The organism is uncultured Comamonas sp., assembly GCF_964277875.1.
GTDB classification, from domain to species: Bacteria; Pseudomonadota; Gammaproteobacteria; order Burkholderiales; family Burkholderiaceae_C; genus Comamonas; species Comamonas sediminis.
In genome coordinates this window covers 1-55735 of sequence record NZ_CAXYJV010000050.1, presented here as the reverse complement: position 1 = coordinate 55735, position 55735 = coordinate 1, and the positions used below count along the sequence as shown (strand labels likewise).

General features: G+C 63.6%; 49 protein-coding genes and 1 tRNA gene (1 of these 50 cut by a window edge). 26 read left to right on the top strand and 24 right to left on the bottom strand.

Going from position 1 to position 55735, the window contains the following annotated elements:
- Positions 1–498: the 3' portion of a bifunctional hydroxymethylpyrimidine kinase/phosphomethylpyrimidine kinase gene (thiD, locus tag ACHWUQ_RS21205; RefSeq protein WP_312409165.1), read on the top strand. The gene continues 357 nt to the left of window position 1, outside the view; 498 of the gene's 855 nt are visible here — the last part of the coding sequence; the start codon falls outside the window, past its left edge; its stop codon occupies positions 496–498.
- Positions 499–1248: 750 nt separating this feature from the next.
- On the opposite strand, the gene ACHWUQ_RS21200 is transcribed toward thiD, so the two are convergent.
- Complete coding sequence (locus tag ACHWUQ_RS21200) at positions 1249–1860, bottom strand: gamma-glutamylcyclotransferase (RefSeq protein ID WP_312409164.1); 612 nt, start codon at positions 1858–1860, stop codon at positions 1249–1251.
- A 487-nt stretch (positions 1861–2347) separates the two neighbouring features.
- Here ACHWUQ_RS21200 and ACHWUQ_RS21195 point away from each other — a divergent pair, with 487 nt between their 5' ends.
- Entirely contained in the window at positions 2348–3355 is a 1008-nt protein-coding gene (locus ACHWUQ_RS21195) for a D-2-hydroxyacid dehydrogenase family protein (protein WP_239812064.1), read from the top strand.
- Between the two features lie 61 nt (positions 3356–3416).
- Here ACHWUQ_RS21195 and ACHWUQ_RS21190 read toward each other — a convergent pair whose 3' ends face one another.
- Positions 3417–4409: a Bug family tripartite tricarboxylate transporter substrate binding protein gene (locus ACHWUQ_RS21190; RefSeq protein ID WP_394682371.1), complete on the bottom strand. Its 993-nt coding sequence runs from the start codon at positions 4407–4409 to the stop codon at positions 3417–3419.
- Between the two features lie 309 nt (positions 4410–4718).
- Between ACHWUQ_RS21190 and ACHWUQ_RS21185 the strand changes: the two genes are divergently transcribed.
- Positions 4719–5246 (top strand): TIGR02281 family clan AA aspartic protease, encoded by a 528-nt coding sequence (locus ACHWUQ_RS21185; RefSeq protein ID WP_394682370.1) that lies wholly within the window; start codon positions 4719–4721, stop codon positions 5244–5246.
- Positions 5247–5259: 13 nt separating this feature from the next.
- Here the strand turns inward: ACHWUQ_RS21185 and ACHWUQ_RS21180 are convergent, their stop codons facing one another.
- From ACHWUQ_RS21180 to ACHWUQ_RS21170, 3 genes are all read right to left on the bottom strand, one after another.
- Complete coding sequence (locus tag ACHWUQ_RS21180; protein ID WP_312462842.1) at positions 5260–5691, bottom strand: hypothetical protein; 432 nt, start codon at positions 5689–5691, stop codon at positions 5260–5262.
- A gap of 151 nt (positions 5692–5842) precedes the next feature.
- Entirely contained in the window at positions 5843–6475 is a 633-nt protein-coding gene (upp, locus tag ACHWUQ_RS21175) for a uracil phosphoribosyltransferase (RefSeq protein WP_021028434.1), read from the bottom strand.
- 113 nt (positions 6476–6588) lie between these two features.
- Positions 6589–7572: a threo-3-hydroxy-L-aspartate ammonia-lyase gene (locus ACHWUQ_RS21170; protein ID WP_312409160.1), complete on the bottom strand. Its 984-nt coding sequence runs from the start codon at positions 7570–7572 to the stop codon at positions 6589–6591.
- 248 nt (positions 7573–7820) lie between these two features.
- Here ACHWUQ_RS21170 and ACHWUQ_RS21165 point away from each other — a divergent pair, with 248 nt between their 5' ends.
- Positions 7821–8585: a basic amino acid ABC transporter substrate-binding protein gene (locus ACHWUQ_RS21165; protein WP_394682369.1), complete on the top strand. Its 765-nt coding sequence runs from the start codon at positions 7821–7823 to the stop codon at positions 8583–8585.
- Between the two features lie 65 nt (positions 8586–8650).
- Complete coding sequence (locus tag ACHWUQ_RS21160; protein WP_394682368.1) at positions 8651–9427, top strand: amino acid ABC transporter permease; 777 nt, start codon at positions 8651–8653, stop codon at positions 9425–9427.
- A 62-nt stretch (positions 9428–9489) separates the two neighbouring features.
- Here the strand turns inward: ACHWUQ_RS21160 and ACHWUQ_RS21155 are convergent, their stop codons facing one another.
- Positions 9490–10998, bottom strand: coding sequence for a DUF853 domain-containing protein (locus tag ACHWUQ_RS21155; protein ID WP_312462829.1), 1509 nt, complete (start codon positions 10996–10998; stop codon positions 9490–9492).
- Positions 10999–11076: 78 nt separating this feature from the next.
- On the opposite strand from ACHWUQ_RS21155, the gene ACHWUQ_RS21150 reads away from it, so the two are divergent.
- The 7 genes from ACHWUQ_RS21150 to rng all read left to right on the top strand — a co-directional run bounded on the left by ACHWUQ_RS21150 (position 11077) and on the right by rng (position 17855).
- Positions 11077–11796: a YebC/PmpR family DNA-binding transcriptional regulator gene (locus ACHWUQ_RS21150; RefSeq protein ID WP_133858840.1), complete on the top strand. Its 720-nt coding sequence runs from the start codon at positions 11077–11079 to the stop codon at positions 11794–11796.
- Positions 11793–13070 carry a phosphoribosylamine--glycine ligase gene (purD, locus tag ACHWUQ_RS21145; protein ID WP_394682367.1) on the top strand — a complete coding sequence of 426 codons (1278 nt, stop codon included), beginning with the start codon at positions 11793–11795 and terminating at the stop codon, positions 13068–13070. Before ACHWUQ_RS21150 ends, purD begins: the two co-directional genes overlap by 4 nt.
- A 30-nt stretch (positions 13071–13100) precedes the next feature.
- On the top strand, positions 13101–14060 hold the full coding sequence (gene hemF, locus ACHWUQ_RS21140) for an oxygen-dependent coproporphyrinogen oxidase (RefSeq protein WP_239812056.1): 960 nt from the start codon (positions 13101–13103) through the stop codon (positions 14058–14060).
- A 269-nt stretch (positions 14061–14329) separates the two neighbouring features.
- Positions 14330–15046, top strand: coding sequence for a ribosome silencing factor (gene rsfS, locus ACHWUQ_RS21135; RefSeq protein WP_312462819.1), 717 nt, complete (start codon positions 14330–14332; stop codon positions 15044–15046).
- Between the two features lie 72 nt (positions 15047–15118).
- Complete coding sequence (rlmH, locus tag ACHWUQ_RS21130; protein ID WP_116925617.1) at positions 15119–15586, top strand: 23S rRNA (pseudouridine(1915)-N(3))-methyltransferase RlmH; 468 nt, start codon at positions 15119–15121, stop codon at positions 15584–15586.
- 155 nt (positions 15587–15741) lie between these two features.
- Positions 15742–16356 carry a Maf family protein gene (locus tag ACHWUQ_RS21125; RefSeq protein WP_394682366.1) on the top strand — a complete coding sequence of 205 codons (615 nt, stop codon included), beginning with the start codon at positions 15742–15744 and terminating at the stop codon, positions 16354–16356.
- An 11-nt stretch (positions 16357–16367) separates the two neighbouring features.
- Positions 16368–17855 carry a ribonuclease G gene (rng, locus tag ACHWUQ_RS21120; RefSeq protein WP_312409155.1) on the top strand — a complete coding sequence of 496 codons (1488 nt, stop codon included), beginning with the start codon at positions 16368–16370 and terminating at the stop codon, positions 17853–17855.
- A gap of 91 nt (positions 17856–17946) precedes the next feature.
- Here the strand turns inward: rng and ACHWUQ_RS21115 are convergent, their stop codons facing one another.
- The 3 genes from ACHWUQ_RS21115 to ACHWUQ_RS21105 form a co-directional block, all read right to left on the bottom strand.
- Positions 17947–19110 carry a pyridoxal phosphate-dependent aminotransferase gene (locus ACHWUQ_RS21115; RefSeq protein WP_312462814.1) on the bottom strand — a complete coding sequence of 388 codons (1164 nt, stop codon included), beginning with the start codon at positions 19108–19110 and terminating at the stop codon, positions 17947–17949.
- A gap of 90 nt (positions 19111–19200) precedes the next feature.
- On the bottom strand, positions 19201–20142 hold the full coding sequence (locus ACHWUQ_RS21110) for a CysB family HTH-type transcriptional regulator (protein ID WP_239812050.1): 942 nt from the start codon (positions 20140–20142) through the stop codon (positions 19201–19203).
- 166 nt (positions 20143–20308) lie between these two features.
- A complete protein-coding gene (locus tag ACHWUQ_RS21105) occupies positions 20309–20704 on the bottom strand; it encodes a CbiX/SirB N-terminal domain-containing protein (RefSeq protein WP_312836369.1) in 396 nt (131 codons plus the stop codon).
- A gap of 290 nt (positions 20705–20994) precedes the next feature.
- Here ACHWUQ_RS21105 and ACHWUQ_RS21100 point away from each other — a divergent pair, with 290 nt between their 5' ends.
- The 4 genes from ACHWUQ_RS21100 to ACHWUQ_RS21085 are packed head-to-tail and all read left to right on the top strand — an operon-like array spanning position 20995 to position 28166.
- Entirely contained in the window at positions 20995–22236 is a 1242-nt protein-coding gene (locus ACHWUQ_RS21100) for an efflux RND transporter periplasmic adaptor subunit (RefSeq protein ID WP_394682365.1), read from the top strand.
- 26 nt (positions 22237–22262) lie between these two features.
- Positions 22263–25433 (top strand): efflux RND transporter permease subunit, encoded by a 3171-nt coding sequence (locus ACHWUQ_RS21095; RefSeq protein WP_239812048.1) that lies wholly within the window; start codon positions 22263–22265, stop codon positions 25431–25433.
- 20 nt (positions 25434–25453) lie between these two features.
- Positions 25454–26974, top strand: coding sequence for an efflux transporter outer membrane subunit (locus tag ACHWUQ_RS21090; RefSeq protein WP_312463490.1), 1521 nt, complete (start codon positions 25454–25456; stop codon positions 26972–26974).
- 55 nt (positions 26975–27029) lie between these two features.
- A complete protein-coding gene (locus ACHWUQ_RS21085) occupies positions 27030–28166 on the top strand; it encodes an NAD(P)/FAD-dependent oxidoreductase (protein ID WP_394682364.1) in 1137 nt (378 codons plus the stop codon).
- Positions 28167–28200: 34 nt separating this feature from the next.
- Here the strand turns inward: ACHWUQ_RS21085 and ACHWUQ_RS21080 are convergent, their stop codons facing one another.
- The 4 genes from ACHWUQ_RS21080 to ACHWUQ_RS21065 all read right to left on the bottom strand — a co-directional run bounded on the left by ACHWUQ_RS21080 (position 28201) and on the right by ACHWUQ_RS21065 (position 31087).
- Entirely contained in the window at positions 28201–28740 is a 540-nt protein-coding gene (locus ACHWUQ_RS21080; protein WP_394682545.1) for a GNAT family N-acetyltransferase, read from the bottom strand.
- A 5-nt stretch (positions 28741–28745) separates the two neighbouring features.
- Complete coding sequence (gene pdxH, locus ACHWUQ_RS21075; protein WP_239812047.1) at positions 28746–29417, bottom strand: pyridoxamine 5'-phosphate oxidase; 672 nt, start codon at positions 29415–29417, stop codon at positions 28746–28748.
- An 87-nt stretch (positions 29418–29504) separates the two neighbouring features.
- A complete protein-coding gene (locus tag ACHWUQ_RS21070; RefSeq protein WP_239812046.1) occupies positions 29505–30041 on the bottom strand; it encodes a superoxide dismutase family protein in 537 nt (178 codons plus the stop codon).
- Between the two features lie 107 nt (positions 30042–30148).
- The gene (locus ACHWUQ_RS21065) at positions 30149–31087 is read right to left on the bottom strand and encodes a LysR family transcriptional regulator (RefSeq protein ID WP_394682363.1); all 939 of its coding nucleotides are present in this window, start codon (positions 31085–31087) and stop codon (positions 30149–30151) included.
- A gap of 86 nt (positions 31088–31173) precedes the next feature.
- Here ACHWUQ_RS21065 and ACHWUQ_RS21060 point away from each other — a divergent pair, with 86 nt between their 5' ends.
- Positions 31174–32181 carry a bile acid:sodium symporter family protein gene (locus tag ACHWUQ_RS21060; RefSeq protein ID WP_312463486.1) on the top strand — a complete coding sequence of 336 codons (1008 nt, stop codon included), beginning with the start codon at positions 31174–31176 and terminating at the stop codon, positions 32179–32181.
- Between the two features lie 51 nt (positions 32182–32232).
- Here the strand turns inward: ACHWUQ_RS21060 and ACHWUQ_RS21055 are convergent, their stop codons facing one another.
- Both ACHWUQ_RS21055 and ACHWUQ_RS21050 read right to left on the bottom strand, forming a co-directional pair.
- Positions 32233–32715, bottom strand: coding sequence for a hypothetical protein (locus ACHWUQ_RS21055; RefSeq protein WP_312836373.1), 483 nt, complete (start codon positions 32713–32715; stop codon positions 32233–32235).
- 158 nt (positions 32716–32873) lie between these two features.
- Entirely contained in the window at positions 32874–34010 is a 1137-nt protein-coding gene (locus ACHWUQ_RS21050) for a DUF72 domain-containing protein (RefSeq protein ID WP_394682362.1), read from the bottom strand.
- Between the two features lie 216 nt (positions 34011–34226).
- Here ACHWUQ_RS21050 and ACHWUQ_RS21045 point away from each other — a divergent pair, with 216 nt between their 5' ends.
- Complete coding sequence (locus ACHWUQ_RS21045; RefSeq protein ID WP_394682361.1) at positions 34227–36617, top strand: Tex family protein; 2391 nt, start codon at positions 34227–34229, stop codon at positions 36615–36617.
- Between the two features lie 162 nt (positions 36618–36779).
- Positions 36780–38744 carry an AI-2E family transporter gene (locus tag ACHWUQ_RS21040; protein ID WP_394682360.1) on the top strand — a complete coding sequence of 655 codons (1965 nt, stop codon included), beginning with the start codon at positions 36780–36782 and terminating at the stop codon, positions 38742–38744.
- Positions 38745–38822: 78 nt separating this feature from the next.
- Here the strand turns inward: ACHWUQ_RS21040 and ACHWUQ_RS21035 are convergent, their stop codons facing one another.
- The gene (locus ACHWUQ_RS21035) at positions 38823–39722 is read right to left on the bottom strand and encodes a LysR substrate-binding domain-containing protein (RefSeq protein WP_394682359.1); all 900 of its coding nucleotides are present in this window, start codon (positions 39720–39722) and stop codon (positions 38823–38825) included.
- A gap of 75 nt (positions 39723–39797) precedes the next feature.
- On the opposite strand from ACHWUQ_RS21035, the gene ACHWUQ_RS21030 reads away from it, so the two are divergent.
- The 5 genes from ACHWUQ_RS21030 to ggt all read left to right on the top strand — a co-directional run bounded on the left by ACHWUQ_RS21030 (position 39798) and on the right by ggt (position 45311).
- Positions 39798–40979: an MFS transporter gene (locus ACHWUQ_RS21030; protein ID WP_239812038.1), complete on the top strand. Its 1182-nt coding sequence runs from the start codon at positions 39798–39800 to the stop codon at positions 40977–40979.
- A 283-nt stretch (positions 40980–41262) separates the two neighbouring features.
- Positions 41263–42066, top strand: coding sequence for a 2,5-didehydrogluconate reductase DkgB (gene dkgB, locus ACHWUQ_RS21025; protein WP_394682358.1), 804 nt, complete (start codon positions 41263–41265; stop codon positions 42064–42066).
- Positions 42067–42458: 392 nt separating this feature from the next.
- Positions 42459–42698: a hypothetical protein gene (locus tag ACHWUQ_RS21020; protein ID WP_394682357.1), complete on the top strand. Its 240-nt coding sequence runs from the start codon at positions 42459–42461 to the stop codon at positions 42696–42698.
- Positions 42699–42777: 79 nt separating this feature from the next.
- Positions 42778–43038 carry a hypothetical protein gene (locus ACHWUQ_RS21015; protein ID WP_394682356.1) on the top strand — a complete coding sequence of 87 codons (261 nt, stop codon included), beginning with the start codon at positions 42778–42780 and terminating at the stop codon, positions 43036–43038.
- A gap of 272 nt (positions 43039–43310) precedes the next feature.
- The gene (gene ggt / locus ACHWUQ_RS21010) at positions 43311–45311 is read left to right on the top strand and encodes a gamma-glutamyltransferase (RefSeq protein WP_312463093.1); all 2001 of its coding nucleotides are present in this window, start codon (positions 43311–43313) and stop codon (positions 45309–45311) included.
- 97 nt (positions 45312–45408) lie between these two features.
- Here ggt and phnX read toward each other — a convergent pair whose 3' ends face one another.
- From phnX to ACHWUQ_RS20985, 5 genes are all read right to left on the bottom strand, one after another.
- Positions 45409–46245 (bottom strand): phosphonoacetaldehyde hydrolase, encoded by an 837-nt coding sequence (gene phnX / locus ACHWUQ_RS21005; RefSeq protein WP_239812009.1) that lies wholly within the window; start codon positions 46243–46245, stop codon positions 45409–45411.
- 93 nt (positions 46246–46338) lie between these two features.
- Complete coding sequence (locus tag ACHWUQ_RS21000; protein WP_394682355.1) at positions 46339–47472, bottom strand: TIGR03364 family FAD-dependent oxidoreductase; 1134 nt, start codon at positions 47470–47472, stop codon at positions 46339–46341.
- Between the two features lie 44 nt (positions 47473–47516).
- Complete coding sequence (locus ACHWUQ_RS20995; protein WP_394682354.1) at positions 47517–49238, bottom strand: putative 2-aminoethylphosphonate ABC transporter permease subunit; 1722 nt, start codon at positions 49236–49238, stop codon at positions 47517–47519.
- 81 nt (positions 49239–49319) lie between these two features.
- A complete protein-coding gene (locus tag ACHWUQ_RS20990; protein ID WP_394682544.1) occupies positions 49320–50450 on the bottom strand; it encodes a putative 2-aminoethylphosphonate ABC transporter ATP-binding protein in 1131 nt (376 codons plus the stop codon).
- A gap of 128 nt (positions 50451–50578) precedes the next feature.
- Positions 50579–51613, bottom strand: a complete 1035-nt coding sequence (locus ACHWUQ_RS20985; RefSeq protein WP_239812006.1) for a putative 2-aminoethylphosphonate ABC transporter substrate-binding protein — start codon at positions 51611–51613, stop codon at positions 50579–50581.
- Between the two features lie 249 nt (positions 51614–51862).
- Here ACHWUQ_RS20985 and ACHWUQ_RS20980 point away from each other — a divergent pair, with 249 nt between their 5' ends.
- Complete coding sequence (locus ACHWUQ_RS20980; protein WP_394682353.1) at positions 51863–52309, top strand: ribonuclease HI family protein; 447 nt, start codon at positions 51863–51865, stop codon at positions 52307–52309.
- A gap of 34 nt (positions 52310–52343) precedes the next feature.
- On the opposite strand, the gene ACHWUQ_RS20975 is transcribed toward ACHWUQ_RS20980, so the two are convergent.
- Positions 52344–53432, bottom strand: coding sequence for a DNA-binding protein (locus tag ACHWUQ_RS20975; RefSeq protein WP_394682352.1), 1089 nt, complete (start codon positions 53430–53432; stop codon positions 52344–52346).
- Positions 53433–53535: 103 nt separating this feature from the next.
- On the opposite strand from ACHWUQ_RS20975, the gene ACHWUQ_RS20970 reads away from it, so the two are divergent.
- On the top strand, positions 53536–54657 hold the full coding sequence (locus ACHWUQ_RS20970; RefSeq protein ID WP_394682351.1) for a site-specific integrase: 1122 nt from the start codon (positions 53536–53538) through the stop codon (positions 54655–54657).
- A 25-nt stretch (positions 54658–54682) separates the two neighbouring features.
- On the opposite strand, the gene ACHWUQ_RS20965 is transcribed toward ACHWUQ_RS20970, so the two are convergent.
- Both ACHWUQ_RS20965 and ACHWUQ_RS20960 read right to left on the bottom strand, forming a co-directional pair.
- Positions 54683–55504 (bottom strand): heparan-alpha-glucosaminide N-acetyltransferase, encoded by an 822-nt coding sequence (locus tag ACHWUQ_RS20965; protein ID WP_394682350.1) that lies wholly within the window; start codon positions 55502–55504, stop codon positions 54683–54685.
- A gap of 149 nt (positions 55505–55653) precedes the next feature.
- A tRNA-Pro gene (locus ACHWUQ_RS20960) sits at positions 55654–55730 on the bottom strand.
- Positions 55731–55735 lie beyond the last annotated feature (5 nt).

Sequence of the window (55735 nt, the reverse complement as noted above, 5' to 3'; positions counted from 1 at the left end):
ATGGTCGCTACCAGCGGAGATCGGCTGATTGCCGAGGCAACGGTAGGTGAACTGGTGCGGGAGCTGTTTCCCCGCGCTGCGCTCATCACCCCCAACCTGGACGAGGCGGGTTTGCTGCTGGGGCGCCGCCTGGAACACGCCGATCAGCTGGAACAGGCCGCGCAGGACTTGCTGGCACTGGGCGCCAAGGCGGTGCTGATCAAAGGCGGCCATTTGCCCGGCGATGAGGTCGTGGACCTGCTGGCCACGGCCGACGGCGAGCGCCTTCGTCTGGCCTCCACCCGCATCCACACCCATAACGGCCATGGCACCGGATGCACCTTGTCATCGGCCATTGCCTGTCAACTGGCCCTGGGGCAGCCACTGCCGCAGGCCGTCAGCCTGGCGCGGCAGTACATCCTGGGCGCCATCGCGTCGGGTGCCGACGTGCATACCGGCCAGGGCCATGGCCCGCTGAACCATGGCTGGAACCCGCAAAAGCAGGTGATTGTGCGTTGAATGCATGCGCTCGGCAGCGCTTCTGTAAGCAGCGGTGAGGGTGGCGGTGGAGTCGATTTTTCGTCCGTACTTATGTCGAAATGGCGAAATAATCGATAATTTAAGATCGAAATGACCTAAAATATGTCGATATTACGACGAAATGCAATATTTAACGGTCATGGAAGGGCGTTGCTGTTAATTTAAGTTACTTTCTATGTTTACGATTTAAGTTCATGATAAATATAAATAAATCTCTGAAAATGTAGCCTGAATCAAGCTTTTGATACATTTTTCATTGTTGTTTTTCATGGGTTAAATATTAGAAGGTAAACAGTGCGTAAACATTCAAATTTGTGGAGCCTGCTGTCAACCGCGTCGTAGGCCCCGGCGTTGAACAACCATCTTTAGGAGATTGTTCACATGACCACCGCAAATGTTTTCAGCATCTGGCCAGAAGACGAACGTGATCGCAAGCGCTAAGCACTGGCGCCAGTAACTCTTTATCGTGCTTGCCTTGATGCTGAACTCGGCAAGCCACCCCAGTAAACGGCTCCTTGATGGAGCCGTTACTTGCGAATAGGGCGCGGAGCCTTTCGTTCCCCCCCCTTGGATGGTCGAAAGACTGTCCACCCGCCTCAACATGCACCTCGCTTCCGATGCCGTCTGGCTCAGGGAAGGCGGGGTGTTTGTTTTTCTGCGTCTGATGGTGAGGCGCCGGAACGCCCACTACCCTGATGCCAGGCACAGGGTGCAGCGGTCGCTGGGAGGTCAGGCGGCAGAGCGCTCAGTGTTGAGGCGTTGCTGGCCTCGAACGTCCTGGCCTGCGCCGGAGCGCGAAGCGGACAGGCGCAGCAGCCGCTCCAGCGCCCGGTCCTGAATGCCTCGGTTTTTGAGGGCCGTATAGGTGGACTCGGCATAGTCCAAGGTCGTGCCGTAGATACCGCAGGACTGGGCAAAGATGCGGCGGTAGTCCTCTTCGCTCAAGGTGCCGGTGCAGCGCGGGCTGGACTTGGACAACGTGAAAGCCAGCGCCTTGACGGGGCCGTCGTCGGTCTGGCAGTCGAGCCACTTGGGGTCATAGGAATCGGTCGCCATCTCGCGCTGCCACAGCCGTGGCATCATTTCCGGCACATGCTGGCGGGCAATGCGAAACGCCATACCCCGGCAGCTGCCGCCCGAGAACATGCCAAACACCAGGCCAGGGCATTCCGGCGTGCCGCGGTTGATGTGGCTCCACATCTTGAGCGCGCGGTGCCAGCCAAAGACCCTGGCGTGGCGGCATTCCAGAAATTCAAACTCCGGGCGCCAGATCAGCGAGCCGTAGGCAAAAACCCACAGGTCATCCGCTCCTCCCCACTCCTGCATAGTTTGCGCGAACATTTGTTGCGGGCAACGGCTGCGGGAGGAGGCGACCAAATTCGTCATAGTGGTATCGACCGACAAAACTAAGAGATAAGCAATTGTTATAGCGCTTGACCAGTGCCAACGCTAGGGCTGCTGGGTGTCTGGCATCATCTTTTGCGTGGAAAGCAACAGTTTGGCGATGTCGGACACCGCCTACCTAACGCGGTAGAGGGCCTGGGCGATGACAAGCCCGGGGGATGTTGGAGCATGGCGGGCCGCGATCCTGCGACGGCAGGCCCACTGTGTTGCCCAGCCGCTGCAGAGCAGGGCCTTGGCTGCTTGCCTGATTGCCTGACTAAGACGCAGAATTATTCAGTGCTATGATGTTCATAGCTGATGCGGGGCTGGCCTGTGCTTGGAAATCGGTTTCCTGCTGATTTCCGCTGCCGGCGGGCTGGTGGGTACAGGTGGCATGCGTGGGGCAAGGCCGCCTGGCGGGCATACAACGAGAATGGTCCTTCCTATGAATATTGTGATCTTGGACGATTATCAGGATGCGGTGCGCAAACTGCAGTGCGCGTCTGTTCTCGACGCCTATTCGGCCAAGGTCTATACCAACACCGTCAAGGGCTTGGGCCAGTTGTCGGTGCGCCTCAAGGATGCGGACATCATCGTGCTGATCCGCGAGCGCACCCATATCAACCGCCTGCTGCTCGACAAGCTCCCCCGGCTCAAGCTGATTGCCCAGACGGGGCGCATCGGCTCCCATGTGGATCTGACAGCCTGCACCGAGCGCGGCGTGGCCGTGGCCGAGGGTGTGGGGTCGCCGGTCGCGCCTGCCGAGCTGACCTGGGCGTTGATCATGGCCGCTGCGCGCCGGCTGCCGCAGTACATCTCCAACCTCAAGCATGGCGCCTGGCAGCAGTCGGGTTTCAAGGCGGCCAACATGCCGCCCAATTTTGGCCTGGGTACGGTTTTGCGCGGCCGCACCTTGGGCATTTGGGGTTACGGCCGCATTGGCCAGCTGGTTGCCGGTTTTGGCAAGGCCTTTGGCATGGATGTGCTGGTCTGGGGCAGCGATGCCTCGCGTGCCAAGGCGCTGTCGGACGGCCACAAGGTGGCGTCCAGCAAGCAGTTCTTCTTTGCCAACAGCGATATGCTGACCGTGCACTTGCGCCTGAGCGAGCAGACCAAGGGCTGCATCAGTTTTGAGGATTTGGCACAGATGAAGCCGTCGGCCACTTTCGTCAACACCTCTCGGGCCGAGCTTGTGCAGCCCGATGCGCTGATTGCGGCGCTCAACCGGGGACGCCCCGGTATTGCGGCGGTGGATGTGTTCGAGAGCGAGCCAATCCTGCAGGGCCATGCGTTGCTGCGGCTGGAGAACTGCATTTGCACCCCCCATATCGGCTATGTCGAGCAGGACAGCTACGAGCAGTACTTCGGCGTGGCCTTTGACAACGTGGTCAACTTCATCAAGGGGCGGCCGTCGAACATCGTCAATCCGGGTGCCTTGCAGGTTCGCCGCTAAAACCGTTGGATGCACAGAAAAGGGCCCTGCGAGGGCCCTGGTTGTTGGCGCAGCGCGGAAATCACTCCAGCTGCAGCTTCTTTTTCGCGATCAGGGCGTTGTACATCTTGCGGTCACTGCTGATGCGGGTTTGCAGTGCGGTGGGCGATGCATCGTCCAGGGTCCAGGCCTGGCGCAGCAGTTGATCGCGGATATCGGCGGAGTTGAGCACCTTCAGCAGCGCATCGCTCAACGGGGTGCGGATGGCGGCAGGCATGCTGGCCGGGGCCATCAGCGCATTCCAGACTTCGATATTCACATCCTGGGCGCCGATCTCGCGCATTGAGGGCGTCTGCGGCATCAGTTGCGTGCGCTGGGCCGAGGTGACGGCCAGCGCCGCCAGCTTGCCGCTTTGCACCAGCGGCAGCACCGACGAGATGGGCAGCAGTGCGCAATCGAGCTGGCCACCCATCAGTGCGGAGACGACACCGGGAGCGCCGGTAAACGGGATATGCACGGCATCGAAGTGCAGCGCGTCCTTCAGCAGCTCCATGCCCAGATGGCCGCCGGAGCCCAGGCCCGTGGAGCCGTAGCTGGCCGCATTGCCCTTTTGGCGCAGGCTGGCGAGTGCCTTGTCGGTTTGTGCGCCGGCGCTGGCGGGCACCACCCAGGCCAGGGGCGAGACGCCCACCAGGGCCAGCGGCGCAAAATCCTTCACCGGGTCGTAGGGCAGCTTGGCATACAGCGCCTGCGACGAGGTCAGCGGGCCGTTGCCGACTATGCCAAAGCTGTGGTCGTCGGTCGCGCGGGCCACCTGGTCCGCACCGATATTGCCGCTGGCACCGGGCCGGTTGTCGACCACCACCGGCTGGCCCAGGATCTGTGCCAGCGGCTGCGCGATCATGCGCGCCTGCATGTCGGGCGAGGAGCCGGCCGGGTAGCCAACGATAAAACGCAGGGGCTTGCTGGGCCAATGGGTCGGGGCAGCATGGGCGCTGGTCCAGCCCGCTGGCAGGACAGTGGCTGCGGCAAAGCCCGCGAGGGAGTGCAGCAGGTGGCGGCGGTCGATGGTCATGAAAAACGGGGCAAGGTGGTAACTGGCGGCCATCCTAACCCAGACGGCACCCGCCCGAGGCGCTGGGCCTGTCCGCCTGGCGGCAGTGGCCTGCGACGAATAAAGCGCTGCAAGCGCCAGCGCACAGTGCAGCAGCGTGGCCTGGTCCATGCCAGTATGATTCATGCTTTGTCCCCGGCCGCCGCACAGTTTGCTTGCGTAGGCGAAAAACCCTGATCCATGAGCCGATTACGCACCCGACGCCCCGATTCTTCTGCCGCTGCTCAGTCCGCAGGCGCCGCTCTGCCACCATCCTGGACCGGTGCACCCGTGCCCACAGGGTCCCCGGGGCCGCAGCGCACCCCGCCTGAAGCCAACCGCCGCACCACCTGGATGCTGCTGGCCATCTGGATCGGGGTGATGTTCGCCATCTACCTCGTCACCGAGGTCTATCGCAAGCCCAGCGAGGGCAAGGTCTCGGCCCATGGCGTGCTGGAGATTCCCCGCGACCGCGATGGCCATTTCCGTGTCGCGGGCTCGGTCAACGGGGTGCCGGTGCAGTTCATGGTGGATACGGGCGCCAGCCTGATCAGCATCACCGATGCCGTCGCCGAGCATGCCAATCTGGGCGAGGGCGTGCCGATCAGCTTTCAAACCGCCAATGGTGTGCGCCAGGGCATGATGAGCCGGGCAGAACGGATTGAGGTGGGGCCGCTGGCCGTCAATGGCTTGCGGGTGGGCACGGGCTACACCGGAGAGAGCGCACGCGATGCGCTGCTGGGCCAGAATTTTCTGCGCTATTTTGATGTCAGCATCTCGGGCAACAGCATGGTGCTCAAGGCCCGCGACGGCGAGTGAGGCCAGCGGTGGCTCAGCCCATCACCGGCCTGGAGTCAAACGCCGCCTGCAGGCCATTGTTGCCGTCGGGCAGGCGCACAGCCGCCGGTGATGCACTGGCCTCGTACAAACCGACGCAGTGCCGAGCGGCCAACTCCCGGGCCGCCTCCAGCGCGGCACCGGCTTGCGCTGGCTGCACCGCGACAAAAACAATATTGCGGCCAATGCTGTAGTCGGCCAGCAGACTCTTGTCGTCGGGGGGGAGTTCTTCGCGGTAGGGGCCACTGCGCGGCGGAAAGCGCTGCATCATGTCCAGGCACCAGGCCTTGAGCGACAACGTGGCAACCGCTGGGTCCTCGTAGTCATGGTGCTCTGGCCATTCGGTCTGCGCCTGGAACCAGAGCCCAAAGGCCGCGGGTTCCCGGGGTGCAGCGGCGGGCGCAAAAACCAGCAAGTGGTAGCTCATGGTGGGGCCTCCAGACGGAGATGCTCTGGACGCCATTTAACCAAAGTCGCCGTGCGCTGTATGTGAGATTTTGTCTTACGCGCAGACACTGGCGGGCAGGCTGCGGCGTCTGGCATGCCCAGCGCGTGGTGGGCATGCCGTGGGGCTGGGCTTACTTGGTGCCGAAGATGCGGTCGCCCGCGTCGCCCAGGCCCGGCAGGATGTAGCCGTGGTCGTTGAGCTGGCGGTCCACGGCAGCCGTGTAGATGTCCACATCGGGGTGGGCGGCCTGCATGGTCTTGATGCCTTCAGGCGCGGCCAGCAGGCACATGAACTTGATCGACTTGGGCTGGCACTTGTCCTTGAGTTGCTGCACGGCGGCGGCGGCCGAGTTGCCGGTGGCCAGCATCGGGTCCACGACGATCACATCGCGCTCGCCCATGTTGTCGGGCATCTTGAAGTAGTACTCGACCGGCTGCAGGGTTTCAGGGTCACGGTACAGGCCGATGTGGCCAATGCGGGCGCCGGGCACCACGTTGAGCATGCCGTCGAGAAAGCCATTGCCGGCGCGCAGGATGGAGACCAGCGCCAGTTTCTTGCCGTCGATGACCTTGCCGACCATCTTTTCCATCGGCGTCTCGATCTCGAGGTCCTGCAGCGGGAAGTCGCGCGTGATCTCGTAGGCCATCAGGGTGGACAGCTCGCCGAGCATGCGGCGGAAGCTGTTGGTGGATGCTTCCTTGCGGCGCATCAGCGTGAGTTTGTGCTGGACCAGCGGGTGGTCGATGAGGTGAACGGTGCTCATGGTAGTTGCCAATGTCATTTTTGGCCGCAATGGTAGCAGCGCAGGCCCGAAGGCGTGCGCGGCCTGCGAATATATTTACCGAATGGTGAGGCTTTTGCGTGGTGCATGGCCCCTCATGCAGCCCCCAGCAATTGCGCGTAGCGGCCCAGGTCCACATTGCCGCCGCTGATCAGCACGCCCACGCGGGCGCCCTGCAGATCGACACCGCCAAAGCGTGCGCCTGCCAGGCTCAGCGCGCCGGTGGGCTCGACCACCATCTTCATGCGCTCGGCATAAAAACGCATGCTGTCCACCAGCTGCGGGTCGCTGGCGGTGACGATGTCGGTCACATCGCGGCGGATGATGGCATAGGTCAGATCGCCCAATGCCTGGGTCTGTGCGCCATCGGCAATGGTGCGGGGTGTGGCGATCTTGACGATCTCGCCCTTGCGCAGCGATTGCTGGGCATCGTTGCCGGCCTCTGGCTCGACGCCGTAGACCTTGCACTGTGGCGCCATGGCCTTGGCCGACAGCAGGCAGCCCGACAGCAGGCCGCCACCCCCCAGGCAGACAAACAGGTAGTCGAGCTGGGGCACGTCCTGGAACAGCTCCATCGCGCTGGTGCCTTGGCCGGCGATCACATCGGCATGGTTGTAGGGGGGCACCAAGGTCATGCCGCGCTCCTGGGCAATGCGCTGGCTGATCGCTTCACGGTCCTCGGTAAAGCGGTCATAGGTGATGACCTCGGCACCGTAGCCACGGGTCGCATCCAGCTTGGCGGCCGGGGCGTCTTCGGGCATCACGATGGCTGCGGGCATGCCCAGAATGCGGGCAGACAGGGCGATGGCCTGCGCATGGTTGCCCGAGGAGAAAGCCAGTGCGCCGCGCTGCGCCTGCTCGGGCGAGAAGCGGGCCAGCGCGTTGTATCCGCCCCGGAACTTGAAGGCACCCATGCGCTGGTAGTTCTCGCATTTGAAGAAGAACTCTGCGCCCGTCAATTTGTCGAGGGTGGATGAGCGCATCACCGGCGTGCGGTGGGCAACGCCTTGCAGGCGCTGGGCAGCCGCTTGCACATCGTCAAACGTGGGGAGGGGGGTGGCGTGGACAGAGGCGTTCATGGTCGGTCAGGTGGCAGAGGCGTCGAAGGGATTCATGGTAGTGGCTTTTTGGCGATTCGGTGTCGCTCTGGCGGTCCGTTCTGGGGCAGCGCAGCGCATCGGCTTGCGCAATCCCCTTGGCATGCGGGCGGCCCCGCTTGTGCGCAACGACAGAGCCGCGCTGGCCACCGTGCGTTCGCCGCCGCTGTCTGCAAGCGTTTACGTATAATCGGCCGCTTGTATGAGCTTATGTTGCTAAAGGTTGGGGTATGTGGAATAAAAAATTTGCGCTGGCCGTGGGCGCTGCAGCGGTCTCGGTGTTGGCCGGCGGTGCCGCGCAAGCGCAGGGCCGTGATCTGGTGGTGGCCTCCAGCGCCACCTACGCACCCTTTGCATTCGAGAACAAGGACAAGCAGATCGTCGGTTTTGACATCGACATCGTCAATGCCATTGCCAAGCAGCAAGGCATGAAGCTGCGCATCGTCAACACGCCTTTCAGCAGCATCTTCGCATCGCTCAATAATGGCGATGTGGACTTTGTCATCTCCGGCGTGACCATCAATGACAAGCGCAAGCAGAGTTTTGACTTCTCGCAGCCGTACTTTGACGCCCGCCAGCTGATCGCGGTGCCCAAGGACAGCGCGGTGGCTTCGCTCAAGGACCTCAAGGACAAGAAGGTCTCGGTGGTCAGCGGCTCGACTGGCGACGATGTATTGAGCCGTGAAGTCGGCAAGACCAGCCCCAATATCCGCCGCTTTGAGAGCACGCCACTGATCATCTCCGAGCTGGCAGCCGGCGGCGTCGATGCCGCCATTGGCGACAACGGTGTTATCGCCTACCGCGTCTCGCAGTACCCCGCGCTGAAGACCGTGGATGACACCAGCTTCCCCAAGGAGCATTTCGGCATCGTCGTGCGCAAGGGCGACAAGGCCTTGCAGGAGAAGATCAACGCCGGCCTGGCCGCCATCCGCGCCGATGGCAGCTACAACGTGATCTACAAGAAGTGGTTCAACCAGGACTACAAGCCTCAGTAAGGCCGCCGCGATGTCCGCTGCAATGACGGCCCGTTGGCCGTCATTTTGTTTGAAAGAATTGATTGATGGACAACAACACCCCCGTAGAGTGGTTCGGCTGGTTCCGCCCCGACATCCTGGTGGAATACAAGCAGATGTTTTGGCAGGGCGCGATGGTCACCATCGGCATGACGGTGGCCTGCGTGATCATGGGTTGCGCGCTGGGCCTGATGCTCGCGCTCGCACGCCTGGCTGATACCCGCCATCAGCCCTGGAAGGGGGTGTGCAAATACCTGCTGCGCTGGCCCTCGACGGCCTATGTCAGCTTCTTCCGGGGCACGCCGCTGTTCGTGCAGATCCTGCTGATGCATTTTGCGGTGATGCCGTTGTTCGTGCACCCGGTCAACGGGCTGTTCATCAGCGGTGACCTGGCACGCACGCTCAAGCAGGACCATGGCGCGCTGATGTCCGGTGTCGTGGCGTTGACGCTCAACTCGGCGGCCTACATCTCCGAGGTGTTCCGCGCCGGTATCCAGTCGATCGCGATTGGCCAGAAGCAGGCGGGCATGTCGCTGGGCATGACGCATGGCCAGATGATGCGCTATGTGGTGATTCCGCAGGCTTTCCGCCGCATGCTGCCTCCGCTGGGCAACAACATGATCTCGCTGCTCAAGGATACTTCGCTGGTCTCTGCTATTGGCCTGGCCGAGATGGCCTATGCCGCGCGTACCGTGGCCGGTGCCTATGGCCGCTACTGGGAGCCTTACCTGGCCGTTGCGCTGGCCTACTGGCTGATGACCTTCATGCTGACCCTGGGCCTGCGGGCGCTGGAAAACCATATGGCGCGCACCGACCGCAGTTGATAGCGCAGCGCACACGCAAAAAAGCCGGCATTGCCGGCTTTTTCTTTGCGGTGCGCCTCAGGCTACTTTTTGCCGCCCATGATGCTGCCCAGCACGCCGCGCAGAATCTGGTTGCCCAGCTTGGTGCCAAAAGAGCGGGCGGTGGACTTGGCCATCGACTGCACAATGCCATCCTTCTTGCCGCCGCGCGGGCCGGTGGTGCCAAACAGGATGTCGTTGATGCTGCCCATCAGGCCGCCATCCTCGCCAGCGGCACTGCCTGCACCCGCCTTGCCGCCTGCTGCAGCGGTCGCCTGGCCAGCGCGAGCCTTCAGGATCTCGTAGGCCGACTCGCGGTCCACCGGCGTGTCATAGACGCCCGCGACCAGCGAGTTCTTCAGCAAGGCCTGGCGCTGCTCGGTGCTGATGGGGCCAATCTGGCTGCCCGGCGGCAGTACATAGACGCGCTCGGTCACGCTGGGGCGGCCTTTTTCGTCGAGAAAGCTCACGAGCGCCTCACCGACGGCCAGCTCGGTGATCGCGGTCTCGATGTTCAGGCCCGGGTTGGCGCGCATCGTGGTCGCCGTGGCCTTGACGGCCTTCTGGTCGCGCGGCGTGAAGGCACGCAGCGCATGCTGCACGCGGTTGCCGAGCTGGGCGAGCACGCTGTCGGGAATGTCCAGCGGGTTTTGCGTGACGAAGTACACGCCCACGCCTTTGGAGCGCACCAGGCGCACGACCAGCTCGATGCGCTCTTGCAGCACCTTGGGCGCGTCGTTGAACAGCAGGTGGGCCTCGTCAAAGAAGAACACCAGCTTGGGCTTGTCGGGGTCGCCAATTTCCGGGAGCTTCTCGTACAGATCGGACAGCATCCACAGCAGGAAGGTGGAGTACAGGCGCGGCGAATTCATCAGCTTGTCTGCTGCCAGGATGTTGACCACCCCCTGCGTGCCCACGGTCTGCATCATGTCGTCGATGTTGAGCATCGGCTCGCCAAAGAAGCTGTTGCCGCCTTGCTGCTCGATCTGCAGCAGGCCGCGCTGGATGGCGCCCACGCTGGCCGAGCTGATGTTGCCGTAGTCGGTGGTGAACTGCTTGGCGTTCTCACCCACGTAAGACAGCATCGCGCGCAGGTCCTTGAGGTCGAGCAGCAGCATGCCGTTGTCATCGGCGATCTTGAACACCAGGTTGAGCACGCCCATCTGCGTGTCATTGAGGTCCAGCATGCGGCCCAGCAGCAGCGGGCCCATGTCCGATATGGTGGCACGCACCGGGTGGCCTTGCTCGCCAAACACATCCCATAACGTGGTGGGGCAGGCCTTGGGCGTGGGCAGGCCAATACCACGGTCTTGCAAGGTGGCGGCCAGCTTGCCGCCAATCTGGCCCGCCTGGCTGATGCCGGTCAAGTCACCCTTGATATCGGCCATGAACACCGGCACGCCAATGCCCGAGAATCCCTCGGCCAATGTCTGAAGGGTTACAGTCTTGCCGGTGCCGGTCGCGCCGGTGATCAGCCCGTGTCGATTGGCCAGGCCAGGAAGCAAAAAACACTCCGTTGTGCCATTTTTGGCAACCAGTAGGGGTTCAGCCATCGTAGGTTTCCTCTCCAGCATCAAAGTCAAAAGTAAAATCGCAGTCTAGCTAGATAAAACAATAGCAAAGGAAATTCTGTGGCAGGACACAGCAAATGGGCCAATATTCAACACCGCAAGGGTCGTCAGGACGAAAAACGCGGCAAGGTTTGGACCCGTATCATTCGTGAAATTATGGTCGCTGCGCGGCAAGGCGGCGCAGATTTGAGCGCCAACCCGCGTTTGCGCCTGGCCATCGACAAGGCCAAGGCCGCCAACATGCCGGCCGACAACATCAAGCGCAACATCGACAAGGCCACCGGTAACCTCGAAGGCGTGACCTACGAGGAAATCCGCTATGAAGGCTATGGCATCGGTGGTGCGGCCATCATTGTCGACACGATGACGGACAACCGCGTGCGCACGGTAGCCGATGTGCGCCATGCTTTCAGCAAGCATGGCGGCAACATGGGCACCGAAGGCTCGGTGTCCTTCCAGTTCCGCAACCTGGGGCAGCTCGTGTTTGCACCGGGTGCCGATGAGGAAAAGATCATGGAAGTGGCGCTGGAAGCCGGCGCCGACGATGTGATCACCGACGAGGAGGGCGCCGTCGAAGTGCTGACGCCACCGTCAGAATTTGAGGCAGTGCGCAATGCGCTGGAGGCAGCGGGCTTCAAGCCCGAGGTGGCCGAGGTGACGATGCGCCCCGAAAATACCGTAGATCTGGATGAGGAAGGTGCGGCCAAGATGCAAAAGTTGCTGGACGCGCTGGAAGATCTGGATGATGTTCAAGATGTTTACCATAACGCGGCGCTATGAAGGTACTTGTGATTGGTGGCGGCGGCCGTGAACACGCAATGGCCTGGAAGTTGGCGCAATCGCCCAAGGTCTCCAAGGTCTATGTAGCCCCGGGCAACGCAGGCACCGCACGCGACAAGCGTCTGGAAAACCTGCCGATCACCGATGTGGTCCAGCTGCGCGAATGGGCACAGGACAACGGTGTGCAGCTGTCCGTCGTCGGCCCCGAGGCGCCTTTGGCCGCCGGCGTGGTGGACGAGTTCCGCGCGCACGGCATGAAGATCTTCGGCCCGACCAAGGCCGCAGCGCAGCTGGAGAGCTCCAAGGCTTTCTCAAAGGATTTCATGGCACGCCATGGCATTCCGACGGCGCAGTACGAGACCTTCAGCGATCCGGTGGCGGCCCATGCCTATATCGACAAGCTGGGTGCGCCCATCGTCGTCAAGGCCGACGGCCTGGCTGCCGGCAAGGGTGTGGTGGTGGCCACCACCGCCCAGGAAGCGCACGATGCCGTCGACTTCATGCTGGTGGACAACAAGTACGGCGTCGCCCATAACGACGGCGGCGCCCGCGTGGTCATCGAGGAGTTCCTCGACGGCGAGGAGGCCAGCTTCATCGTGCTGTGCGACGGCAAGAGCGTGGCGGCGATGGCGACCAGCCAGGACCACAAGCGCCTCAAGGACGGCGACCAGGGCCCCAACACCGGTGGCATGGGTGCCTACTCGCCCGCCCCGGTGGTGACGGCCGATGTGCATGCCCGCGCGATGCGCGAAATCATCCTGCCCACTATCCGTGGCATGGAAAAGGACGGCATTCCCTACACCGGCTTTTTGTACGCAGGTCTGATGATCGACAAGGCCGGTCACCCCAAGACCCTGGAGTTCAACTGCCGCATGGGTGACCCGGAAACCCAGCCGATCATGATGCGCCTCAAGAGCGATCTGGTCGATGTGCTGCAGGCTGCCACCGACGGCAAGCTCGACCAGATCGAGCTGCAGTGGGACCGCCGCACCGCGCTGGGCGTGGTGATGGCTGCCCATGGCTACCCGGATGCACCGCGCAAGGGCGATGTGATCACCGGCCTGCCCGAGGACGAAGAAGAAGTGATGGTTTTCCACGCCGGCACTACGGTGCAGGATGGCAAGCCCGTCACCAGCGGTGGCCGCGTGTTGTGCGTGACCGCCTTGGCCGACAACGTCAAGCAGGCGCAGCAGCGCGTGTATGCCGCTGCCGCCCAGGTGCATTTCGATGGCGCGCAATACCGCCACGACATCGGCTACCGCGCGGTCAAGTGACGGTCTTCAAGCCCACAGGGAGCCAGGCACATGCTGTCTTCTTCCGTTGACCAACTGAACGCCGGGGCCCAGGCCCTGGCGGTGGCCGCCTATCTGCAGTCGCTGCAGGCCTCCATCACCGATGCGGTTGAAGCGCTGGAGCAGGAGGCAGGCAGCAATGTCCGTTTTCTGGCCGATGCCTGGCAAAAGGCGCCCGGTGAGAAGCTGCAAGGCCAGGGGCTGACCAAGATCCTGGAAGGCGGTACGGTGTTCGAGCGTGCAGGCGTGGGCTTTTCGCAGGTGCGGGGCCCGCAGCTGCCGCCCTCGGCCACCCAGCACCGGCCCGAGCTGACGGGTGCGCCTTTCACGGCCATGGGCGTGTCGCTGGTCTTCCATCCACGCAACCCCTATGTGCCAACCGTGCACATGAACGTGCGCATGATTGCCGCAGGCCACCCCGGCCAGCCCGCCACCTGCTGGTTTGGCGGCGGCATGGACCTGACGCCGTTCTACCCCTTTGCCGAAGACGCGCAGCATTTTCACCAGGTCTGCCACGATGCGGTGGCGCCTTTCGGTGACGATCTGTACCCGCGCTTCAAGCAGTGGTGTGACCGCTATTTCTTCCTCAAGCACCGCAACGAAGCGCGTGGCATCGGCGGCATCTTTTTTGATGACTTCTCCGAGCTGGGCTTTGAAGGCGGCTTTGCGATGCTGCAGTCGGTGGGCGATGCCTTTTTGAAGGCCTATCTGCCGATCGTGCAACGCCGCAAGGACCAGGCCCATGGCGAGCGCGAGCGGGACTTTCAGCTCTACCGGCGCGGTCGCTATGTGGAGTTCAACCTGGTCTGGGACCGGGGTACCCACTTTGGCCTGCAGTCGGGCGGGCGCACCGAATCGATCTTGCTGTCGATGCCGCCCATGGCCAGCTGGAGCTACCAGCGCCAGGACCCTGAGGGCTCGCCCGAAGCGCGTTTGCTGGCGGAGTTTTTGCAGCCGCGTGATTGGCTGTGAACAAGCCGGCCAGGGCTGCCGGTTCCGTGCCAGAGGGGTAGGCCCGAACGCCTTTCGCTGGCCCGGCGCCCATGCCGCAAGGCCATACCAGAGCGCCATTTGGCGCAGCTTGCGTATAATTCGCTTTCCGCTGGCCATGCGCATGCCCCATTGCAGGCTGCGCGGCAGCTTCTCTTGAAGGCTTTGCCCTTTTGTCACTGCGTGTTGACGCGATCAACAATAACTGCAACACGCGCTATAGTAGAAACACTTTCATCCATCACCTACTGATGACCACCGCCAAAAAATCCGAATCCACTGCCAAGAAATCTGTGCAATTGCTGCAGCGTGCCATCGTTGATGGGCTGGAAGATGTGAAAGCACAAGATATCCAGGTTTTCAATACCGAGCACCTGTCGCCACTGTTCGAGCGCGTGATCGTGGCCGCAGGTACCTCGAACCGCCAGACCAAGGCCTTGGCGGCCAGCGTCAAGGACGCCGTCAAGGAAGCGGGCTTTCCCAAGCCACGCACCGAAGGCGAAGACAACGGCGAGTGGATCATTGTGGACTGCGGCCCTGTCGTCGCCCACATCATGCAGCCGATGATTCGCCAGTACTACCGCCTCGAAGAGATGTGGGGCGATACGCCGGTGCGCGTGAAGCTGGGCGCTGCCAAGCCCAAGGCCGCCAAGCCTGCCAAGGCCCAGGCCGAAGCCGCTGCGGACACCGAAGCCAGCAAGAAAAAGCCCGCTGCACGCAAGACTGCCTCCGCTGACAGCGCGGCTGCTGCACCGGTAAAGAAGGTTGCCGCGAAGAAGCCCGCGGTCAAGAAGATCTCTGGCACCGTCGCCAAGAAGCCTGCAGTCAAGAAGACCAGTGCTGCTGCCACCGTCAAGACCGTCGTGGTCAACAAACCCAAGGCCAGCAAGCCCGCAGCCAAGTCGGCCGCCGCCAAGCCTGCAGCCAAGAAGCCCGCAGCCAAGCGCGCAACCAGCAAGGCCAAGTAAACCCCCTCAACCTGCGGGTTGCAAAGAGCTGTACTGCCCCGCAGGACAGCTCTTTTTCATTGGAGAGTTCGCATGAAGATTTTCATCGTTGCGGTGGGCCAGCATGTACCCGATTGGGCGCAGACCGCCTATGACGACTATGCCAAGCGTTTCCCACCCGAGCTGAAGGTGGAGCTCAAGGCCGTCAAGACGGAGCCGCGTGGCTCCAAGACTGTCGAGACGCTGTATGCCGCCGAGCGCAAGCGCATCGAAGCGGCCATCCCACGTGGCACGCGCATCGTGGTGCTCGACGAGCGCGGCACGAACCTGACCACGAAGGCGCTGGCCCAGCGGGTCAAGGGCTGGCAGCTCGAAGGCGACGATGTCGCGCTGATCATTGGTGGCCCCGATGGTCTGGACCCCGAGTTCAAGGCCGCGGCGCATGAGCGCATTCGCCTCTCGGACATGACCTTGCCCCATGCGATGGTGCGGGTGCTGCTGATCGAGCAGCTCTACCGTGCCTGGTCGGTCAACGCAGGCCACCCCTACCACCGCGAGTAAGCCGGTGGCACCAGCCGCAAGGCGGGGTGAGGGCCGCGCAATATCCCCGCTTGCCAGCGGCCTGCTGGATGCGTTATGCTGCAAAAATAATAGCTGCTTGCGCTGAATTGATGGGCGCAGGCGCTTTTTTCAAACCAAGGCCTCGCTCCCCTCCCATGCATTCCTTTGTCTACCTGGCCTCGCAGTCACCCCGCCGCAGTCAACTGCTCGAACAGATCGGTATCGCCCACCGCCTGCTGGTGGCGCAGGACCACGACCCCGAACCCCAGGACCCTGAGGCGCTGGAGCAGGTGCTGCCGCGCGAATCGGCCACCGACTATGTTCAGCGCGTGACCGGCTTGAAGCTCGATGCTGCCATCGCCCGCCTGCAGCGGCGCGGGCTGGAGCAGGCGCCGATTCTCTGCTCTGACACCACGGTGTCGCTGGGCCGGCATATTCTGGGCAAGCCCGAGTCGCAAGAACAGGCCCTCGAGATGCTGCAGGCACTCAGCGGCAAGACGCACCGCGTCTTGACGGCGGTGGCGCTGCAAAGCGGGCGCAAGCGCCTGACCAGCCTGTCGGTCTCCAGCGTGGAGTTTGCGGTGATGGACAGCGCGCAGATCGATGCCTATGTCGCCAGTGGCGAGCCCATGGGCAAGGCGGGCGCCTATGGGGTGCAGGGGCGGGCGGCAGCGTATATTGCCAGGATCAGCGGCAGCTATTCAGGCATCATGGGGCTGCCGGTGTTCGAGACGGCCAATGTGCTGCGGGCTGCAGGGTTTGCCATCTGAGAATGACTTCTATGCAAAATGATATTTTGATCAACTGGGCCCCGCAGGAGACGCGGGTGGCGGTCATCGAGGGCGGCGCCGTGCAGGAGCTGCACCATGAGCGCACCCTGGAGCGCGGCCTGGTCGGCAATGTCTACCTCGGCAAGATATCGCGTGTGCTGCCCGGTATGCAGTCTGCGTTCATCGACATTGGCCTGGAACGCGCCGCATTCCTGCATGTGGCCGATGTCTGGCAGCGCCAGGAAGGCGGCCTGGCGCCGATGTTCGCGCGCAAGGGCGAACCCCAGGTGCCGATTGAAAAGCAGATTTTCGAGGGCCAGTCGATCATGGTGCAGGTCATCAAGGACCCCATCGGCACCAAGGGCGCGCGGCTGTCCACGCAGATCAGCATTGCCGGGCGCCTGCTGGTGTACCTGCCGCAGGACGACCATATCGGCGTGTCGCAAAAGATTCCGCAGAACGAGCGCGATGCCTTGCGCGCACGCCTGCAGGCGCTGGTGGGCACCGCGCAAACGGGTGGCGGCGGTGGCTTTATCCTGCGCACCAATGGCGAGGACTCCAGCGACGACGAGTTGGCCGAAGACATCAGCTACCTGCGCAAGGTCTGGAAGCGCATCAAGGAAAGCGCCGCCAAGCAGGCCGCCAAGACCTTGCTGCACCAGGACCTGAGCCTGATGCAGCGCGTGCTGCGCGATATGGTGACGGAGAACACCCAGTCGATCCGCATCGATTCGCGCGAGCAGTTCGTGCTGCTGCAGCAGTTTGGCCAGGAGTTCATGCCCGCCGCGCTGCCCAAGCTGCAGCTGTACAAGGGCGAGCGCCCGATTTTCGATCTGTACTCGGTCGATGAGGAAATAGCGCGTGCGCTGGGCCGGCGTGTCGATCTCAAGTCGGGCGGCTACCTGATCGTCGACCAGACCGAGGCCTTGACCACCGTCGATGTGAACACCGGCGGCTATGTCGGTGCGCGCAATTTTGACGACACCATCTTCAAGACCAACCTGGAAGCGGCCCATGCGATTGCCCGCCAGCTGCGGCTGCGCAACCTGGGCGGCATCATCATCGTGGACTTTATCGACATGGTGCATGAGGACCACCAGGCGCAGGTGCTGCATGAGCTGCGCAAGCAACTGCAGCGCGACCGCGTCAAGACCATGTGCGGCGAGTTCTCCCAGCTGGGCCTGGTGGAGATGACGCGCAAGCGCACGCGTGAATCCCTGGCCCATATGCTCTGCACCTCCTGTCCGGTCTGCCATGGGGTGGGCGAGGTCAAGACCGTGCGGACGGTCTGCTACGACATCCTGCGCGAGATTCTGCGCGAGGCGCGCCAGTTCAACCCCAAGGAGTTCCGCGTGCTTGCCGCCCCGCCGGTGATCGAGATGCTGCTGGACGAGGAAAGCCAGCACCTGGCCGGGCTGTCCGATTTCATTGGCAAGCCGATCTCGCTGCAGGCGGAGGGGCGGGACGGCTCGGACCAGTACGATATCGTGCTGCTGTAGCACTGGGCCACTGACAGCTGACAGCAGACAGCCAACAAAAAGCCCGGCGAGATGGGTTCTCGCCGGGCTTTTTGCCAGGGAAGGGGGCGCTTTACAGCTTGCGCAGACGTTCCAGCGCCGCGAGCAAGGTCTCGTCCTTTTTGGCATAGCAAAAGCGCACCACCTGCTGGTCAAAGCCGTTGCCATAAAACGCAGACAGCGGAATGGCTGCTACGCCCAGGTCCTTGACCAGCTGCTGGCAGAACTCTGCTTCGCTGGCATCGGTCACGGCGGAGATGTCCACGCACTGGAAATAGGTGCCGGAGCTGGGCAGCAGCTTCAGGCGCGAGCCTTCGAGGCCGGCGCGGAACAGATCGCGCTTCTTCTGGTAGAAAGCGGGCAGGTTCAGGTAGGGCGCCGGGTCCTTCAGGTACTCGGCCAGGCCGACCTGCATCGGGGTGTTGACGGTGAAGACATTGAACTGGTGCACCTTGCGGAATTCCGCCGTCAGCGGCGCTGGTGCAGCAACGGTGGCGACCTTCCAGCCGGTGACATGGAAGGTCTTGCCAAAGCTGCTCACCACATAGGCGCGCGCGGCCAGGCCGGGGTAGCGCGATGCGCTCTCATGGCGTTCGCCGTCGAACACCATGTGCTCATAGACCTCATCGGCCAGCAGCAGGATGTTGGTGGGCGCCAGCAGGTCCTGCAGCTGCTGCATCTCCTGCGCGGTCCAGGTGGTGCCGCTGGGGTTGTGCGGCGTGTTGATCAGCAGCAGCCGCGTCTTGGAGGTGATCGCTGCGGCGATCTTGCCAAAGTCAGGGCGGAAGGTCTTGGGCGTCAGCGGTACGCGCACCGGCACGCCGCCGGCCAGCTCGATATTGGGCACATAGCTGTCGTAGCAGGGGTCCAGCACGATGACTTCATCGCCGGGGCTCACGCAGCTGAGGATGACGGTGAGGATCGCCTGCGTGGCACCGGCGGTGACGGTGATCTCGCTGTTGGCGTCGTAGCGCTTTCCGTAGAGCGCTTCGATCTTCTGGGCCACCACCTCGCGCAAGGCCGGTACACCGGTCATCGGCGGGTACTGGTTGTGGCCGGCCTGCATGGCGCGGCTGACGCTGTCGATCAAGGCCGGGTCGCAGCCAAAGTCCGGAAAGCCCTGGCCCAGATTGACGGCCTTGTGCTCGGCCGCGAGCGCCGACATGACGGTGAAGATGGTGGTGCCCACATGGGGCAGACGGCTGGGGAACGACGGGGTGAGGGCGGAGGCGGACATGGTGATCAGGGCTGGAAAACAACCGCAGCCGGCGAGCCGGACTGCGATCTATCGATCAGTAAGCGGTTTGGGTTGGGAGACGGGTACGGGTCAGAGCTCATAGTCAGCCACATGGCCGACCATGGCACGGGCGATCAGATCACGGCTGAGCCGGTCGCTGAGCAGCTCGGCAAATTTGTAGACAAAATTACGCATGTATGCGCCACGCTTGAAGGCCACGCGCGCCACGCTTTCGCCAAACAGATGGCCGACGGGCCGCACGGCCAGGTCCTTGAGCGGATCATCGCGCATGGCCATCTCGGCCACGATGCCGATGCCCAGGCCCAGCCGCACATAGGTCTTGATCACGTCCGAGTCAATCGCTTCCAGGACAATCTTGGGGGTGAGTTGGCGGGCAGCCATCGCCGCGTCGATCTTGCCCCTGCCGGTAAACGATGGGTGGTAGGTGATCAACGGCTCGGCGGCAATGTCTTCGAGATTGATGCGCTCCTTCTGGGCCAGAGGGTGTTGGTGCGGCATGACCAGCACGTGCTGCCATTCATAGCAGGGCAGGGTCACCAGTTCGGGGTAGTCGGCCAGCGACTCGGTGGCCATGCCCAGATCGGCCTGCTCGTCGATCACCATGCGTGCCACTTCGGCCGGTGTGGCCTGGTGCAGGCTGACTGTCACCTTGGGATAGTGCTCGCGCAGCCGCGCCACCGGCGTGGGCAGCACATAACGCGCCTGGGTGTGGGTGGTCGCGATGGAGAGGGTGCCGCTGTCCTGCGCGCTGTACTGGTCGCCGATGCGTTTGAGGTTCCCGACCTCGCGCATGATGATCTCGATGCTGCGCAGCACCTGCTGCCCAGGCTCGGTGATGCGCTTGAGCCGCTTGCCATGGCGCGCGAAGATGTCGATGCCCAGCTCCTCCTCCAGCTCGATGATGGCCTTGGAGACGCCGGGTTGCGAGGTGTGCAGTGCCTTCGCCGCCTCGGTCAGATTGAGGTTGCGGCGTGCGGCCTCTTGCACAAAGCGGAACTGATGCAGGTTCATACAATGATGCGGAATATGAATTTGCATCATTATGCTTGATTGGAATATAAAAATCAGCCTCTCTGCAGAAACCCAGCCTCTGGGGCGGATTTTTCAGACATGCACCCGCTGGAGCCTGCCGCAACCGGGTACCGGCGGCATAGGGGCCGCCGGAGATTTAGCGCGGCTACGCGCCTTCCAGGTAGCCGCCCGCCATGGCCGCCAGCAGCCCGATGACGCGCGCATCCTCGCCCATCGCCGGGGCAATGCGCAGCTGCACCTCGGGATGGAGGGGCGCGAGTTCCTCGACCAGCGCGGGAATGTCTTCGCTCGCATGTTTGCCGACGCCAAACAGCAGCGGCCAAATGGTGATTTGCGTCAATTGGGGATGCGACTGCAGCAGCTGGGCAACGGCGTGGCCTAGCGGTGGGTCGCACCAGTCAAGATAGGCGCAAGCCACGGCAGCGGCGGGTTGCGCTTGCTGCACCTGGGCGAGCAGGTGTTCCGCATTGCGGCGCCAGACCGGGTCCTTGGAGCCGTGGGACAACAGAATCAATCCGATGGAAGAGGGGGTGGAAGACATGTGCGTAGGACGTTAGCGGCTGAAACATAAGCCGCCGTGGGTAAAGCTAGGAACCTTTGCGCATTATCGCTTTCCCATACCCGGGCCCGATGGGCCACCGAAACGGATACGAATGTAGCAAAATGTACAGCTTGCGCAGCCAGGGTCTGAAACCTGGCAATCCCGCGCAGCGCTTTACACTGCCTACATATTTAGCTGTAAAAATAGTAGTTTGCTCTACCTTGAAGCCAAAACCGATGATGCCGGATGTTTCCAATTTTTCGCGCCAGTCCCTGGCAACGTTTCAATCCTTGGCAACCGTCGGAAAGCACTCCTCCCCCCGCGCGCTGGGTCGTCTGGTCCGCACAGGTGCTGTGGTCGGCGCCATCGGTCTGCTGGCTGCGTGTTCGGACAAGCCCGCACCCGCAGCCGCCGCGCCGCAGGCACCGGAGGTCGGCATCATCACGGTCCAGGCAGCATCGCAGCAGCTGACGGCGGAGCTGCCCGGTCGCACCAACGCCTTCATGATTGCCGAGATTCGCCCCCAGGCCAACGGCATTGTGGAAAAGCGCCTGTTCACCGAAGGCGCCGCCGTCAAGGCCGGCCAGGCGCTGTACCAGCTCGATGACCGGCCTGCGCGGGCCTCCGTCAACAGTGCCGAGGCGGCGCTGGCCAAGGCCAAGGCCACCGCGCAGACGGCGCGCAGCAATGCAGCGCGCAACAGCGAGCTGGTCAAGATCGATGCCATCAGCCGCCAGGTCTTCGATGACAGCCAGGCGCTGGTGGCGCAGACCGCTTCCGACGTGGCCGTAGCGCAGGCAGCGCTGGACAATGCCCGGATCAATCTGCAGTACACCCGCATCAGTTCGCCGATCAGCGGCAGGGTCAGCACCTCGGCGGTCACGCCCGGTGCGCTGGTCACTGCCAACCAGGCGACGGCGCTCACCACCGTGGTGCAACTCGATCCCATGTATGTGGACTTCACCCAATCGAGTACCGAGATGCTGCAGCTGCAGCGCGACCTGAAGGCGGGCCGCTTTCAGCGCCTTGAAGGCGACCAGATTCCGGTGCGCATCCGGCTCGATGACGGCACCGAGTACAGCCACGAGGCCAAGCTCAAGTTCTCCGGGGTGATTGTCAGCCCCACGACAGGCACCGTCACCTTGCGTGCTCAGGTCCCGAATCCCGATGGCGTATTGATGCCCAATATGTATGTGCAGGCGCTGTTGCCTACCGCAGTGGCGCCAGATGCACTGCTGGTGCCCCAGCAGTCGGTGGTGCGCGACCTCACCGGCAAGCCGACTGTGCTGGTGGTCACGGCCGACGACAAGGTGCAAAAGCGCGCGCTGCAGCTCGACCGTGCTGTGGGCAGCCAGTGGCTGGTGGGCAGTGGCCTCAAGTCGGGGGAGCGCGTGGTGGTTGATGGCTTCCAGCGTGTCAAGGAGGGTGACAAGGTGCGCGTCACCGAGGTGGATCTGAAGGCGCAGGCCGAGCGCGTCCGCAGCCCTGGGCGCGTGCCCGGCCAGGCCGCAGCGCCGGCAGCAGCCCAGTAACACCCCCAGAATCCGAGGCTGCATCCATGGCTCAGTTTTTTATTCAGCGCCCCATTTTTGCGTGGGTGATCGCCATCATCATCATGCTGGGCGGGGCACTGTCCATCTCCAAGCTGCCGCTGGAGCAGTACCCCGAGATTGCGCCGCCGCGCGTCACCATCGGTACCCAGTACACCGGTGCGTCGGCCGAGACGGTCGAGAACTCCGTCACGCAGATCATCGAGCAGCAGCTCAAGGGCATCGACAACATGCTCTACATGAGCGCGACCAGCAATGCCTCTGGCCAGGCCCGCATCACCTTGACCTTTGCGCCCGGCACCAATGTCGATGTCGCCCAGGTGCAGGTGCAAAACAAGATCCAGGGCGCGCTCAACCGCCTGCCCGAATCTGTCAAGAGCCGGGGCGTGTTCATCAACAAGGGCGGCCAGGATTTTCTGGTCACCTACAGCTTCTACTCCCAAGACCCCACGATGACCGAGGTCGACATTGGTGACTACATCAATGCCAGTCTGGTCGATGTGATCGGGCGCCTCGAAGGCGTGGGCGACATCAACGTCTTTGGCACCTCGTATGCGATGCGCATCTGGATGGACCCGGCCAAGATGGAGAAATTCGGACTGATGCCGTCGGACTTGGCCAATGCGCTCAATGCGCAAAACGCCCAGGTCTCGGCCGGCCAGCTGGGCGCGCTGCCAGCGGTGAACAACCAGCAGCTCAATGCGACGATCACGGCGCGCACCAAGCTCAAGACGGTGGACCAGTTCGAGGACATCGTGCTAAAGGCCGCCACCGATGGCTCGGTGGTCACCATGAAGGATGTCGCCCGCGTGGAGCTGGGCGCCGAAAACCTGAACGTGCAGGCCAAGCTCAACGGCATGCGCGGCGCCGGCATGGGCATCATCCTGGCCGATGGCGCCAATGCGATGGCCGTGTCCGATGCCGTTGCGGCCAAGCTGGCCGAGATGAAGCCGTACTTCCCCAACCAGATCGACTACTTCGTCAGCTCGGACTCTACGCCCTTTGTGCGCGCCTCCATCCACGAGGTGGTCGCAGCGCTGGGCGAGGCCATGGTGCTGGTGGTGATCGTGATGTTCGTGTTTTTGCAGAACCTGCGCGCCACGTTGATCCCGGCCATTGCCGTGCCGGTGGTGCTGCTGGGCACCTTTGGCGTGTTGTCGATCGCCGGGTACTCCATCAATACCTTGACGATGTTCGCGATGGTGCTGGCGATCGGCCTGCTGGTGGACGATGCGATCGTCGTGGTGGAGAACGTCGAGCGGGTGATGCACGAGACGGGCATGTCCGCCAAGGAGGCAACCAAGGTCTCGATGCGGGAGATCACACCGGCGCTGGTCGGTATCGGCGTGACCTTGTCGGCAGTGTTTGTGCCGATGGCCTTCTTTGGCGGATCCACCGGGGTGATCTACCGCCAGTTCTCGATCACGATCGTTGCGGCAATGGCACTGTCGGTGTTTGTCGCATTGACGTTGACCCCGGCGCTGTGTGCCACCCTGCTGAAGGCGCCCGAGCATGCCGGCGGCCATGAGCGCGCCATCCGCAAGGGCCTGTTTGGCATCAGCGACCGGTTCTTCCGCTGGTTCAACCGCAATTTCGACCGCACGGCCACCCGCTACCAGGGCATCGTCGCCCGCAGCCTGCGCCGCGCCAAGCGCATGATGCTGATTTTCATCGCCGTGCTGCTGGGCGTGTGGCTGCTGATGCACAAGCTGCCGACCTCGTTCCTGCCCGATGAAGACCAGGGCTTTCTGTATGTGAACGTCAACCTGCCGTCCGGCGCAGCCGATGCGCGCCTGCAGGACGTGCTCGACGAGGTGCGCGAATACCTGCTCAAGCAGCCCGACATCATCAGCTTCAACCAGGTCTCGGGCCTCAACGGCGACCAAAGTTCGGCGCGCGGCTTCATCCGCCTCAAGCCCTGGGATGAACGCCAGCTCGCGTCGCAGTCTTCCGCGGCCATTGCCAACAAGGCGACGAGAGACCTGTCGCGCATCCGCGATGCGCGGGTGCTGGTGATCCTGCCGCCAGCCGTGCGCGGTCTGGGTGCCAGCTCGGGCTTCAACTTCATGGTCAAGGACATGAACAGCATCGGCCACGACGGGCTGTTGGCAGCCAGCAACCAGGTATTGGCGGCCATGCGCGCCAACCCGAACCTGACGGCAGTACGCACGACCAATCTGGACGATGCGGCCGAATTGCGTGTGGATGTGGACGACCGCAAGGCCGCAGCGCTGGGTTTGTCGTATGCCGACATCAACAGCGTGCTGTCCAGCGCGATGGGCGGCACCTATGTCAATGACTTCCTGAACAATGGCCGCGTCAAGCGCGTCTACATCATGGGCGATGCGCCGCACCGCATGCTGCCGCAGGACATCGCCAAATGGACGGTGCGCAACAAGAACGGCGAAATGGTGCCCTTTGGTGCGTTCTCCGACACGCACTGGGCCTACGGCTCGCCCCAGCTGCTGCGCTACAACGGCAGCCCGGCCTACGAGTTCGAAGGCCGCGCAGCACCCGGCATCAGCTCCGGCGCAGCAATGCAGGAGGTCGAAGCCATCCTGGCCAAGCTGCCAGCCGGTCTCGGGTATGAATGGACGGGCGCGTCGCTGCAAGAGCGCCAGTCCGGTGCACAGGCGCCCATGCTGTATGCGATCTCGATCCTGTTCGTGTTCCTGTGCCTGGCCGCGCTGTACGAGAGCTGGACCGTTCCGCTGTCGGTGATGCTGGCCGTGCCGCTGGGGGTGATTGGTGCGCTGGCCGCCACCTATACCCGGGGCCTGACCAATGACGTGTACTTCCAGGTGGGCTTGCTCACCACCGTGGGTTTGGCGGCCAAGAATGCCATCTTGATTGTCGAATTTGCGGTGCAGCTGCAAGAGCAGGGCAAGCGCCTGTTTGATGCCACGGTGGAGGCGGTGCGCCTGCGCTTGCGCCCGATCCTGATGACCTCGCTGGCCTTTGGCTTTGGCGTGATTCCGCTGGCCATTGGCACCGGCGCCGGTGCCGGCGGGCGTAACGCCATCGGCACGGCCGTGCTGGGCGGTATGGTGGCCTCGACCGTGCTCGGTATTTTCATGGTGCCGGTCTTCTTCCTGCTGATCCGCAGCTGGTTCCGCTCGCGCAGCCGCCACGACGAGGCGCCTGCGCAAGCCAGCGCCGCGCCGGAGACCGCGCCATGAGCTGTTTTGATACTTTTTCCATGACCCGTGCCTACCGTTTGCCGCTGTCCCTGTTGGCAGCGGGCCTGCTGTCCGCTTGCAACCTGGCGCCGCAGTACCAGCGTCCCGAGCCTGCGGTACCCGCCACGCTCGATGGCGTGGCCCAGACCTTGCCTGCCGATTTTGTCGTGGAGCCGGCTGCAGCCGATACCTTGCAGTTGCTGCCGTGGCAGCAGTGGGTGGAGAGCGCAGGGCTGCGTCAGCTCATCGAGCTGGCCTTGCAGAACAACCGCGACCTGCGCGTGGCCATCGCCAATATCGAGAAGGCGCGCGCGCAGTACGGCGTGCAGCGTGCCGACCAACTGCCCAGCCTGAATGCCAACGCCCAGGCAAACCGCACCCGCACCGCAGACGATCTGCGCTCGGCCAGCGCGGCCTCGTCGGTGACCAACCAGGTCAGCGTGCAGCTGGGCCTGGCCAGCTATGAGCTCGATTTCTGGGGCCGGGTGCGCAACCTCAGCGAGGCGGCATTGCAGCAGTACCTGCTGGTGGAAGAAAACCGCCGCAGCGTGCAGCTGGGCCTGATCACCGATATCGCCAACGCCTGGGTGGCCCTGGCCAGCGACCAGCAGCGCCTGCAACTGGCGCGCGACACGTTGGCCACGCGCGAGCAAGGCTACGGCCTGGTGCAGCGCATGCACCAGCTGGGCGCCACCAATGGTTTGGTGCTGGCCCAGAACCAGACGGCGGTGGAGACCGCCCGCAACGATGTGGCGGCCTACGAGTCGCAAGTGGCCCGTGATCGCAATGCACTGCAGTTGCTGGTGGGTGGCCCTTTGGCGGGCGATATGCTGCCGCCCGCGCCCACCGCGTCGCTCAGCACGAATGAGATCAAGAGCGCGGGCTCTGGCCAGTTGCTCGATGGTGCAACGCCCCAGGTCAAAACGCCAGGCGTGGCCACTGCCATGACCGTGGTGCCGACCGGCCTGTCGTCGCAGGTGCTGCTGGCCCGGCCCGATGTGGCGGCAGCCGAGCACAGCCTGCAGGCGCAGTACGCCAGCATTGGTGCAGCGCGCGCGGCCTTCTTCCCCACGATCAGCCTGACGGCCAATGCCGGCACCGCCAGCGATGCGCTGTCGGGCCTGTTCGATGGTGGCAACCGCGCCTGGAGCTTTGTGCCGCAGATCCGTTTGCCGATTTTTGACGGCGGCCGCAACCAGGCCAACCTCGATATCGCGCAAGCCAACCGCGATGCCGCACTGGCCCAGTACGACAAGGCCATTCAGGTGGCTTTCCGCGAGGTGAGCGATGCGCTGGCCGACCGCGCCACGATGCAGCGGCGGCTGAACGCGCAGGCTGCCCTGGTGCAGGCGGCCAGCCGCGTGCTGCAGCTGTCGCAGGCGCGTTTCAAGGCCGGCGCCGACGATTTTCTGACCGTGCTCGATGCGCAGCGCAGCCTGTACGCAGCCCAGCAAACCCAGATCACGTTAATGCAGGCCGAGCAGGTCAACCGCATCAGCCTGTACAAGGCGCTGGGCGGAGGCATCGACAGCGCGCAGTGATGGCGCATAAGCGCAATGCTGCGAGGGCAATGCGCGCTGCACTACGATGGCGGGCATGACTGATACCTTGCCCACGCCTTCTGACCGCAAGGCCTCACCCGAGTTTGATGAATCCCAGGCGCAGGCGGTCGATGCGCTGATTGTGGGTGCCGGCCCGGTCGGCATGTTTGCAGCATTCCAGCTGGGTTTGCAGGGCGTGCAGGCCCAGTTGTGCGACAGCCTGCCGCAGATGGGCGGGCAGTGCATTGCGCTTTATGCCGACAAGCCCATCTACGATATCCCCGGCATTCCGCTGTGCACCGGCCGCGAGCTGGCTGCGCAGCTGCAGCGCCAGATCCAGCCCTTCGAGCCCGTCTTTCACGGCCATACGCAGGTCGCGCAACTGCTGCCCCATGGCGATGGCCGTTGGCGCTTGCAACTGCAGGCTATCGATGGGCCCCAGACCCGCTGGTTGCTGGCCCGCACCGTGGTCGTGACCGCCGGCGTGGGCGCCTTTGTGCCCAAACAGCTGCGCTTGCCTGGGCTGGAGACGTGGCTGGGCAGCCAGGTGTTCTACCACCCCACGTTGGACGATGGCTGGCTGGAGCCGATATTGGCCGGCCATGCTGCGCCACGCATTGTGATCAGCGGCGGCGATGAGGCGGCGGTGGAGGCAGTGCTGGCCGCGGCAGACCATGCACAACTGCAATCGGCGCAACTGGTGCTGATGCACCGGCGCGACCAGTTCAGTGCCCCGGATGCCATGCTGCAGCGCCTGGCACAGCTGCGGGCCAGCGGCAGGGTCGAGGTGGTCATTGGCATGCCGCAGGCCATCGAGGCCACCGAGCGTCTGCAGGGCATTGGCTACATTGATGCCGACGGTGCTGACCAGCGCCTGGCCTGCGACCAGCTGTGGGTGTTCCAGGGCCTGTCGCCCAAGCTCGGGCCCTTGCTGGACTGGAATCTGGCGCTGGAGAAAAAACAGTTGCAGGTGGCGACCGACAGTTTTCAGACCAGTGCCGTGGGTATCTATGCCGCAGGCGATATCGTCAGCTACCCGGGCAAGCGCAAGCTGATACTGACGGGTTTCTACGAAGCGACGATGGCAGCGATGGCGGCCGTTGAATACCTGCGCGGCGAGAAGCTGCTGCTGGAATACACGACCACCAGCAAGCGCCTGCATGCGCGCCTGGGCGTCTCGCACTCAGACTGATCTTGCTGCGTCTCGCGCAGCTGCTGAAGCGGCCTTAGGCTGCTGGCGGAGATGGGGGCTGAAGCCGGTGCTGCATCAGCAGCTCATCGTGCAGCTCGCCGTCGACCAGCAGAGCCGCCGGCTCGGTGCCATAGGCCCGGAAGCCGGCTTGCTCGTACAGGCGTATCGCGCTGGCATTGGCGGCGTTGACGCTCAGATGGATCTGCACCGCCCCGGGAACCTGGCGGGCAAAGGCGACAGCCTGTGCCAACAGGGCCTGCGCGATGCCCTGGCCGCGAAAGGCTGGCTCCACATACACGCCCCACAAGGCCATGCGGTGGCGGGTCTTGAGGCCATCCTGGCGGCGAATGCCAAGCATGCCCACCAGCTGGCTGCGGGCAAAGGCGCCAAGCACACCCTGGTCAGCGCTGGGCGCCAGGCGCGCCTCGATCACCGCCAAAGAGCGGTCTTTTTCTTCTTCGTAGCTGGAGCCAAAGGCGCTCGGCCATGCGCGCAGGCCGGCCAGGCGCAGGCGCTGGAAAGCGGCGGCATCGGCCGGTGTCAGCCAACGGATCTCCCACGCAGCGGCGGCCATCCGGTTCAAGGCGCGAGGCGTTCGCGGATCCAGCCGGTGCCGTCCGGCCCCGTTTGGCGGTAGCGCAGGCGGTCATGCAGCCGGCTCTTGCGGCCTTGCCAGAACTCCCAGGTATCGGGCACCAGGCGAAAGCCACCCCAGTGCGGTGGGCGCGGCGGCTTGAGCAGGAACTGCGCGCCATATTTGGCGGCATTGGTCACCAGCACGGCGCGGCTGTCGATGACCTGGCTTTGCGGACTGGCCCAGGCGCCAATGCGCGAGTCGAGCGGGCGGCTGTTGAAGTAGGCGTCGCTTTCCTCGTCCGAGACTTTTTCCACACGGCCCTCGATGCGCACCACACGCTCCAGCTCCACCCAGTGGAACATCAGCGCGGCAAAGGGATTGCCTGCAATCTCACGGCCCTTGCGGCTGTCGTAATTGGTGTACCAGACGATGCCGCGTGCGTCGTAGCCCTTGATCAGCACGATGCGGGTGCTGGGCCGGGCATCGGGGCCGACGGTAGCGACCGTCATCGCATTGGGTTCTGGCAGCTGCGACGCAACGGCTTCGTTCATCCAGCGGTCGAACTGGTCAATCGGCGCAGCGCAGGACGCCGATTCGTTCAGCTCGGCGCGTTCATAGCTTTTGCGCAAATCGGCAATGGAGTGGGAGAGTTCGCTCATGGCCCGATTGTGCATCGCTTTGGCGCAGTGCAGTGACAAAAAAGCCTGTGGGCCACCGGGCGCCACAGGCTGGGTTTGAACAGGCTCTTGGTGCAGGACAGCTTACTGGATCACACCGCAGCCCAGACGTGCACCGGAATTGCCGGTGGGCTGGGTGGTGTAGTCGTCCTTGTCCTTGTGGACCACCACAGCGCGGCCCTTGATGTCGCTGGGCTTGCCGGTGCCGATCGACAGGTCCTTGGTTTCCCAGACCAGGAACGCAGTGCCTGCGGCATCGGCCATCAGGCTGGGCAGATCACCGACATGGGATTCGGGGCCGGCCTTGCCATGCTGGTGGCCGTTCGGGTTGTAGTGGCCACCGGCGCTCATCGCATCGGGCGACGAGCAGTTGCCGTTCTCATGCACATGGAAGCCATGTTCGCTGCCGGGCTGCAGACCCTTGACCTGCGCCATCACGCGCACCGTGTCGCGGTTGACTTCGTAGACGCGGAAATAGCCGCTGATGTTGTTGCCTTCGGTCGGGTTGATGGTCGCCTCGGCAATCGGTGTGGCGCGGTCGGTGTGGGCGCAGGCGCTCAGCAGCGCCGCCACGGTGGCCGCAGCAGCGAACTTGGCGATGGATGGAATGCGTTGGATCATGGGAACTCTCCTGGTGCCTTGGATTAAGGGTTGGTCACAGCCACCGTTTTTAGCACGCACGCAGCGCTTCTTTTGTAGTCTGATTGCCAGCAATCGCGGCGGCGCGTTTACGGTGTGGGGGCTGTTGTGAGGCGCCGGGCCACCAGATCCCAGACCGCTTGCGCCGCAGCGGGCAGGCTGCGCTGGCGGCGCCGCACCAGCATGATTGCGCGTTGCACCTGGGGCAGCAGATCGCACACCTGGAGGCTGCTGAAGCCATGGGCCGGGATCGCCAGGCCCGGCATGATGCTGATGCCAATGCCGGCCTCGACCATGCGGAAGGCAGTGGTGACATGGCCTACCTCCTGCACGACAGGGCAATGCTCAGGCCCGCAACCGCTGGCCAGCAAGGCAGCGTCCATCAGCCGGCGGCTGCCCGATGCGTGGTCGAGCAGCACCAAGGGCTCGCCGCGCAGCTGGTCCCAGCGCAGGCTGGTGGCCTTATGCGCCTTATGCGCCTTCTGCGCCTTCGGCATCAGCGGGTGCGCGGGCGGCAACACGGCCACAAAGGGGTCCAGCTGCAGGCTGATGCAGTCGAGATCGCCCAGCTCCGGCGGCTCCACCACCACCCCAAAATGCACATCGCCGCTGCGCACCTGGGCCAGCACCTCTTGCTGCAGGCGGTCCACCAGCTGCAGCTGGATCTGCGGCAGCTCGCGGTTGCAGGCGGCGATACAGGCGGGCATCAGCGCCGCAGACAGCGTGGGGCTGCTGGCAATGCGCACCTGGCCACGTGCGGCATGGCCCACATCGGCGACCTCGGCCAGGGTATCGGCCAGCTCCTGCAGCAGGGGCGCGGCCTTCTGGGCCAGCAGCTGGCCGGCATCGGTCAGCAGCACCTCGCGCGTGGTGCGGTCCAGCAGCCGCACATGGAGCTGGCCTTCGAGCTCCACCATCGCGCGGCTGACGGCCGATTGGGTCAGGCCCAGCGTCTGGCCGGTCTGGCTGAAGCTGCGGCACTGGGCGACGCAGAGGAATACCTGGAGCTGGCGAAGGCTGACGTGCATGGTGGGAGACGAAACGGAGATATATGACTTTAAATCATCAATCGATCTTATAAATTAATTTTACTTTCGCCTGCAAACGGCGTCCAATGGCGCACATGAAATTCCGTCCCGACAACTTCACGCTGATGCTGGTGGCCACGGTGCTGCTGGCCAGTTTCTTGCCCGCTACCGGCCAGGTGGCGAGCAGCTTTGAGACCTTGACGACAGCGGCCGTGGCGCTGCTGTTCTTTCTTCACGGCGCCAAGCTTTCACGCCAGGCGATTCTGGCGGGCATCATGCACTGGCGGCTGCACCTGTTCATTGTCGGCAGCACCTTTGTCGTGTTTCCGTTTCTGGGCTGGGCGCTCAAACCGTTGCTCACGCCCCTGGTCTCGCCCGAGCTGTATGTGGGGGTGATGTTCCTGTGCGTGTTGCCGTCCACGGTGCAGTCGTCGATCGCGTTCGTGTCGATGGCGCGTGGCAATATCCCGGCTGCCATCTGCAGTGCATCGGCATCGACGCTGCTGGGCGTCTTTATCACCCCGCTGCTGGTCAGTGTGTTCGTGACCGCCCATGGCACGAGCGGTTCCTTCGTCGATGCGGTGGTCAAGATCCTGCTGCAACTGATGCTGCCCTTCGCGCTGGGCCATTTGCTGCAGCGCTGGGTGGGCCCGTTCATCAAGAAGCACGGCAAGCTCACCAAGGTGGTGGACCAGGGCTCCATCCTGCTGGTGGTGTACACGGCGTTCAGTGCCGCCGTGGTGCAGGGCATCTGGCGCCAGGTATCGCTGACCACCTTGGTCGGCCTGCTGGTGATCAGCGCCATCATCCTGGCCTTGGCACTGTTCCTGACCACCTTCCTCTCGCGCCGCCTGGGCTTCAGCAAGGAAGATGAGATCACCGCCGTGTTCTGCGGCAGCAAGAAGAGCCTGGTCAGTGGCGTGCCCATGGCCAAGGTGCTGTTTGCCAGCAGCACGGTGGGCATGATGGTGCTGCCGCTGATGCTGTTCCACCAGATGCAGCTGATGGTGTGCGGCGTGCTGGCCGCCAAGTACGCCAGGCGGGCAGAACTCGAAGGCGACCAGGCCCTGGGCGCTGCGGCTGCGGGCAAGTAAGCCTCAGCCTGTCGTCAACACCGGGCCGGCGGCATCCAGCCCCGGCCAGCCTTACTTCAGCGCCGGGCTGAAGCTGATGCTGTATTTCTCCAGCGCGGGTCCGACCTCCAGCTGCATCGTACGGCGCTTGACCGCAGGCTTGCCACCGGTCACCTGGGCCGTAATCACAATGCCTTTGCCATGGGCGCGGCAGCGCAGGTCCTGCAAGCGCAGGTCTGCGTTGTCGTCGTTGATCTCGGCAAATCCCTGGGTATGGGCAGCCACTCCGCGCCAGTGGGGCGTGTCTTCGGGTTGGTTCATCCACTGCACGAACAGATAGCTTTGGCCGTTTTGCTCGCCCTGTACCACGCGGTAGGGCTGTACGGCCTTGTTGCTGCCCTGGTTGCGGTTGCCGCACAGCTGCACGCTGGTGATGCTGTCGCTCACGGTGAAGCGGTTGGCACGGGTCTCCGCCGCCTGGGCGCTGAAGGAAGAGGCCAGGCCGGCGCTTAAGGCCGCCAGGCAGGCAAATTGGCACAAAGTGCGGTATCGCATGGATTCAATCGCTCAAAGGGTAGTGGGTGCGGCGGCGGGCCCGAATGGCGCCGCGCTGCGCGCCCAGGCCAAACATCATAGGCCTGCGCCCATGCACTGCTGGGCAGATGCCTGGGCCACAGCGGCAAATTTGCGCAAAACATCGCAAGCGATTGCAATCAGGCCGGGCTTGGGTTGTCAGATTTTTTCAGTGCGGCAATCGCCTCGGCCAGTCGCACTATGCTGAGCGGGCCGCAGCCCTCGGCCTCGTTGCTGACGGTGACATAGGCGGGCTGACCCTTGCCGCAGACGCCGGCCAAGGTGCTGGCCAGCAGCGCCAAGGTGGCGGGGTCGGGCTGCTGGATGCGGTCAAACGGGGCCAGTTGCTTTTCGGCATCGGCGTAGCCATAAGGGCCAAAGACAGGGTTCACATTCCAGCGGCAGACCAGCGGGCCGGGCCACAGCGCGCGCAGCAGCGGCAGTTGCTCGGGCATGCGTGGCATCTTGGCGTGCAGGCCCAGGCAGTAGGTGGCACCGGCCTGGCGCAGAATCTGGGCCAGCTGCGGGGCGATCTCGGGGCGCAGCCAATCGGCATCACGCACCTCAAAGGCCACAATGGGCCGGCGCTCTGCGGGCAGGCCCGCCAGCTCGGCCTGCACGGCCAGCGCCAGTTGCTCAAGTTCCGCCAGGGTGCGCTGCAGGTTCAGCAACCGGCCCAGCGGCAGCGGGCTGAGCTGGAACAGCAGCACGCCGAGCTTGTCCAGCAGGCCTTCACAGGCTGGGCGCACATAGCTGCTGAGCGCCAGTTCTACATTCAAGAACGCGGGGTTGGGCTCTTTGCCGCGGCCTTCTTCACCGCGCACCTGCGCATCGCAGACCAGCGCCGGCCCCTTGACGATAAAACGGAAATCCGCCGGCACCTGGGCGGCGTAGACGGCGTATTCGGATGCTGCCAGTGGCCGGTAAAAGCTGCGGTCAATGCTGACGGTACGCAGCAGCGGGTGCTCGGCATAAGCGTTCAGGCCGCGTTGCGCAAGAATGCGCTCGCTGTAGGCCTTGTCCCAGACCAGGCCCTGCCAACCGGGGTAGGACCAGGATGAACCGCCCATGCGCAGCAGCGCCGGCATGGCGGGGGCCAGGTCCTCCCCCAGCAAGGGGTACGCGGCGCCTACCGCCTGCGCACGGCTGCGCGCCTTGGCGGCAGGAGCGGGTGGCGGAGGGGACGCTTCGGTGTCTTGCGCGCCGGCAGGCGCAGCAGCCGCCGGCGCGGGCTCGGCGCCAAACAAATCCAAGTTCGAATCGGGCTCTGGGGACATCGCGGCCCAGTATGCCATCGACTGCGCCGCCCGATTCGCATTGTTTGACGATTGACCAAGTAGGACCCGAGCTCACCTGCCACATTGCAGGCGCGTTCCGGACTGCTATAAAAATTACATTTTTCAAATCCGGCACCTGTTCAAATCCCCAGTGGCCGCCAGCAGCTATGGCACACTCGCTGTTTTGCCAGAGAAGCATTGGAGCGAGCGTAGAGCATGCAAAAGATCATTGCGCAGATTGCGGCTGAGCTGAAGGTGGCCGAGTCGCAGGTTACGTCGGCGGTGGAACTGCTGGACAGCGGGGCGACGGTGCCTTTCATTGCCCGCTACCGCAAGGAAGCCACCGGTGGTCTCGATGACACCCAGCTGCGGGATTTGGCCGAGCGCCTGACCTATCTGCGGGAGCTGCAGGAGCGCCGCGAGACGGTGCTCAAGGCCATCGACGAGCAGGGCAAGCTGACCGATGCGCTGCGCCTAGCCATTGCCCGCGCGCCCACCAAGCAGGAGCTGGAAGACATTTACCTGCCTTTCAAGCAAAAGCGCCGCACCAAGGGCCAGATCGCCAAGGAATTTGGCATTGAGCCGCTGGCCGACAAGCTGTTTGCGGACCCGAGCCTGGACCCGCTGCAGGAGGCCCAGGCCTTTTGCAAGCCGGCCACGGTGCTTGACGATGGCAAACCCGGTCCGGATTTCTCGACCCCGATGGCGGTGCTCGATGGTGTGCGCGACATCCTGTCCGAGCGCTGGGCCGAAGACCCGGTGCTGGTGCAAAAACTGCGCGAGTGGCTCTGGGCCGAAGGCCTGCTGCGCTCCAAGAAAGTGGAGTCCAAGAACGAGAACGACCCCGAGGTCGCCAAGTTCCGCGATTACTTTGACTATGACGAGCCGATTGGCCGCGTGCCATCACACCGCGCGCTGGCGGTGTTCCGGGGCCGGGCCCTGGAAGTGCTCGAAGCCAAGCTGGTGCAGCCCGAGCTGCAGCCTGGCGTGACGCCCGAGCCTGGCCAGCCCAGCTTGGCCGAGGGCAAGATTGCGCTGCACCTGGGCTGGAGCCATGCCAAGCGGGCCAGCGATGACCTGATCCGCAAATGCGTCGCCTGGACCTGGCGGGTCAAGCTGAGCCTGTCGACCGAGCGCGACCTGTTCTCGCGCCTGCGCGAAGATGCCGAAAAGGTGGCGATCAAGGTGTTTGGCGACAATCTGCGCGACCTGTTGCTGGCTGCGCCTGCCGGTCAGCGTGCCGTACTGGGTCTGGACCCGGGCATCCGTACCGGCGTCAAGGTCGCCGTGGTGGACCACACCGGCAAGCTGGTGGATACCACCACGGTCTACCCGCATGAGCCGCGACGCGATTGGGATGGCTCACTGGCCGTGCTGGCCCGCCTAGTGGAAAAGCACCAGATCAACCTGATTGCGATCGGCAACGGCACCGCCAGCCGTGAGACCGATAAGCTGGCCGCCGACCTGATCCGCATTGCTGAAAAGGCGGGCAAGAAGATCGACAAGGTGGTGGTGAGCGAGGCGGGCGCATCGGTCTATTCCGCCAGCGAATTCGCGGCGCTCGAGATGCCCGATGTCGATGTCAGCCTGCGCGGCGCAGCGTCGATTGCCCGCCGCCTGCAAGACCCGCTCGCCGAGCTGGTCAAGATCGACCCCAAGAGCATTGGCGTGGGCCAGTACCAGCACGATGTGAACCAGAGCGAGCTGGCCCGCCAGCTCGACGCGGTGGTCGAAGACTGCGTGAACTCGGTGGGTGTGGACCTCAACACGGCCTCGGCGCCGCTGCTCAGCCGCGTCTCCGGCCTCTCAGGCACGGTGGCCAAGTCGGTCGTGCGCTGGCGGGATGCCAATGGCTCGTTCAAGAACCGCAAACAGCTGATGGATGTGGCCGGCCTGGGTGCCAAGACCTTTGAGCAAGCCGCCGGTTTCTTGCGCATCCGTGGTGGCGACAACCCGCTGGACATGACCGGCGTGCACCCGGAAACCTACCCGGTCGTCGAGCAGATCATTGCTACCACCGGCAAGCCGGTGGACCAGCTGATGGGCCGTGGCGATGTGCTCAAGGGCCTCAAAGCCGAGCGCTTTGTCAGCGAGAAGTTTGGCGCCCTGACCATCTCGGACATTCTGGGTGAGCTGGAAAAGCCCGGCCGCGATCCGCGCCCCGACTTTGTCGTGGCCCGCTTCAACGAAGGCGTGGAAGACATCAAGGACCTGCGCGAGGGCATGACTCTGGAAGGCACCGTCAGCAACGTCGCCCAGTTTGGCGCCTTTGTGGACCTGGGTGTACACCAGGACGGCCTGGTCCACGTCAGCCAGATGAGCTACAAGTTCATCGAAGATGCCCGCGAAGCCGTCAAGACCGGCCAGATCGTCAAGGTCAAGGTGCTGGAGGTGGATGTGGAGCGCAAGCGCATCAGCCTGACGATGAAGCTGGACGCCGCGCCTGCGCGCCGCGATGGCCCGCGCGACAACCGCTTTGAATCGGCGGGCCGAGGCCAGGGCGGTGGCGGCCGGGGTGGCTACACGCAGCCGGCCCGCGCCAACCAACCTGCGCAGCAAAACGCAATGGCCTCGGCCTTTGCCAAGTTGCAAGGCCTCAAAAAATAAGTGCTGGGCCATTGCCTGCGCTGACCGCAAGTGCCAAACGGCCTTGCGGTTTTTTGTTGAGTGCTGCATCCCGCCAAGAATCGGCCAAAGATGACATCCGCCAGCCCGGAAATTGGATGTAATAACGGCTTGCGCCTCCCCACCTTCTGATCTCCCCACACCATGCCCCCCGACCACGCCGCGCCCGACGATGAGCCTGTAGCCCAGCCCGTTCCCGGACCTCAGCGGCCCTTGCGTCGCGCGCTGGCCGAGACGGGGCCAGGTGGCAGGCGTGGCGCGGGGCGCCGGCGCAAGGGCGCATCCACACAAGAGGCCCTGGCCCCGCTGTTGGCGATCGTGCCGGGCCTGCGGTTGATGGTGGGCATGGTCATTGCGGCGGTGGTGATTCTGGGCCTGTATGTAGGCCGGGATGTGCTGCTGCCGGTGGCCTTGGCTGCGTTGCTGGGCTTTTTGCTCGATCCGGCCGTCAGCCGGCTCAAACGCTGGGGCCTGCCCCGGGTGGTGTCGGTGGCGCTGGTGATGGTGCTGGCTCTGGGCGCTTTGGGTGCAGGCGCGCTCTATGTGGGCAACCAGGTGACCAGCCTCAGCGCCGAGCTGCCGACCTACCAGAACACCATTCGCCAGAAGCTGCGCCACGTCAAACCGTATTTCAATGGCCCGGGGGTCTGGGACGGCGCGGTCAAGGTGCTCAACACGGTGGAAACCGAGATCGGGCAGGGCGATGCCCGCCGCCGCGTGCAGAAGGTGGAGGTGCAGGAGCCGGAGGTCAAGCCCATCCAAAAGGCGCTGGAGCTGCTGAGCAAGGTGGCTGAGCCGCTGGCCACCACCGGCATTGTGTTTCTGTTTGTCGTGCTGATACTGCTGGACCGCAGTGGCCTGCAGGACCGGCTGCTGCGGCTGATGGGGCCGAATACGCATATGGCTTCCGACGCGCTCGATGACGCTGCGACGCGCATCGGCCAGTACCTGCGTATGCAGCTGTTCGTCAACCTCAGCTACGGGGTTCCGATGGCGCTCGGGCTGTGGTGGATTGGGGTGCCCGGCGCCATTCTCTGGGGCATTCTGGCGGCGGTGCTGCGCTTCGTGCCCTATATCGGGCCGATGGCATCGGCCGTTTTTCCGCTCACGCTGGCGTTTGCAGTGGACCCCGGCTGGAGCCTGCTGCTGTGGACCCTGGCCCTGATTCTGGTTCTGGAGTTGATCAGCAACAACGTGATCGAGCCCTGGCTCTATGGCGCAAGCACCGGTTTGTCGACCTTGTCCATCATTCTGGCGGCGACCTTCTGGACGGCGCTTTGGGGGCCGGTGGGGCTGATCCTGTCGACCCCGTTGACGGTGTGTCTGCTGGTGCTAGGCCGCTACATCCCGGGGATGGGTTTTCTCGAGATCTTGCTGGGCAGCCAGGCGGTGTTTGATCCTCCGGAAAAATTGCTGCAGCGCCTGTGGCGTGGCGATGTGGACCAGGCCATTGACGTTGCATCCGAAAACATCGACGAAGCGCTGCCACCCAAGCCCAGCCAGCAGGACCAGGCATTGGCCGTCACCCATTTCTACGACGAGGTGGCCGTGCCGGCCCTCCAGATTGCGGCCCAGCAGTACCGCAGCGCTGCCAGCCCACCGCAACGCCAGCGCCTGTCGGAGGCGGTGGCCATGCTGCTCAGTGGCCTGCAGCGCCATTACCCGCCCGACGCATTGCCCGAGGCGGTCGAGGGTCAACCGCCCCCGGCCTCGGTTGTCTGTGTCGGCATGCAATGGGACATTGACCGGCATGCCGCCACGATGGCAGCCCATGCGCTGCGGCTGCACGGGGTAGACAGCAGCACCCGCGCGGTGTCCATCGACACCGTGCTCCGTCAGGGTGATCTGTCGCTGTATGACGGTGTGCGCCACCTCTGCATCTGCAGCTTCCATCCGAACCCACTGGGCAGGCTGGCCCAGATGTGCGAGAGCCTGCGCCAACGCTGTCCGCAAATGCAGATCACCGTGATGCTGCTGGGTGCGCAGGGCAGGGGTGGCGTGCGCAGCGACACCTTGAACAGCATGCGCGCGCACGATGCGGTCCAGCAGATCAGCGACCTGACGCGCTTGGTCTTGGGCGAAGGCGCCTCCAGGTTGGATGCCACCTGACGGAAGATCTGCAGACACCTCTGGCTGGACAGCGAACGCCCCGCGTGGCGCCGGTGGCCGGTGGGTGCTTGGGCCTGTTCAGTCAAAGGGCTTGGCGCCCAATGTGGTGACCACGTGGTCGACAAAGCAGGTGATACGCGAGGCCAGCGCCGTGTTGCGGTAGTAGACTGCATGGATGGACTGGCGTACATCAAGCAGGTGGTCTTCGAACAAGGGCACCAGCTGACCGCTGTCGCGGTCTGCCCGCGTCATGAAATCCGACAGGCAGACCATGCCCAGACCGGCCAAGGCCATATGGCGCAGCGTTTCGCCGCTCGAAGAGGCAACCGCCGGCTGAATGCGCAGCAGTTCGCCGCCGGTGTCACGCAGTGGCCATTCATTGAGCGAATCGGGCTGGGTGAAGCCCAGCAACACATGCTGCGCCAACTGCGGGATATCGGTCGGCGTGCCGTGGCGTGCAAGGTAGGCGGGGCTGGCCAATACCCGGATGCGGCTGATCCCCACAGGACGCGCATGCATGCTTGAATCCTTGAGGGCGCCAATGCGAAAGGCGACATCGCTGCGCTTTTCGATCAGGTCCACAATGCCTTCGTGCGAGTGCAGCTCCAGCTCCACCTCGGGGTAGCGGGCGCGAAAGCTGTCCACCAGCGGCACCAGCACGTGCAGCATAAAGGGTGTGGCGGCATCCACCCGCAGGCGCCCGGCAGGCCGCACGCGCCGTGCGGCCATCAGCTCTTCGGCCTCGTCCACCGACACCAGGATCGCGCGTGCCCGCTGCAAGAAGGCGCTGCCTTCCTCGGTCAACTCCAGCCGGCGGGTGGTGCGGCGCAGCAGCGTGGTTTGCAGCTTTTCCTCCAGCCGGCCCAGGGTGCGGCTGGTGGCGGAGACGGTCTGGTCCAGCAGCTCGGAGGCGGCGGTGATCGAGCCGGTATCGACCACGGCCACAAAGGCCTGCAATTCGTCGAGCGTGGTCTTCATTGTTGCCTTGGCGTCAAAAGATTTTGGTGGCGATGGTACTTAATCTGCAAATATTAGCAGGGCACACTAGCAGCTATGAAGTCTTCCGCTGTATTGTTCGCATTGGCCATTGGCGCTTTCGCCATTGGCACCACCGAGTTTGCCCCGATGGGGCTGTTGCCTGTGATCGCCCAGGGGGTCGACGTCAGCATTCCCACCGCCGGCATGCTGGTATCGGCCTATGCCGTGGGTGTAATGCTGGGGGCACCTGTGATGACCTTGCTGTTCAGCCGCTTTGGGCGGCGTGCAGCGCTGGTCACCTTGATGCTGATTTTCACCGCCGGCAATCTGCTATCTGCATTGGCCCCTGGCTACACGACCTTGCTGCTGTCGCGGTTGGTGACCAGCCTCAACCATGGCGCTTTCTTTGGCATTGGCGCCGTCGTCGCGGCCAGTGTGGTCCCCAAGGACAAGCAGGCCAGTGCCATTGCTGCGATGTTCATGGGGCTGACGGTGGCCAATATCGGCGGCGTGCCTGCTGCCACCTGGATCGGCCAGCAAGTCGGCTGGCGGCTGGCCTTTGCCGGCACGGCCGCGCTGGGCCTGATCACCATTGCTGCGCTGTGGATGGTACTGCCCAAGGGCGAGGCCGGCACACGCCCGGACGTGCGCCGTGAACTCAAGGTGCTGACCCGCCCCGAGGTGCTGCTGGCCATGGGTACGACGGTGCTCGGTGCCGGCTCCATGTTCACGCTCTACACCTATGTGGCGCCGGTACTGACCGAGATCACCCATGCCAGCCCCGGCTTCATCGCCTTTGCGCTGGTGCTGATCGGCGTGGGCTTCACCATCGGCAACAGCCTCGGCGGCCGCCTGGCCGATTGGTCGCTCGATGGCGCTACACGCATCATCCTGCTGGCCCTGGCCCTCATCATGGTGGTGCTGCCTTGGGCGCTTGGTACGCATCTGGGCGCCGGCATGGGTCTGGTCGTGTGGGGTGCTGCCGCCTTTGGCATGGTGCCTCCGGTGCAGATGCGGGTGATGCAGGCCGCCGCAGAGGCGCCCGGCCTGGCCTCGTCCGTCAATGTGGGCGCTTTCAATCTGGGCAATGCCGTAGGCGCCGCCTTAGGGGGCGCCGTCATCAGCCAGGGGCTGGGCTATGGCGCAGTGGCCTGGGCAGGCGCGGCGCTGGCTGCCGGCGGGCTCGGTCTGGTGCTGATCCAGGGCCGCATGCGCCGTGGGCAGGCTGGCCACGCAGCAGCAGCGGGTAACCTCTAATCCCCGGCGCTGGCCCCAGGCTCCCCGTGCAGACCACAAGCTGCACGGGGAGCTTTTGCTTTTTAAAGTGGGTTCTGCCTGGCCCGGAACTGCCCAAGAAACGAAAGAGCAGGGCGGTGGGTATAGTTGATATTTCATCAAAAGAATATTGTTGATACAGGGCTTTATCTGCAAGGATGAAAAGCGCAAACTGTCCACCAATGCGATGAGGACCTGGTTGGGGCTGCCAACCACTGCAGGGCCGCCGCACATTTCTGTCCGTATTTTTCTCAAGGAGTTTTTCATGTCTATTCCTCGCTTTGGTGTTGGTACTTTCCGTCTGCAAGGGCAGGTCGTGGTCGACTCGGTGCGCAATGCACTGGAGCTGGGCTACCGCGCGGTCGACACCGCGCAAATCTATGGCAATGAAGCCGAGGTGGGCCAGGCCATCGCCGAGAGCGGCGTGGCGCGCGAAGCGCTGTTTGTCACCACCAAGATCTGGACCGACAACTACAGCCAGGCCAAGCTGGTTCCCAGCCTCAAGGACAGCCTCAAAAAGCTGCGCAGCGACTATGTGGACCTGACCCTGATCCACTGGCCCGCACCCGGCAATGGCGTCGAACTGCAAGAGTTCATGACCGCGCTGGCGGACGCCAAGGCCCAGGGCCTCACGCGCCAGATCGGTATTTCCAACTTCAACATCGATCTGACCCGCCAGGCCATCGAAGCCGTTGGAGCAGGGGAGATCGCCACCAACCAGATCGAACTCAGCCCCTACCTGCAAAGCCCCAAGCTGACGGCCTTTCTCCAGGAGCAGGGCATTGCCGTAACCTCGTACATGACCCTGGCCTATGGCAAGGTGCTGAAGGACCCGGTGTTGGCAGAGATCGCCAGCAAGCACCAGGCCACCGTCGCCCAGGTCGCCCTGGCATGGGCGCTGCAACTGGGTTACGCCGTCATCCCGTCTTCCACCAAGCGCGAGAACCTGGCCAGCAATCTGCTGGCCCAGCAACTGGCGCTGGATGCTGATGACATGGCCCGCATTGCCCAGCTGGAGCGCAATGGCCGTGAAGTGAATCCCGAGGGACTGGCTCCGATCTGGGATTGAGCGCCCGACAGCGTTAGTTAGCGAAGGCCTGCCGTTGTGCAGGCCTTTTTCATGCCAAGGAGCAGGGTGAGCCGTTAGGATGCGCGTAGAGAATATGTAAGGAAATGTATGCGCTTTCTGATGGCGCTGGGCCTGCTGCTTGCAGGCCCAGCCGGTGCCCAAGAGGTGTACCGCTGCGGCAATAGCTATAGTTCCGAGCCTGCAAAAATGCCAAAACCATTGATGTCACACCCGCAGTCAGCAACCCGGATGGACCGCTGACACGGCTGATCTACCTCTGTAAACGACCTGACAAAACCGAGCTGTGGTGGATAGACAGGCCATGTTCGCAAGAGCGATGGGACTTGGTCGAGAGCGTTAGAGGGCCCAGCAATGTGGATTGGAAGACCCAAATGGCCATCGCCCAACGAAAACGGGCGGACGATGCGCGGCTAGCCAGCCAGGCTCGTCATCACTACCATTCGGCCGAGCCTGGCAGCGGTCGTTCCAGCGAGGCGCGTTGCGAGGAATTCAAGCAATGGGTGGAATATCTGGATTCCGCCGCCAGAGCCGGCGGTACCGCACGCAAGATGGAATGGATTCGTGAAGAACGGCAACGCGCGCGGGACGAGCAATTCCGGGCCGGGTGCTGAGGTTCCTGTTACAGCCCTTGCATGCGCTGAAGGGTTTCAGACCAGCGCGCCGCTACACTGCGCGGCAGGAGGAATGGCGATGGATTGGGCAAGATTGCAGATGGAGATAGACCGACAGCTCGCCTGGATGCTTTTCTGGTCGTTGATCGCTACCGTTATCTCGTTGTGGGTCGGTTATGAGCTGCTGAAGGCAGCAATCAAGAACGGCATCAATGCCTCCAACCTGGGCGACCGCCGCAGGTCGATGCAAACAGCACAGCCACCGGTGGCGCCGGCAGGTTACCGCTGGGTGCTGGTGGAGGATGACAAGTCAGGTGTGGACATACGACCGGAGCGCTGATCGACAGACGCGGCACGGGCTAAGTGGCGATGCAAGCGTTGCAGCTAAGGTTGCCCACCATCACTTAGTTAATTGATACGATGTATATTATGTTAAGTCACATTTCTACCTAGCCTGTACCTCTCGTTGAGCAGAGAACCTCAAACCTGCCCTCTCACTTGGCAAGGCAGTCACTTTGTTGCCAAATCGAGGGTTAACCACGGCTTATCCAGCCTCTCGATGATTCGTTTTACTAAGACAATTTCCTGTCATTCGATCCAAGGAATAGTTATATGAAAAACGAAAAATCGCTGGGTGCCGTGCCGGCGCGCTACAGCATGGCCGCGCTGGCCGCCATCGTCGCGCTGACGATGACCGCTTGCGGTGGCTCCAGCCATAACGACCAGGACGATCTGGTGAGCACGGCCTGCGAGGCTGGCACATCGGATGGTTCGGTGGTCGTGGGCTCCGGTCTGCCTGGCGATCCTTCGTTCCCCGAACTGGCTTCGGGCTACCGTACCGGCAAAAAAGTGGTCGAAGGCCACAAGTACATGGTGGTGACGGCCAACCCTCTGGCATCCAAGGCCGGTTGTGAAGTGCTGAAGTCTGGCGGCTCTGCGGTGGATGCTGCGGTGGCCGTGCAGATGGTGCTGGGTCTGGTGGAGCCCCAGTCCAGCGGTATTGGCGGTGGCGCCTTCATGCTGTACTACGATGCAGCCACGAAAAAGGTGACGGCTTATGACGGCCGCGAAACCGCACCTGCGGCCGCGACGCCAGATTACCTGCGCTATATCGACAGTGGCACCCAGACCACGCCGCTGCCCAGCGCCCGTGCCAGCGGCCGCTCCATCGGCACGCCCGGCGCTGTGCGCATGCTCGACCTGGCCCACAAGGACCATGGTGCCAAGCCCTGGAAGGACCTGATCCAGCCCGGTATCGACCTGGCCACCAATGGCTTCAAGATCAGCGGCCGCATGTCCGATGCGCTGGCCGGCGCCAAGACCGCGCTGCAGGCGGATGCCGATGCGCTGGCCATTTATTTCAACGCCGACGGCTCGACCAAGGGCCTGGGTGAAACCTTCAAGAACCCTGCCTATGCCGCAACGTTGACGAAGATGGCGACTGGCGGTGCCGATGCTTTCTACACCGGATCGGTGGCGCAAGGCATTGTCGACAAGATCGCCGTGACCCAGAACGTGACCACCGGCGCACCCATCACCCCCGGCGTGACCACGATGGCCGACCTGGCGGGTTACCAGGCCAAAAAGCGTGATGCAGTCTGCACCACCTACCGCGCCAAGTACGTGATCTGCGGCATGCCACCGCCCTCGTCCGGCGGTATTGCCGTGGCGCAGGCCATGGGCGTGCTGGAGAACTTTGACCTCGCCCCCCACAAGCCCACTGCGCTGGATCTGGAAGGCGGCAAGCCGACTGCCATGGGCGTGCACCTGGTGAGCGAAGCCGAGCGCATGGCCTATGCCGACCGCGACATGTATGTGGCCGACACCGACTTCACCCCCCTGCCCGGCCCGCTGTACAGCACCTTGCTGGACAAGAGCTACCTGAAGTCGCGCGCCGCGCTGATCTCGCCCACGCAGAGCATGGGCACTGCCAGCGCCGGCCAGTTTGGCAACACCCGTCTGGGCGTGGGCAAGGTGACCGAAGCCGGCACCACGCACATGACCATCGTCGATGGCAAGGGTAATGTGGTGAGCATGACCACGACGGTGGAAGCGGGCATGGGCTCCTACCACATGACCCAGGGCTTTATCCTGAACAACCAGCTGACCGATTTCTCCGCGGCTCCGGTGTCGGCCGATGGTCTGCCGATCGCCAACAAGGTGGAAGCGGGCAAGCGCCCTCGCAGCTCGATGGCGCCTACGCTGGTGTTTGACGCCACGGCTGACGGCCAACCCGGCGCGTTCAAGATGGCCACGGGCTCGCCCGGCGGTGCCACGATCATCCAGTTCGTGACCAAAACCCTGGTCGGCGCGCTGGACTGGGGCCTGGATGCGCAGCAAGCCACCAATCTGGTGAACTTTGGCGCCTCCAACAGCCGCACCACCAACCTGGGTGGTGAGCACCCCAACATCAATGCCACCAACAGCGGTGACAACGATCCGCTGGTGCTGGCACTGCGCGCCATGGGCCACACTGTGTCGGTCAATGCGCAATCCAGCGGTGTGGGCACCGTTATCCGCACCGCCAATGCGGCTGGCGAAGCACGCCTGAGCGGTGGCGCCGATCCACGCCGTGAAGGGGTGGTGCTGGGCGATACCTACAAGGCCAAGTAAGCCTCGGCTCTCACCACCGTCAAAAAGCCGCTGCGGGTCGATGCCTGCAGCGGCTTTTTAGTGCTCAGCGCCCTGCTCGCTCTATTGCGCTACAGCATCAAGCAGCTGCCGGGACGGGCAGTTCCTGGCGCTGCAGGTGCTGGTTGATCTGCCCGATCACCGGCAGCAGGTCGGCCACGCTGTCGATCACATAATGGGCGCCGGCGCTGCGCAGCTGTTCACTGGCGGTGCTGCGTATCTCGGCTTGCTCGTCCGCGCTCAGCGCCTGCCATTCGGGCAAGGACAGGCCATTGGCATTGCCGCTGACAGCCACACCGACCGTCCAGCAACCGGCGTTCAGGCCTTCGGCAATGCCGACGCCGGTGTCGTCCACCTTGACCACGGTCGAGGCTGGCCAGATGCCCAAGTCGGCAAAGCAGCGGTACATCATCAAGGGGCTGGGGCGGCCTGCAGCCAGGTCGCCGGCGCAGACGATATTGTCAGGCGCATAACCAGCACGAGCGGCGATGGGTTCGAGCACATCCATGATCGGGCGGTTGTAGCCCGTGGTGCTGCCGATCTTGATGCCATCGAGCCGCAGCCGGTTGACCACCTCCAGCGCACCGGGGATGAAGCCGGCAAAGTCACCCACTACGCGGGCGTTCATCGGCGTGAACACCTCGTAGAGATGGTCGATATCACTGTTGGCGACCGGCTTGCCATAGCGTTTTTCCCACTGCGCTGCCACCTCGGGCAGTTGGCAGAGCGCTGCAATATGGTCCCATTTGGCCGAACCCATGGGGCCCCGGGCCTGGGCAATGCTGATCTCGATCCCGAAATCCCTGAACAGCTGCACAAAGGCGCCCATCGGGGCGCGTGAGCCAAAGTCGACAATCGTGCCGGCCCAGTCAAAAACAACGGCTTGTACGCGTTGGGGGTTGTGAAAGTTCGTCATGGTGTCCTCCGCTCCCATGGCACGGCCGTTGGTCAGGCGCATGGGGGTATGTCTATATAGAAGATGGGGTGGCTCAGGAATGCGTGCCTGCCTTTACCAATGGGCAAAGGTGTCATGGGCCACGCCAAAACCGGTGCTGGCCCCCGTGCCGCTGGTGACGATCGCCACGCGGGTGGCAGCGTCCGGCGCCTCGATAAAGCAGTCCGTCTGCGGGGCCGATGGGTAGATGCCGACCCAGCGCTCGGTCACGCGGTAATCGCCGATGTTCAAGGCCTCGCGCATGTGGCGCAGCATCAGCGCATCGACATCGTCCTGCGCAAAGGGCTTGACGGAGGCGCCATAGTGGTGCGAATCGCCCACCACCAGGCTGCCGTCTGCGCTCTGTACGACGATCAGGTGGATGCCTTGGGCAAGGCTCTCGCCCTCTTCCTGCTGCAGTTGCTCCAGCAACGCGCGCGCCTCAGGCAATTTGCTGTAGCCGTGGTAGCGCACCAGGCTCAGGTCCCCCATCACCGATGCGTTCAGGCGCAGATTGGCAGCTGGCTGTACGCGCAGCATCTGCAGCTGGCACAGCTGCACCTGGTGCTTGGCAAACAGCGCGCTGTAAAGGCCATGGATATCCGAATTGGTGCAGACCACCACACGCTCGGCATGCAGCTGCCCCTTGGCCGTGACCACCTTGGGCGTGGCGACTTCCAACACCGCCTCGCCAAAGCGGAATGTCACCTGCATCTGCTCGGCCAACCATTGGGTCAGCTGGGCAATCGCGTCGCGTGATTCCACCCGCAGGTCAATGGGGCTGTGCAACACGGCCTTGGCCTGATCCAGTCGCAGCTCGGGCGCATGGCGGGCGGCCTCTTCGGCTGTCCACAGCGCGCAGTTCACGCTCTGGGCCATCTCGGTCTGCATAAAGGCCTGCAGCACATCCAGTGCCTTGTCGCGCGTGGCCACCAGGTTCAGGCCCTGGTGCTGCACCGTAATTCCGGCCTTCGGCGCAAGCTGGGCCCAGACGTCACGCGCATGGCGGGCGCGTCGCCAGGTGTCCCCTGCCCCCTGGCCGGTCACCGTCACAAAGCCGAAATTGCGGATCGAGGCGCTCACGCAGGCGGCATCCCGGTCTACCACGCAGACCTTGAGGCCCCGGCGCGCCGCTTCATAGGCATGGGCCAGGCCGACAATGCCAGCGCCCACCACGATCACATCAAAACTTGTGCTTCCTACCGTCATTCCTGTCTTTCCTGGTTCTCAAATCATCTTGTCCATCATCGCGATCAACGCTGCCGCCATGCCTGTGTGCGCTTGTTCAACCACCAGCCGAGCGCCTGGTAGAGCACGGTCACCACGCAGCTGATTGCGGCGATCATCACGGCCATCGCAGCGGCGGCGGCCATGTCGCCCGCTTCATCCAGGTTCAGGATGGCAACGGCGCCCAGGCGGGTCTCCGGCGAGTAGAGGAAGACGACGGCCGAGATCGTGGTCATCGCAGCCACAAAGAAGTAGCGCGACACCTCCAGCAGGGCCGGCAGGCACATCGGCAGGGTCACCTTCCACAGGGTGCGGTAGAAAGGCACCTTGAGCGATGCGCTGACCGATTCAAACTCGCCGTCAATGGACTTGAGCGCCGTCACCAGGGTCATATGGCCAGTGGTGTAGTAGTGCATCACCGTGCACAGCACCATCAGCGGCATGGTCTGGTACAGAAAGTTCAGCGGGTTGCCCGGGGCGTTGAAAAAGAAGATGTAGCCCAGGCCCAGCACCAGGCCGGGCACGGCCATTGGCAGCATGGCCAGCATGCGCAGCACGGGGCGCAGCGCGGGCATGCCCCTGGTTTTTTCCAGCAGGTAGGCGCCCATGAAGACCACGATGGGCCCCGCTACGGCGGCGCTGGCGGCCATGGTCAGGCTGTTGAACACGGCGGTGTCCACGCCGGCATCGACCAGGCCGCTGGTGTAGTGGCTCAAGGTCAGGCCCAACTGGTAGGGCCAGAACTGGACCAGCGAGGCAAAGATGGCCATGCCAAACATGGCCAGCATCAATGCAGCCAGCGCCCAGCACAGCAGGCTGCAAAAGCGGTCGGTCGCGGCATGGCGGCTCGGCTGCAGTACTACGGCGCGCGCGGTCAACACAGCGGTCTGCTTTTTCTGCACATGGCGGTCAATCGCATAGGTGATGACCGCGGGCAGCAACAGCAGCAAGGCCACGACGGCGCCGCGCTGGAAATCCTGCTGGCCGATCACCAGCTTGAACACATCGGTGGCAAGCATGTTGAAATTGCCGCCGATCACCTTGGGGATGCCGAAATCCGTGATCACCAAGGTAAACACCACCAGGGCTGCCGAGACCACGCCATAGCGCGCTGCCGGCAAGGTGACGGTCAGGAACTGGCGCGTGCGGCTGGCCCCGAGCGCAGTGGCGGCCTCATACAGGCGCTGGTCACCCAGCGCAAGCGCGGTGATCAGGATCATCAGCGCATGCGGAAAGGTGGCAAAGCACTGGGCCAGCACAATGCCGGGCGCGCCGTAGATGGTGTCAAAACCCAGGCCAGTGAGCACGGACTTGAGCACGCCCTGGTTGCCAAACCAGTAGATCAGCGAGATGGCCGACAGCAGCGAGGGTGCCAGTAAAGGCAGCAGGCTGATGCTGCGCAGCAAGCCCTTGGCGCGGATGCCCGAGCGCGTGATGGCATAGGCAAAGCCAAAGGCCAGCGGGATGACCACGGCGGTGACCACCAGCGAAACCCAGAGGCTGTTCCAGAGGCTGCCCAGCAGCGCGGGCGACTGGAAATAGCGGACAAAGCGCATGAAGGCCGAGCCCTCTTCGCCCGAGGTGGGCGCAAAGGCCTGGCCCAGCAAGGCAGCCAGTGGTGCCAGCAGCCCCATCAACAGCAGCGCCGTGATGGCAACCAGCGCCAATTGCGCGATACAGTCAGTGGGCGCTGCGCGCAGGCCGGTGTGGCGAGAAAGCGCTGCGGGCGCTGAAACGGATGAGGTCATAGTGTGGTCGTAAAGCCCCATGGCCTGGGGCATGGCCGCGAGCGGCCCCGGCCCCGGCGCTTGCCAGGGCAGTGGTCGGGCTCAGGCGGCCTGGGCAAAAATCTTCAACTGTTGCGCGTGGATGGAGAACTGCAACCAGCGGCCCGGCTGGATATCGAGCTGCAGGCACTGCGCAGGGCTCAGCTGCAGCTGTACATGGCGCTCGGGCAGGCGCTGCACATCCACATGGACGATGCAGACGGCTCCCAGAAACTCCAGCTGCTCCACCACACCGGTCAGCACCGGCGAGCCATTGGGCGCGGGCGCGCTGCCAATGGGCGGCATGGCGGTGCAGTCATGCACGCTGCAGTCTTCTGGCCGCATGTAGACATGCAGGCTTTGACCGGGGCTCAGGCGCGGCGCCTGCGGGCAGTACAGCTTGTGGCCCGCCAGCGTGATGCCGCCATTGCCGGCGGCCAGCGCCTGCAGCTTGTTGGCCTTGCCGATGAATTCCGCCACAAACGGTGTGGCCGGGCGTTGGTAGATATCGCGCGGCGTGCCCACCTGCTCGACCACGCCGTGGTTCATCACCACCACGCGATCGGCCATGGCCATCGCCTCTTCCTGGTCATGCGTGACCATGATGGTGGTGACATACAGGCGCTGCTGCAGCGCACGAATCTCGTTGCGCAGGTGAACGCGCACGGTCGCATCCAGGGCCGACAGCGGCTCATCGAGCAGCAGCAGCCCGGGCGACATGGCCAGCGCACGAGCCAAAGCCACGCGCTGCTGTTGGCCACCCGACAACTGGGCCGGGTACTTGCCGCCACTGACCGACAGACCGACGGTATCCAGCAGGCTTTGCACCTTCTGGGCCACCAGGGCCTTGGGTTGGCGCTGGCTGACCAGGCCATAGGAGACGTTGTCGGCCACCGTCAGATTGGGAAACAGCGCATACGACTGAAAGACGATCCCGTAGTCCCGCTGCGAGGCGGGCAAGGCCGAGATGTTCTTGCCGTCCTGCCAGATCTCACCGCTGGTCTGGGCCTCCAGCCCGGCTATCGCGCGCAGCAAGGTGGTCTTGCCGCAGCCCGAGGGCCCCAGAAAACACACCAGCTCGCCACGGCGAATCTGCAGGTGGATCGACCGCAACGCGGTAAAGCTGCCGTAGGACTTGTGCAGATGGCGGATCTCCAAAAAGGGCGCGCCGCCCTCTTCGTCGCCCTTGCGCAAGCCCGGCTCGGCGGACTCGAATGCATAGGAGGTATCGCGCAGGGATGCGGCCTGTGCGGCCTGTGCGGCCTGTGCGGCCTGCGCCGCCTGGCCCTGCGCTGCTGGCAAACGCGCTGTCTCCCTGTCACTCACTTCTTGGCCTCGCTCTTGGCGTCGTAACGCTTGGTCCATTCGGCCAGCACGCGCTCGCGGCTGTCAGCCATCTTGGAGAAGTCCAGCGGAATCAGGCGCGACTCGTAGTCGGCAGGGATATTGGCTAGCTTGGGGGCCACACCGGGCATGGCGGTGACGGCAAAGTTCTTGCCGTACAGCTCCATGGCTTCCTTGCTCACGGCCCAGTCCACCAGTTTTTGTGCGGCGTCGGCGTGCTTGGTGCCCTTGTAGATGCTGATGCCTTCCAGATCCCAGCCCAGGCCTTCCTTGGGGAACACCAGCTCGATTGGTGCGCCCTTGGCCTTGTTGGCGTGTGCGCGGTACTCGAACGAGATGCCGGCAACGTATTCGCCTTGGGCAGCCATGTTGCAGGGCTTGGAGCCCGAGTGGGTGTACTGTGCAATGTTCTCGTGCAGCGCATCCATGTACTTCCAGCCGCCGCCGTTGCCGTTGTCATCGCCAAAAAGCTGCAGCCAGGCGGCTACGTCAAAGTAGCCGGTACCGCTGGATGCAGGGTTGGGCATGACCACCTGGCCCTTGAACTCGGGCTTGGTCAGGTCTTGCCAGCTGGTGGGCATGGGGATGTTGCGCTTCTTCGCTTCCACCGTGTTGAAGCAGATGGTGGCGCCGAACACATCCATACCGACCCAGTGGGGTGGGTTCTTGCTGTCGCGGTACTTGGCGGTGATCGCCTCCAGGCCCTTGGGCGCGTAGGCCTGGAGCATGTCGTTCTTGTCGAAGATGGCCAGGCTCGATGCGGCTACGCCCATGATCACGTCAGCCTTGGGGTTGGCTTTTTCTGCCAGCAGCTTGGCGGTGATGACGCCGGTGGAATCACGCACCCATTTCAGCGCGATATCGGGGTGGTTCTTGTTGAAGGCCGTCTCGTAGGCCTTGAGCTGGTCCATCTCTAACGCCGTGTAGACCGTCAGTTCCGTTTTCTGGGCATGCACCAGGCCTGCGGCCACCATGGCGGCGGCCGCAGCCACCAGCTTCTTCCAATGCGTCATTGCTTACTCTCTCACCGGGTTAATGGGATCGGGAGAGTATCTGAACCCTTTATGACAACGGCATGGCAGTCAGGCGAAGCTTGGATGACACATGCCAGCCTCTCTGGGTCACCGATTCCGGCTGTATCGCAGGCGCTACAGCGAACGGGTTTCGTGCAACGGCAGACCTTCATCACTTGGCGCTGCGGCATCGCTGGTTCGATGCCCGGTTCACTGAAGCAGGATTGACCGCGCCCTTATGCTGTCGGCATGTCATCAGCTACCTGGATCGCCTATATCGACGGCAGCGCCCTGCCCAACCCCGGGCGCATGCGCATCGGCGGCATTGCCTATGGACCCGATGGGGCCAGCCATTCCTTTAGCCAGGCGCTGGGCCACAGCGGCTGCAACAACGAGGCCGAGGCCGTAGCGGCGATCCATGCCCTCACCTGGCTGCAAGGCATGGGCGCACGCGAAGTATTGCTGCATACCGACAGCAGCATTCTGGCCGCGCAAATGGCAGAACCCGCCGCCAAACCGATTGCCCGCCTGGCGGCACTATATGAACAGGCCCGCGCGCTGCGTGCCGGCTTTGCGCAACTGGAGGTGCGCTGGGTGCCGCGCCACAAAAATACCATTGCCGATGCCCTGGCGCGGGGTGATGCGGTGCCGGGCGCAGATGCGGTGGACGCATCGCCGCTAGCCAGCACGGCTTGATCAAGCCTGCGGCTGCCCGCGCAGCGCAGACTCACTAGTTCTTGCCCCGCAGGCGCGAACCGGGCAGCTTGCGCAAAGGCCGCGCCGCAGGTTGCGCGCTGCGCATTGGGCGGCGGCTGCTGCCTGCCGCAAGCTCGGCAGCGGCGCTAGTATCCCCTCCCCTGCCCGCGCTTTGGGCCCATTCCAGCTTGAACTGGGCCAATTCGCTCTCATGCCGCTGGGCCTGTAGCGCCAGTGCCTGCGCATGCGCCGCTTCTGCGGTCTGCAGGCGGTGCTGCAGCTGCTGCGCCTCGGTTTGTGCCTGCTGCAGCAGTCCGGCTTGCTGCTCGCGTTGCTCCTGCAGCGCTTGCTTGTCCTGCTGCCATTGGGCTTCCAGCTTGGCCAGCTTTTCCTGCTCGGCGCGCTGGGCAGCCATGGCCTGCTTGGTGTCCTGGCGCGCACGGTCCAGGTCTTGCAACACCCGGTGCTGCTGCAGCTGGGCGCTGTGCTGCAGCTCGCGCAGTTGCTCGGCATGGGCCAGGTCGGCCTCATCGCGGGCCTTGCGGTTGGCAAACAGCTCCTGCTCCAGTGCCTGAAGGCGCTGCTGCTGGGTAGCGGCAAACTGGTCTTTATGCCGGCCAGCCTGCTCCAAGTCAGCCAAGCGTCCGCTTTGCATCTTGATCTGGGCATGGGCCACTGCCAGCGCTTGCTCGGTAGTAGCACGCTGCTGGGCCATCAGGGCGCGCTCTTGCTCCAGCGCTTGCTGGGCGTCTTCCAAGGCTTGCCGCTGCGTCTGCAAATCCTCGCGCACGGGCTCCAGCAGTGTATCGGCCGCTTGCGCTGCCTGCACTTGCACCTGTTCCCAAACTTGCTGCAGCGCCTGTACCAGCAAGGGCGGCAAACCGTTGCCAGCGGCGCTATTGGCGTCGCCAGCCAGGGCGTTGCTCCCTCCTCCCGCTCCCAGGCGAGGGCCCAAGGTGGCAAACCAGGCCTCCAGCATGGGGCTTACCGTATTGGGCGAGCCTCGGCCAATCTTCTGGCGCACCCGCTCAATCGTGGGCCTTTTGCCCTCCAGAAGCAGCGCATCGGCCGCTTGCCAGACATCTTCTTTTTGCACGCTGCGCGTGGCACGCGAAATTTCCATTTATTGAACCCTTTTCCGATTACTATCGATAAGAGATTGTTATCGCAAGTAATCTGCTTGTTGTATGTAATATATCATACATGGCATGTAATATTTAATAAATATGAAGTCTTACATTCCACTTTCGGCCCCTCTGGATCCGGATTTGCTGCCTGCAGCGTCTCCAGGCACCGCCCCGTTGCAACCGGAGCTGTTGTCGGCGTCGGCCGAGGATGCGCTGCGTGCACTGCGGCTCGAGGCCGCGTCTGAAAACACCACTAGCAGCTACCAAAGCGCGCTGCGCTACTGGGCCGCCTGGTACTGGTTGCGCTATGGCCAGGCCATCGCGCTGCCCTTGCCGGCCAATGTGGTGCTGCAATTTGTGGCGGACCATGGCGAGCACCTGACGGCGCAAGGCGCGCAGTCCGGCCTGCCGCCCGCGCTGGATGCGCAGCTGGTGCAGCAAGGCTTCAAGGGAAGGCTGGGTTCATTGGCGCATTCGACCCTGGTGCACCGGATTGCCGTGCTCTCCAAGGCGCACAGCCACCAGGCCCTGCCCAACCCCTGCCACAGCACAGAGGTGCGCGAGGCGATGTCGCACCTGCGCAAGGCCTATGCGCGCCGGGGCATGCTGGAGCAAAAAAAGGCCGCCCTCACCCGCCCCTTGCTGGAGCAGCTGTTGGCCACCTGCGATGACAGCTTGAAAGGCCGGCGCGACCGCGCCTTGCTGCTCTTTGCCTGGGCCAGCGGTGGGCGCCGGAGATCCGAGGTGGCAGATGCGCGCATGGAGTGGCTGCAAACCATGGGCCCGGGCCAGTACCTCTACGACCTGCGCCTGTCCAAAACCAACCAGAGCGGTTCAGCCCGGCCGGAAAACTTCAAGCCCGTGGTGGGTGTGGCCGGTGCGGCGCTGGCCCAGTGGCTGGAGGTCTCGGGCATCCGCGAGGGCGCGATATTTCGGCGTGTGTTCAAGAACGGCCAGGTGGGCGATGCCGCTTTGAGCGCGCTGTCGGTCAACAACATCGTCAAGGAGCGCTGTGCGCTGGCGGGGATCGAGGGGGATTTTTCTGCGCACTCGCTGCGCTCGGGCTTTGTGACCGAGGCCGGCCGGCAGAACATGGCCTTGGCCGACACGATGGCGATGACCGGCCACCAGAGTGCGGCGACGGTGCTGGGTTATTTCCGCGCCGAGGCACCGCTGTCGAACAAGGCTGCGCGCCTGCTGGACGAACCGCAGGGGGACTGAGTCCGCTGCCCGGCGCTGACCCAGATCAGTCCAGCGCCGTAGGCAGCAGCAATACCAGCAGCATCAGCCCACCCATCAGTACCAGCTGGTGCAGCATGTAGTAAGACAGGCTGTGGCGGCCCAGCCAGGCGAGGCTGCGACACAGCGCGTTTTGCGCAGGCCGGGCCAAATAGCCAGGCAGCCAGGCGCCTGACTTGGCGATTTGGTGGCGGCCGATCTGAAAGCCCAGCAGCATGATGCCCAACCAAGGCAGGAGCGGCACAAAATCCTCCGTGGCAGGCTTGCGCGTTACCAGACCCAAGGGGCTGAAGGCCTTGGCGTTGAGGAGTTCTACCAACGACGCGGGCAAGCCGCTCGCAACATATTGGTAGAGGCCTGGCGCGAGCAGGCAAAGCACCGCTAGGGAAAACAGCAGGCGGTTACTCCAGCCCTGCATCAGCCGCAATAGCAGCAGCATCACCGCCATGCCATGCAGCACGCCAAAATAGATGTAGCTGTTGGGAAACACCAGGTAGGAGCCCGCACTGACCAGCAGCGCGCATCCTGCGACCTGCAGCCAGCGCCGGCAAAACCGCGCAGCACTGGTTTGCTTGCTGTGGGCAGCCGCTTGCGCCAAACCAGCGCACAGCAGGAACAGGCTGACGATGGCGGTGCGCTGCCAGGTCCAGACAGGGTTGCGGTAGAAATCCTGGCGCCACAGCTGCAGGTAGCTCAGATCAAAGCAGAAGTGGAAGGCCGTCATCCAGACCATCGCCAGCCCCCGCAATGCATCCAGGCGGTCCCAGCGATCGCGCGGCGCGCGGGGCTCTGAATGGGCGTAGGTGACAGGGTGAAACTGGGTGGGCATAGATCAAACACGGAGGCTGCGCTATCGTGCCACATCTGTACCGTGGCCGCTGCCCAGCGTTGTTGCCAAGCAGCAATCCTGGGGCCTGTCTTCACGGCGCCGGATATGAAAAAGCCTGTCGCACTCACATGCGACAGGCTTTTAAATAATGGTCGGAGCGGTGGGATTCGAACTCACGACCCTCTGCTCCCAAAGCAGATGCGCTACCAGGCTGCGCTACGCTCCGACTAA

What these genes read in the sequence shown, in the direction of transcription:
- phnX (WP_239812009.1), bottom strand. Translation starts at nt 46,245, where the DNA reads ATGACGAACTTTCACAACCCCCAACGCGTACAAGCCGTTGTTTTTGAC.
- ACHWUQ_RS21195 (WP_239812064.1), top strand. Translation starts at nt 2,348, where the DNA reads ATGAATATTGTGATCTTGGACGATTATCAGGATGCGGTGCGCAAACTG.
- ACHWUQ_RS20980 (WP_394682353.1), top strand. Translation starts at nt 51,863, where the DNA reads ATGTCATCAGCTACCTGGATCGCCTATATCGACGGCAGCGCCCTGCCC.
- ACHWUQ_RS21080 (WP_394682545.1), bottom strand. Translation starts at nt 28,740, where the DNA reads ATGGCCGCCGCTGCGTGGGAGATCCGTTGGCTGACACCGGCCGATGCC.
- ACHWUQ_RS20965 (WP_394682350.1), bottom strand. Translation starts at nt 55,504, where the DNA reads ATGCCCACCCAGTTTCACCCTGTCACCTACGCCCATTCAGAGCCCCGC.
- rlmH (WP_116925617.1), top strand. Translation starts at nt 15,119, where the DNA reads ATGAAGATTTTCATCGTTGCGGTGGGCCAGCATGTACCCGATTGGGCG.
- purD (WP_394682367.1), top strand. Translation starts at nt 11,793, where the DNA reads ATGAAGGTACTTGTGATTGGTGGCGGCGGCCGTGAACACGCAATGGCC.
- ACHWUQ_RS21020 (WP_394682357.1), top strand. Translation starts at nt 42,459, where the DNA reads ATGGCCATCGCCCAACGAAAACGGGCGGACGATGCGCGGCTAGCCAGC.
- ACHWUQ_RS21190 (WP_394682371.1), bottom strand. Translation starts at nt 4,409, where the DNA reads ATGACCATCGACCGCCGCCACCTGCTGCACTCCCTCGCGGGCTTTGCC.
- ACHWUQ_RS21095 (WP_239812048.1), top strand. Translation starts at nt 22,263, where the DNA reads ATGGCTCAGTTTTTTATTCAGCGCCCCATTTTTGCGTGGGTGATCGCC.
- ACHWUQ_RS21055 (WP_312836373.1), bottom strand. Translation starts at nt 32,715, where the DNA reads ATGCGATACCGCACTTTGTGCCAATTTGCCTGCCTGGCGGCCTTAAGC.
- ACHWUQ_RS21200 (WP_312409164.1), bottom strand. Translation starts at nt 1,860, where the DNA reads ATGTTCGCGCAAACTATGCAGGAGTGGGGAGGAGCGGATGACCTGTGG.
- ACHWUQ_RS21115 (WP_312462814.1), bottom strand. Translation starts at nt 19,110, where the DNA reads ATGTCCGCCTCCGCCCTCACCCCGTCGTTCCCCAGCCGTCTGCCCCAT.
- ACHWUQ_RS21065 (WP_394682363.1), bottom strand. Translation starts at nt 31,087, where the DNA reads ATGCACGTCAGCCTTCGCCAGCTCCAGGTATTCCTCTGCGTCGCCCAG.
- ACHWUQ_RS20970 (WP_394682351.1), top strand. Translation starts at nt 53,536, where the DNA reads ATGAAGTCTTACATTCCACTTTCGGCCCCTCTGGATCCGGATTTGCTG.
- ACHWUQ_RS21180 (WP_312462842.1), bottom strand. Translation starts at nt 5,691, where the DNA reads ATGAGCTACCACTTGCTGGTTTTTGCGCCCGCCGCTGCACCCCGGGAA.
- ACHWUQ_RS20975 (WP_394682352.1), bottom strand. Translation starts at nt 53,432, where the DNA reads ATGGAAATTTCGCGTGCCACGCGCAGCGTGCAAAAAGAAGATGTCTGG.
- ACHWUQ_RS21035 (WP_394682359.1), bottom strand. Translation starts at nt 39,722, where the DNA reads ATGAAGACCACGCTCGACGAATTGCAGGCCTTTGTGGCCGTGGTCGAT.
- ACHWUQ_RS21110 (WP_239812050.1), bottom strand. Translation starts at nt 20,142, where the DNA reads ATGAACCTGCATCAGTTCCGCTTTGTGCAAGAGGCCGCACGCCGCAAC.
- ACHWUQ_RS21040 (WP_394682360.1), top strand. Translation starts at nt 36,780, where the DNA reads ATGCCCCCCGACCACGCCGCGCCCGACGATGAGCCTGTAGCCCAGCCC.
- ACHWUQ_RS21155 (WP_312462829.1), bottom strand. Translation starts at nt 10,998, where the DNA reads ATGGCTGAACCCCTACTGGTTGCCAAAAATGGCACAACGGAGTGTTTT.
- ACHWUQ_RS21030 (WP_239812038.1), top strand. Translation starts at nt 39,798, where the DNA reads ATGAAGTCTTCCGCTGTATTGTTCGCATTGGCCATTGGCGCTTTCGCC.
- ggt (WP_312463093.1), top strand. Translation starts at nt 43,311, where the DNA reads ATGAAAAACGAAAAATCGCTGGGTGCCGTGCCGGCGCGCTACAGCATG.
- ACHWUQ_RS21050 (WP_394682362.1), bottom strand. Translation starts at nt 34,010, where the DNA reads ATGTCCCCAGAGCCCGATTCGAACTTGGATTTGTTTGGCGCCGAGCCC.
- ACHWUQ_RS21160 (WP_394682368.1), top strand. Translation starts at nt 8,651, where the DNA reads ATGGACAACAACACCCCCGTAGAGTGGTTCGGCTGGTTCCGCCCCGAC.
- dkgB (WP_394682358.1), top strand. Translation starts at nt 41,263, where the DNA reads ATGTCTATTCCTCGCTTTGGTGTTGGTACTTTCCGTCTGCAAGGGCAG.
- ACHWUQ_RS21170 (WP_312409160.1), bottom strand. Translation starts at nt 7,572, where the DNA reads ATGAACGCCTCTGTCCACGCCACCCCCCTCCCCACGTTTGACGATGTG.
- ACHWUQ_RS21165 (WP_394682369.1), top strand. Translation starts at nt 7,821, where the DNA reads ATGTGGAATAAAAAATTTGCGCTGGCCGTGGGCGCTGCAGCGGTCTCG.
- ACHWUQ_RS21085 (WP_394682364.1), top strand. Translation starts at nt 27,030, where the DNA reads ATGACTGATACCTTGCCCACGCCTTCTGACCGCAAGGCCTCACCCGAG.
- ACHWUQ_RS20985 (WP_239812006.1), bottom strand. Translation starts at nt 51,613, where the DNA reads ATGACGCATTGGAAGAAGCTGGTGGCTGCGGCCGCCGCCATGGTGGCC.
- rng (WP_312409155.1), top strand. Translation starts at nt 16,368, where the DNA reads ATGCAAAATGATATTTTGATCAACTGGGCCCCGCAGGAGACGCGGGTG.
- ACHWUQ_RS21045 (WP_394682361.1), top strand. Translation starts at nt 34,227, where the DNA reads ATGCAAAAGATCATTGCGCAGATTGCGGCTGAGCTGAAGGTGGCCGAG.
- ACHWUQ_RS21015 (WP_394682356.1), top strand. Translation starts at nt 42,778, where the DNA reads ATGGATTGGGCAAGATTGCAGATGGAGATAGACCGACAGCTCGCCTGG.
- ACHWUQ_RS21090 (WP_312463490.1), top strand. Translation starts at nt 25,454, where the DNA reads ATGACCCGTGCCTACCGTTTGCCGCTGTCCCTGTTGGCAGCGGGCCTG.
- ACHWUQ_RS21125 (WP_394682366.1), top strand. Translation starts at nt 15,742, where the DNA reads ATGCATTCCTTTGTCTACCTGGCCTCGCAGTCACCCCGCCGCAGTCAA.
- ACHWUQ_RS21070 (WP_239812046.1), bottom strand. Translation starts at nt 30,041, where the DNA reads ATGATCCAACGCATTCCATCCATCGCCAAGTTCGCTGCTGCGGCCACC.
- ACHWUQ_RS21000 (WP_394682355.1), bottom strand. Translation starts at nt 47,472, where the DNA reads ATGACGGTAGGAAGCACAAGTTTTGATGTGATCGTGGTGGGCGCTGGC.
- ACHWUQ_RS20995 (WP_394682354.1), bottom strand. Translation starts at nt 49,238, where the DNA reads ATGACCTCATCCGTTTCAGCGCCCGCAGCGCTTTCTCGCCACACCGGC.
- ACHWUQ_RS21105 (WP_312836369.1), bottom strand. Translation starts at nt 20,704, where the DNA reads ATGTCTTCCACCCCCTCTTCCATCGGATTGATTCTGTTGTCCCACGGC.
- pdxH (WP_239812047.1), bottom strand. Translation starts at nt 29,417, where the DNA reads ATGCACAATCGGGCCATGAGCGAACTCTCCCACTCCATTGCCGATTTG.
- rsfS (WP_312462819.1), top strand. Translation starts at nt 14,330, where the DNA reads ATGACCACCGCCAAAAAATCCGAATCCACTGCCAAGAAATCTGTGCAA.
- hemF (WP_239812056.1), top strand. Translation starts at nt 13,101, where the DNA reads ATGCTGTCTTCTTCCGTTGACCAACTGAACGCCGGGGCCCAGGCCCTG.
- ACHWUQ_RS21060 (WP_312463486.1), top strand. Translation starts at nt 31,174, where the DNA reads ATGGCGCACATGAAATTCCGTCCCGACAACTTCACGCTGATGCTGGTG.
- upp (WP_021028434.1), bottom strand. Translation starts at nt 6,475, where the DNA reads ATGAGCACCGTTCACCTCATCGACCACCCGCTGGTCCAGCACAAACTC.